We start from the raw sequence: 57,671 nt of genomic DNA, 5'->3' as shown, positions 1-57,671 counted from the left end.
ACTGGGGCTGGCTCGACCGCGCGGTCGACGTGCTCGGCACGGCGGGCCTCGAGATCGTGATGTGCACGCCGACCGCGACACCGCCGAAATGGCTCGTCGACCGTCACCCCGACATCCTCGCGATCGGCGCGGACGGCCGGCCGCGCAAGTTCGGCTCGCGCCGCCACTACGACTTCTCGTCGCCGACCTATCTGGAGGCGTCGCGCCGGATCTGCACCGCGGTCGCCGAACGCTACGGCCGCCACCCGGCCGTGCGCTACTGGCAGACCGACAACGAGCTCGGCTGCCATCAGACGGTCGTCAGCTACTCGCCCGCCGCGCTCGTGCGTTTTCGCGCATGGCTGAAAGCGCGCTACGGCACGATCGACGCGCTGAACCGTGCGTGGGGCACCGTGTTCTGGAGCATGGAGTACCGGCATTTCGACGAAGTCGATGCGCCGGTCGGCACCGTGACCGAAGCGCATCCGTCGCACCGCCTCGACTACCGGCGCTTCGCGTCGGATGAAGTCGCGCGCTATCACCGGATGCAGGTCGACGTGATCCGCGCGCATTCGCCGGGCCGCCCCGTCGCGCACAACTTCATGCAGCTCTTCACCGAGTTCGATCACTACGAAGTGGCGCGCGACCTCGACGTCGCGACCTGGGACAGCTATCCGCTCGGCGCGCTCGAGGAGCAATGGTTCGCGCCCGACGTGAAGGCGCGCTGGCTGCGCACCGGCCATCCGGATTTCGCGTCGTTCAATCACGACCTCTATCGCGGCATGTCGAAGCTGCCGTTCTGGGTGATGGAGCAGCAGCCCGGCCCCGTGAACTGGGCACAGTGGAACCCCGCGCCGCTGCCGGGCATGGTGCGGCTGTGGAGCTGGGAAGCGTTCGCGCACGGCGCCGGCTGCGTGTCGTACTTCCGCTGGCGGCAGGCGCCGTTCGCGCAGGAGCAGATGCATGCGGGCCTGCACACGCCCGACGACCGGCTCGACGAAGGCGGCCGCGAAGCGCAGCGCGTCGCGCAGGAGATCGCCGCCGTGCTCGACGCAGGTGCCGATGCCGACGCGAACGGCGCGGTGCGGGCGCCCGTCGCGCTGGTATTCGACTATGAAGCGAAGTGGCTGTTCGAAGTGCAGCCGCAAGGCGCCGATTTCCACTACCCGCGCTTCGCGTTCGAGTACTACTCGGCGCTGCGTTCGCTCGGCCTCGACGTCGACATCGTTTCCGCGCACGCGCCGCTCGACGGCTACCGGCTCGTCGTCGTGCCGCCGCTGCCGGTCGTGCCGGACGACTTCGCGGCACGGCTCGCCGCATCCGGCGCGCATGCGGTGTTCGGCCCGCGCACCGGCTCGAAGACCGTCGACCTGCAGATTCCGCCGACGCTGCCGCCCGGCCCGCTCGCGTCGATCCTGCCGGTGCGCGTGTGGCGCGTCGAATCGCTGCGGCCGAACGTGACCGAGCGGATCGACGGCACGCTGCGCGACGGCGCGCCGCTCACCGGCGACGCGCGTCACTGGCGCGACCTCGTCGAACTGCGCGACGACGACGCGCGCAGCGTCGTGCGCGCACGCTTCGCCGACGGTCATCCGGCCTGCGTGTCGCACGGCGCGCTGCACTACTGGGCCGCGCTGTTCGACGACGCGACCACCGCGCGCCTGTTCGCCGACGTCGCGGCCGAGGCTGGGCTCGCACCGTCGCCGCTCGGCGATGGCGTGCGCGTGAGCCGGCGCGGCGGCCTGACCTATGTATTCAACTACGGCAGCACGCCGCACACGATCGATGCGGTGCCGCCGTCCGCGTTCGTGGTCGGCGCCGCGCAGGTCGAGCCGCAAGGCGTCGCCGTGTATCGAAACCGTTCGTAGCAGCCGTTCGTAGCAACCGCCCCCGGCGCCGCGACGCGCCGGTCACGCACAACGACAGACAGGAATGGAGACACCCATGACACATCGCCCCCTTCGCGTCGCCACCCGGCTTGCGACCGCCGCCGCCATCGCGTTCGCTTCGTTCGGCGCCGCGGCGCCGGCCGACGCGGGCACGCTGACGATCAACATCGCGTTCAAGGGCGCCAGCCAGCGCGCGGTCTGGCAGTCGACGATCGAAGCGTTCCACAAGGCCCATCCCGACATCGACGTGAAGCCCACCTTCGTCGACGAGGAAGCGTACAAGGTGCAGCTCCCGGCGTGGCTCACGACCGTCGCGCCCGACGTCGTGAACTGGCACGCGGGCGAGCGCATGGCGTACTACGCGAAGCGCGGGCTGTTCGAGGACCTGAGCGGCGACTGGAAAAAGAACGGCTGGGACGCGATGTACGCGTCGACGCGCAGCGCGTCGTCCTATAACGGCAAGCAGTATGCGGCGCCGACCGTCTATTACTCGTGGGGGCTGTTCTACCGCAAGGACCTGTTCGGCAAGGTCGGCATCGCCGACGAGCCGAAGACCTGGGACCAGTTTCTCGATGCATGCAAGAAGCTGAAGGCGGCCGGCATCACGCCGATCGCGATTGGCGGGCGCGACGCGTGGACGCTCGCCGGCTGGTTCGACTATCTCGACCTGCGCCTGAACGGCAACGCGTTCCACCAGCAACTGATGGCCGGCGACGTGCCGTACACCGATCCGCGCGTGAAGAAGGTCTACACGACGTGGAAATCGCTGATCGACTCCGGATACTTCATCGACAACGCGCTGTCCTACGATCTCGACGGCGCGCAGCCGTTCCTGTTCCAGGGCAAGGCCGCGATGATGCTGATGGGCACCTTCATCGCCGCGGGCTTTCCGCCGAACGTGAAGCAGGAGATGGGCTATTACCGTTTCCCGATCATCGACCCGAAGGTGCCGACCGCCGAGGACGGCCCGGTCGAATCGCTGCACATCCCGACCAAGGCGAAGAACAAGGCCGACGCGCATACGTTCCTCGCGTTCGTCGAAACGCCCGAGATGGGCGCGAAGCTCGCCGAAGGGCTCGGTTCGCTGTCGGCCAACAGCAAGTCGCCGGAGCCGGCCGATCCGATCTCGCGCATCGGCTTCCGGATCCTCGCCGACACCAAGGGCGGCGTCGCGCAGTTCTACGACCGTGACATGACGAAGGAAATGGCCGACGAAGGGATGAAGGGGATGCAGCAGTTCATCGCGAATCCCGCGCAGCTCGACACCGTGCTCGCGCAACTCGAACAGACCCGCAAGCGGATCTACAAGAAGTAACCGCGTGACCCCTGCGGCGGCCGAGTGCCGCCGCGTCCGCCCAGGAGGCTTGCCGTGTCCAGTCCGATCACGTCCAGACCCGTCGCAACGCCGGCTGCCCCGGCCGCGCCGCCCGCCGCCGCTCCGCCGGCCCGCAGCTCGCCCGCCGTGCTGACCGCGCGCCGCCCGTCGCCGGCCGTGCGGCGGCAACGGCGCGCCGCGTGGCTCTTTCTCGCGCCCGCGTGCGCCATGGTTGCCGTCTATGTGATCTGGCCGATCCTGTCGACGCTGTGGCTGAGCCTCTGCAACTGGGACGGGATGACCGAGCGCACGTTCGTCGGCCTCGCGAACTACACCGAGCTGCTTAACGCGCCGACGTTCTACACCGCGCTGCGCAACAACGTGATCTGGCTCGCGCTGTTCATGCTCGCGCCGCCGCTCGGCCTCGCGCTCGCGCTGTACCTGAACCAGGCGGTCGCCGGCATCCGGCTCGTGAAGTCGCTGTTCTTCGCGCCGTTCGTGCTGTCGGGCGTGGTCGTCGGCCTGATCTTCTCGTGGTTCTACGATCCGACCTTCGGGCTGCTCGCACTGATCGCCGGGCACGGGATCCCGGTGCTCGGCGATGCGCGCTACGCGACGTTCGGCATCGTGTTCGCCGCGCTGTGGCCGCAGACCGCGTACTGCATGATCCTGTACCTGACCGGCCTTACGTCGGTGAACCCGGAGCAGATCGAAGCGGCACGGATGGAAGGCGCGCGCGGCTTCGCGCTGCTGTGGCACGTCGTGCTGCCGCAATTGCGGCCGACCACGTTCATGGCGATCGTCGTCACGGTGATCGGCGCGCTGCGCAGCTTCGACCTGATTTCGGTGATGACGGGCGGCGGCCCGTTCGAGAGCTCGACCGTGCTCGCGTATTACATGTACGACCAGGCGATCAAGTACTACCGGCTCGGCTATTCCGCGTCGATCGCGGTCGTGCTGTTCGCGATCATGCTCGTCTACATCGTGTTCCAGTTGCGCCGCATGCTGCGCAACGAACAGTGACCTGACCTTCCGGGGAACCATTCATCATGTTTCCGACACCCGTTGCCCACTGGAAGCCGGTATCGCGCCGGCTGTACAAGCTGTCGCTGCCCGTCGCGCTCGTGATCTGGCTGCTGCCGATGATCGCGGTGTTCGTCACGTCGGTGCGCTCGACCGAGGAGCTGGTCGAAGGTCACTACTGGGGCTGGCCGCGGCACTTCTCGATGATCGAGAACTATCGCGACGCGCTGACCACGTCGCCGATGCTGCATTACTTCTGGAACAGCGTGCAGATCACGGTGCCGTCGGTGCTCGGGTCGATCGCGCTCGCGGCGACGGCCGGGTTCGCGCTGGCGACCTACCGGTTTCGCGGGAATGCCGCGCTGTTCGGGACGTTCGTCGCGGGGAATTTCGTGCCGGTGCAGGTGCTGATGATTCCGGTTCGCGACTTGTCGCTCAGGCTCGGGGTGTTCAATACGGTCGAGGCGCTGATTCTCTTTCACGTCGCGTTTCAGACGGGGTTCTGTACGCTGTTTCTGCGGAATTTCATCAAGCAGTTGCCGTTCGAGCTGATCGAGGCGGCGCGGATCGAAGGTGCGGGCGAGTGGACGGTGTTCTGGCGGATCGTGTTGCCGTTGATCCGGCCGGCGTTGGCCGCGCTCGCGATTCTCGTGTTTACGTTCGTGTGGAACGATTACTTCTGGGCGCTGTGTCTCACGCAAGGTGACGAGGCCGCGCCGATTACCGCGGGTGTGGCGGCGCTGAAGGGGCAATGGACGACTTCCTGGAACCTTGTTTCGGCCGGGTCGATTCTCGCTGCGTTGCCGTCGGTCGCGATGTTCTTCGCGATGCAGAAGCATTTCGTCGCGGGGCTCACGTTTGGGGCGACGAAAGGTTGAACTCGCCCTGACCGCCGATCACCGATCACCGATCGCGGATTCGGATCTCCCCCTCTTCATCGAGAGGATTGCCCGCTTCGGCGGGCTTTTTTTATTCTGCTCGACACGCGGCGTCGCTGAACGCCGGACAGGTTTTTCACCGGTTCGGATCGAGTGGCGCTTTTTGAGGGTTATACGACCTTTGCGCCATTGACCTCACATTCCATACTTTCCACGGACGATCAAGCCGGGAAAAGCACACGAACGCGATTGCGTTTCGAGCTTGCGGCCTGGTCAATCACACGACCATGCAAAGGAACGGAACATGAGGCTCAAGAACAAATCAGCTTTGATCACGGGTGGAACCAGCGGCATCGGTCTTGCAACCGCGAAGCTGTTCATTGCAGAAGGCGCCCGGGTCGCGGTTACGGGTCGCGATGACGCCGTGTTCGAGCGTGTGCAGGCGGAGCTTGGCGAGAATGCGATCGTTCTCAAGGGTGATGTGCGCTCGATCAAGGACATGCGCGCGATCGCCGCCGAAGTAAAAGAGAAGTTCGGCGGCCTCGATATCGTGTTCGCCAACGCCGGCTGGGCTTTCCCGTCAGCAGTCGGCGACATCGACGACGCACTCTACAACGAGATCATGGACGTCAACGTCAAGGGTGTGGTGCTCACGCTTCAAGCGGTGCTGCCGGACTTGCGGGAAGGTTCATCAGTGATCCTCAATACGTCGTTCGTCGCGCAGACCGGCAAGCATGGCATCTCGCTGACTGCCGCGGCGAAAGCCGCGGTGCGATCGCTTGCCCGCAGCTGGTCCTATGAGTTTCTCGACCGGAAAATCCGCTTCAACGCGATCGCTCCCGGCGCGATGAACACGCCGCTGATGACCAGGTGGGGCATGTCCGACGAATGGGTTCGCGACCGTCGGGCCGAGTTCGCCGCGGCGATTCCGGTGGGCCACATGGGCAAGGCGGAGGACATCGCGTACGCGGCGCTCTATCTCGCGAGCGACGAGTCCTCCTACGTCGTCGGCACCGAACTGGTCGTCGATGGCGGCGCCTCGCAGCTCTGAGCCTGCGGTTCACGATTCCGGAGCCCGACGCGTCACACCGGCTCATCCACATCCCGATCTCGCGTCCGCCACACCTTGCGTCGTGGCGGTCATTCAATCCGGGCCGGCCTGGCTGCGTTCGCAGAGGCGGCCGAAGTGCAAGGAGAAGTCATCTTGACCGACAGTAGCGATAACCATGCTTCCGTAGAGCAACTCACCCGAGCCGGTCGTTCGCGCCGCGACGTGCTCAGGCTTGGCAGCGCCGCCACCCTCGGCGCCGTCCTGGGTGGCGGCGCCTTGCTCGGGCACGTCACGCCTGCGCTTGCCCAGGCGGGCAGCGAAGGGCTGCTTGCCCCGAATGCGCCCCTCGAAATCCTGATCGTCAACTACGATGGCGGCACGCTGCTCGACTTCGCCGGCCCCAGCGAGATCTTCCACCGGCTACCCAATACGAACGTTCGCTACGCGAGCCTCGATGGCGGCAACGTGACGCTCGAATTCGGCGTCGTGTATGGCAAGACCGAACGACTGGCCGATATCGAGAAGACCGACGTGATCCTCGTCCCCGGCGGATCCGACCTGACGGCCCCGATGCGACCGGCGTATCAGGCGCAGATCCGGCGCCTGGCGGAAAGCGCCAAACACGTGACGTCGGTTTGCAACGGATCGCTCGTGCTTGCCGCAACGGGCGTTCTCAAGGGTAAGCGAAGCGCCTGCCATTGGGCCTTCGTCAACAAGCTGTCCGAGTATGGCGCCATTCCCGTTCCCGACCGCTTCGTGGAAGACGACAACGGCAGGTTCATGAGCGGCGGCGGCGTGACGGCAGGCATCGACTTCGCGCTACGCGTAGCAGCGAAGCTGCGCGGCCGACAGGCCGCCGAATTCACGCAGCTCCTGATCGAATACGACCCCGCTCCGCCGTTCCACTCCGGTCATCCCAGGGACGCGCGGCCGGAAGTCATCGCAATGGTCGACAAGGAACTGCCCGGCGCATCCAGGGGGCTCGCACGCATCCCCGGCGTTCGCTGAAACGCTTGCCGGCCATGCATGCATGGCCGCCGCCTCGCGCGCTGAAGGCCGCGGCCGACCTTGCCGGCTCGCTCGCCCATGTGGCGCCGCCCTTTCAACTCAACTCAAGTCAGTTCGGAAATCACTCGATGCAACAGATCCGTTTTTGTACTGCTGCGCTGGCAGCCTGCGTCTCCTTTCTTGCATTCACTGCGCCGGCCACCGCCGGCGGTTCGCAACGTCCGCCCGAAGCGGCGATCAAGGCCGAAAACGCGCGATGGGCGGATGCCTTTGCGCGAGGAGACTACGAGGCGATAGGCCGCCTCTATACCGATGACGGCGCGCTCCTGCCGCCCGGCGGCGACAAGGTCACGGGAAGCCGCGCGATCACCGCGTACTTCACCAAGGGGTATGCCGGATCGAAGCCCGGCACCGTATCGTTCAGCCACTACGAGTTCTACGGTAATGACCGGACCGTGACGGAGGTGTCGGATGCGGAGGTCCGCGACCACGACGGCAAGCTCAAGATCCGCGCCAAGCAGACGCTCGTCTTCGTGAAACAGGCCGGCGTGTGGAAGTTGCATCGCGACATGTGGAACGACTACGGTCCGGTCGACACCGCCGGCCAGTGAGCGTCCGGCGCAATGGCGCGTCACGCTCCCAAGCGTCAATAGAACGTCGGGAACGCCAGCGGGACGTCGCCCCCGCAGCGCGCTGAACGGCCGCCGGCCGATCAGCGCGCGCCGTTCGCCCGGCTCTCGCGTCGAATCGCTTGCGGCGGGTGCCCATGCAGCTTGATGAAGGCCCGCCGCATCCGTTCCGGATCGGTGAATCCCACCGCCAGGGCAATCTGTTCGATCGGTTCGCTGCCGCCCTGCAGGCGCAGCCTCGCCGCTTCGACTCGCAAGCGCTCGACCGCCCTGGCAGGCGTTTCACCGGTTTCCCGGCGAAACGCGCGTCCGAACTGCCGCAAGCTCAATCGTGCGGCATCGGCGAGTCGTTCGACGGGCAAGGCTTCAGCCAGATGCTCCCGGGCAAAATTCAGCGCGATGCGGATGCGATCTGATTCCGGCTCCATCCGCGACATGGCGGAGAATTGGGACTGCCCGCCTGGTCGACGATACGGAACAACCAGAAGCCTGGAGACGGTGCGCGCAATCTCCGCGCCCATGTCTCGTTCAATGATGCCGAGCGCCAGGTCGATCCCGGAGGCGATGCCCGCCGACGTCCAGACGCGGCCATCCTCGATATAGATGCTGTCGCCGTCGACCCGGGTGCGAGGGAAGCGCGACTGCAATTGCGCGGCGTATCGCCAGTGGGTCGCCGCTCTCAAGCCGTCCAGCAAGCCGGTTTCCGCAAGCAGAAAGGCGCCCGTGCACACGCTTGCCACCCGCGAGGCCTTGGCGGCCAATTTCCTGGCCGCGGCGATATTCTCCGAGGTCTGCATAGGATCGATTTCACCGCCCACGAACACGACGGTATCGAACGCGCGCCTTCCGATCGGCTTCGTCTCGATCGACAGGCCCGTATTGCCGTGAACCGGGCCGCCGGATTGCGAGATGACATGAAGATCGTAGGGTGTATGACCGGCAGCCGTGGCCACCTGATTGAAGGCCGACAGCGGCCCGCCAAGATCAAGCGCATCGTAGCCACGGCAAACGAAGAATCCGATTCTATGCATGACGAAGCAATCACTGAAATTCCCGGAAGGCGTATTTTAATGGGAACCCTCGAATAGCGTCAGTCCGGCCCGAAACGAGGGAAAAACGTCGTTGACGCCGGCATCGCTCACTCGTACGGACGCTCGTCAGGGCGGCGCGGGCCTCGGGCCCGTCGCCACGCGTCGGAATCGACATGCTGCGCCCTCCTTCAAGAATCGGCGACGCGTCACGATCAATCGCCCGAGCGCGGCTCGCGCACCGGCGAAACGGGTCGTGTCCGGCCACGCATCGAATGGATCACATCGCGACATATTCGACCGTCGGGCTGCATCATCAGCTCAATATGCGTGACACATGTCATGGCGTCGGCGGCCGCGCCGGTTCATGCGAATCAAGTCCACCCTTCGAGCCGCAACGTCGAACGCACGAGCCGCTGCTCCTCCTCTTCGATCTCGCGCAGATACTCGACGCACTGCCGGATATGCTCGCTCGCCGCCTTGCGCGCCTGGTCGGGCAGCCGCCCCGTCACCGCGTTGTAGAGCCGCGCGTGCTGGCGGTCGATCTGCTTCTTCAGCGGCTCGCGATGATAGAGGTTGTTCACCGACGCGAACACGGAACTGAGCAGCAGATCGGTCAGCGACTGCAGCGTGTTGACCAGCACCGGATTGTGCGACGCCTCGCAGATCGCGAGATGGAACGCATGGTCGAGCTTCGCGCGCGCGGCCGGATCGAGATCCTGCGCATCGGCCGCCGTCATCTCCTCGTAGCGGCGCTTGATCAGGATGAAGTCGGCGGGCGTGCCGCGCAGCGCGGCGAGCCGCGCGGCTTCGGTCTCGAGCATGCCGCGCACCTCGAACAGGTCGTACAGCGTGCGCGGCTGCGAGCCGAGCAGATGCATCATCGGCGAGACTTCGCGTTGCGGGGTCAGGCTCGCGACGAACGAGCCCTTGCCGTGCGTCGTGTCGATGATCCCGCGCGCGCGCAGCAGCTTCATCCCTTCGCGCACGGCTGTGCGCGACACGCCGAGCTTCTCGGTCAGCCGCCGCTCGGACGGCAGCGCCTGCCCAGCCTTCAACACGCCGTCGACGATCAGCTGCTCGATCCGCTCGGCGACGACATCGGCGACATTGCGCGCCGGCGCTTGTCGATTCTGCATTTCCATACTGGTATGACCACTTCGGACGGATGTCGCCGATTTTCTCACAAACCATTGTGCTGATTGAGTTTTCCGTCACATCCAGCCGCCCCTCAAAGGCACTCGAATAAAAACTGGTATGACCACGCCAGCGGCATCTGGACACGTCCCCGCCGCCCGCCAAGAATGCCGTCCATCGGCGTGCCGCGCTTCCCGCGGCCGCCTGCACGATGAAGATGGTGGAGACGGAGACACACGATGAGTTTCACCTACGACGAACGGATCGACGGCCCGCTGGCGACCGTCGACCGCGACACGCTCGTCGCCGCGCTCGACGCGGCGGCGCCCGGCCTCGACGTGCTGCACGAGCGCGAGGCGCTGAAGCCGTTCGAATGCGACGGCCTCGCCGCGTACCGCACGGTGCCGCTCGCGGTCGTGCTGCCCGACACGGTCGAGCAGGTGCGCACGGTGCTGCGCGTCGCGGCCGCGCACGGCGTGCCGGTCGTCGCGCGCGGCGCGGGCACCGGGCTGTCGGGCGGCGCGATGCCGCTCGAAAAGGGCATCCTGCTCGTGATGTCGAAGTTCAACCGGATTCTCGCGATCGACGCCGACGCCGGCATCGCGCGCGTGCAGCCGGGTGTGCGCAATCTCGCGATCTCGCAGGCCGCGGCACCCTACGGCCTCTACTACGCGCCCGATCCGTCGTCGCAGATCGCCTGCTCGATCGGCGGCAACGTCGCCGAAAACGCGGGCGGCGTGCACTGCCTCAAATACGGGCTGACGGTGCACAACATCCTGAAGGTCGAGATCCTGACGATCGACGGCGACACGCTGACGCTCGGCGCCGACGCGCTCGACGCCCCCGGCTTCGACCTGCTCGCGCTGTTCACCGGCTCCGAGGGGATGCTCGGCATCGTCACCGAGGTGACGGTGAAGCTGCTGCCGAAACCGTCGAGCGTGAAGGTGCTGATGGCGAGCTTCGACGACGTGGCCGAAGCCGGCGCGGCGGTCGCGCGGATCATCGGCGCGGGCGTGATCCCCGGCGGGCTCGAGATGATGGACAACCTCGCGATCCGCGCGGCCGAGGACTTCATCCATGCAGGCTATCCGGTCGACGCGCAGGCGATCCTGCTGTGCGAACTCGACGGCGCCGCGACCGATGTCGACGAAGACGCCGAACGCGTGGCCGCGCTGCTGCGCGACGCCGGCGCATCGGAGATCCGCGTCGCGCGCGACGAAGCGGAGCGGCAGCGCTTCTGGGCCGGCCGCAAGAACGCGTTCCCGGCGGTCGGCCGCATGTCGCCCGACTACTACTGCATGGACGGCACGATCCCGCGCCGCGAGCTGCCGCGCGTGCTCGAAGGGATCGCCGCGCTGTCCGCGCAATACGCGCTGCCGGTCGCGAACGTGTTCCATGCGGGCGACGGCAACATGCATCCGCTGATCCTGTTCGACGCGAACCGTCCCGGCGAGCTCGACCGCGCGGAAGCGCTCGGCGGCAAGATCCTCGAACTGTGCGTCGCGGCGGGCGGCAGCATCACCGGCGAACACGGTGTCGGGCGCGAGAAGATCAACCAGATGTGCGTGCAGTTCAACGCCGACGAAATCACGTTCTTCCACGCGGTGAAGGCCGCGTTCGATCCACAGCGCCTGCTCAACCCCGGCAAGAACATCCCGACGCTGCACCGCTGCGCCGAGTTCGGCGCGATGCACGTCCATCACGGCAAGCTGCCGTTTCCCGAACTGGAGCGCTTCTGATGCGACACGAACGCGAAATCGAATCGATCGACGACAGCGCGGCGCTCGTCGCGCAGGTCGACGCCGCGATCCACGCGCGCCAGCCGCTGCACATCCGCGGCGCGGGCACGAAGGCGTTCGTCGGCCGCGCGGTCGAAGGCCGCACGCTCGACGTGCGCACGCACCGCGGCATCGTCGCATACGACCCGACCGAACTCGTCATCACCGCACGCGCGGGCACGCCGCTCGCCGAACTGGAAGCGATGCTCGACGCGGCCGGCCAGATGCTGCCGTGCGAGCCGCCCACGTTCGGCGGCACGGCGACGGTCGGCGGCATGTTCGCGGCCGCGCTGTCGGGGCCGCGCCGCCCGTGGGCCGGCGCGGTGCGCGACTTCGTGCTCGGCTGTCGCGTGATCACCGGCCACGCGAAACACCTGCGCTTCGGCGGCGAGGTGATGAAGAACGTCGCGGGCTACGACGTATCGCGGCTGCTCGCGGGCAGCTTCGGCTGCCTCGGCGTCGTGACGGAAGTGTCGCTGAAGGTGCTGCCGAAGCCGCGCGCGACCGGCGATCTCGCCTTACAGCTCGCTGCCGCCGAAGCCGTGCAGCGCGTCGCGGCATGGCGTCGCGCGGGGCTGCCGCTCGCGGGTGCCTGCCACGCGGACGGCGTGCTGCGCGTGCGGCTCGAAGGCGGCGAGGGCTCGGTGAAGGCCGCGCGCGACACGATCGGCGGCGAGCGGATGGACGATCGCAACGACGGCTTCTGGGTGCGGCTGCGCGACCTGTCGCTGCCGTTCTTCGACGATCCGCGCCCGCTGTGGCGCGTATCGGTGCCGGCGGCCGCGCCGCTCGATACGCTGCCCGGCGCGCTGCTCGTCGACTGGGGCGGCGCGCAGCGCTGGCTGAAAAGCGACGCCGCGCCGGCCGACGTGCAGCACTTCGCCGCGCAGTGGGGCGGCCACGCGACCTGCTTCACGCCCGGCACGACGCCCGAGCCGTTCCAGCCGCTGCCGCCCGCGCTGCTGCGCGTGCATCGGCAGTTGAAGGCGCAGCTCGATCCGCATGCGATCTTCAATCCCGGCCGCCTGTACGCGAACGTCTGACGCCAACCCGACTTCGAACCGCCGATATGCAAACCAATCTCAGCGAAGCCAGCAAGGCCCTCGACCGGGCCGACGAAGCGGAAGCGATCCTGCGCGCGTGCGTGCACTGCGGCTTCTGCAATGCGACCTGCCCGACCTACCAGGTGCTCGGCAACGAGCTCGACGGGCCGCGCGGACGCATTTACCTGATCAAGCAAATGCTCGAAGGCGAGCCGTGCGGCGAACGCACGCAGCAGCACCTCGACCGCTGCCTGACCTGCCGCAACTGCGAGACGACCTGCCCGTCCGGCGTGCGCTATCACACGCTGCTCGACATCGGCCGCGCGGAAGCCGAGAAGCGCGCGCGGCGGCCTGCGCGCGAGCGCCTGCTGCGCGCGGGCCTGCGTCACGTAGTGCCGCGGCCGGCAACCTTCGCCGCGCTGCTGAAGGCCGGCCGCGCGCTGCGCCCGCTGCTGCCCGGCACGCTGCAGGACAAGATTCCGGCCGCGGTGCCCGCCGCCACGCCGCGCCCGCCGGTACGCAATGCGCGGCGCGTGCTGATGCTCGAAGGCTGCGTGCAGCCTTCGCTGTCGCCGAACACGAACGCGGCCGCCGCGCGCGTGCTCGACCGGCTCGGCATCGGCGTGACGCCCGCGCGCGAAGCCGGCTGCTGCGGCGCGACCGAATATCACCTGAACGCGCAGGACGCCGGGCTCGCGCGCGCGCGCCGCAACATCGACGCGTGGTGGCCCGCGATCGAAGCCGGCGCGGAGGCGATCGTGCTGACGGCGAGCGGCTGCGGCGCGTTCGTGAAGGAATACGGCGACCTGCTGCGCTCCGACCCCGTCTATGCGGAGAAGGCGCGGCGCGTCAGCGCGCTCGCCCGCGACCTCGCGGAGGTGATCGCGGCCGAGCCGCTCGACGCGCTGGCCGAGTCGACGCGGCGCCGCGTCGCGGTCCACTGCCCGTGCACGCTGCAGCACGCGCAGCGGCTCGGCGGCGCGGTGGAAAGCATCCTGACGCGGCTCGGCTTCGATCTGACGAATGTCGCCGACGGCCATCTGTGCTGCGGCTCCGCCGGCACCTATTCACTGACGCAACCCGAACTCGCGACGCAACTGCGCGACAACAAGCTCGACGCACTCGAAGCCGGACGGCCGGACCTGATTGTCACGGCCAACGTCGGCTGCCAGACTCACCTGAACGGCGCGGGCCGGACGTCCGTGCGCCACTGGATCGAGCTCGTCGACAACCGACTCGTCAACTGACTGCTGATTCCGGAGGAACACCATGAAAACGAAGCCCGAACTCGAACTCGCCGACGTCGAACGCATGCTCGCCGCCGCGCGCGCGGAAGCCGAGCGTCACGGCTGGGCGGTCTCGATCGCCGTCGTCGACGACGGCGGCCATCTGCTCGCGTTCGCCCGCCTCGACGGCGCGTCGGCGGCGAGCACGTATATCGCGCAGGACAAGGCGCGCGCGGCAGCGCTCGGCCGTCGCGAGACGAAGGCGTATGAGGATATGATCAACGGTGGCCGCACGGCGTTTCTGAGCGTGCCGCTGACGGGGTTGCTCGAAGGCGGCGTGCCGGTGACGGTGGACGGCCGCATTGCGGGCGCGATCGGTGTGTCTGGCGTAAAGTCCGAACAGGATGCCCAGATCGCCCGCGCCGGCGCACAAAGCGTCGCGGCCTGATCCGCGCGCGTTTTTCATTCCCCGGGAGGAATCACGATGATCGACCAAGCAGGACTGCAAGTCGCGCCAGCGCTGAGCCAGTTCATTGAAAACGAAGCACTGCCGGGCACCGGTATCGACAAGGCCGCGTTCTGGAGCGGTTTCTCGGCCCTGGTGCACGACCTCGCGCCGCGCAACCGCGAGCTGCTCGCGGAACGCGACCGCCTGCAGCACGAACTCGACACGTGGCATCGCGCGCACCCCGGCCCGGTGCGCGACCATGCCGCGTTTCGCGCGTTCCTCGAACAGGTCGGCTACCTCGTGCCGGTCCCGTCGAACGTCGCGGCAGCCACCGCGCACGTCGACAGCGAGATCGCGACGCAGGCCGGCCCGCAGCTCGTCGTGCCGCTGTCGAACGCGCGCTATGCGCTGAACGCCGCGAACGCACGCTGGGGCAGCCTGTACGACGCGCTGTACGGCACCGATGCGCTGCCGGAAGACGGCGGCGCCGAACGCACGTCGGCCTACAACCCGACGCGCGGCCAGCGCGTGATCGACTACGCGCGCGGCGTGCTCGACAACGCGGCGCCGCTCGCGAGCGGCTCGCACCGCGACGCGCTGCGCTACCGCGTGCAGGACGGCCAGCTCGCCGTCGAAACCGGCAAGGGCGTCGTGCACCTCGCGCAGCCGGCGCAGTTCGTCGGCTACCAGGGCGCGGCAGGCGCGCCGTCCGCGATCCTGCTGAAGCACAACGGCCTGCACCTCGAGATCCAGATCGACGCGTCGACCCCCATCGGCCGCGCCGATCTCGCCAACGTGAAGGACGTCGTGCTCGAAGCCGCGGTCAGCACGATCATCGACTGCGAGGATTCGGTCGCGGCGGTCGACGCCGACGACAAGGTCCAGCTCTACCGCAACTGGCTCGGCCTGATGCAGGGCACGCTGGTCGAGGAGGTCGCGAAGGGCGGCAAGACCTTCACGCGCCGCCTGAACGCCGATCGCGAGTACACCACGCCGGCCGGCGGCACGCTGGTGCTGCACGGCCGCTCGCTGCTGTTCGTGCGCAACGTCGGCCACCTGATGACCAACGGCGCGGTGCTGGACCGCGACGGCAACGAGATTCCGGAAGGCATCCTCGACGGTGTCGTCACGACGCTGTGCGCGCTGCACGACCTGAAGGCCAAGCGCAACTCGCGCACCGGCTCGATCTACATCGTGAAGCCGAAGATGCACGGCCCGGTCGAAGTCGCGTTCGCCGACACGCTGTTCGCGCGCATCGAGGATCTGTACGGCCTGTCGCGCAACACGCTGAAGATGGGCATCATGGACGAGGAGCGCCGCACCAGCGTGAACCTCGCCGCCTGTATCGCGGCGGCCGCCGCGCGTGTCGCGTTCATCAACACCGGTTTCCTCGACCGCACCGGCGACGAGATGCACACCGCGATGGAAGCGGGCCCGATGATCCGCAAGGGCGACATGAAGTCGTCGGCGTGGATCCAGGCGTACGAGCGCAACAACGTGCTCGCGGGCCTGTCGGCCGGCCTGCGCGGCCGCGCCCAGATCGGCAAGGGCATGTGGGCGATGCCGGACCTGATGCACGCGATGCTCGAGCAGAAGATCGCGCATCCGCGCGCCGGCGCGAACACCGCGTGGGTGCCGTCGCCGACCGCCGCGACGCTGCACGCGCTGCACTACCATCTCGTCGACGTGCAGGCCATCCAGCAGGAACTCGAGAAGACGCCGTACGCAAGCGAGCGCGACACGCTGCTCGAAGGGCTGCTGACCGTGCCGGTCGTCGAGCGCGCCGCCTGGAACGAGAGCGAGATCCTGAGCGAGGTCGAGAACAACGCGCAGGGCATCCTCGGCTACGTCGTGCGCTGGGTCGAACAGGGCGTCGGCTGCTCGAAGGTGCCGGACATCCACGACGTCGGCCTGATGGAAGACCGCGCGACGCTGCGCATCTCGAGCCAGCACATCGCGAACTGGCTGCGCCACGGCGTGATCACCGAGGCCTTCGTGCTCGACGTGTTCAAGCGGATGGCGCGCGTCGTCGACCAGCAGAACGCCGGCGACCCGAACTATCGCCCGATGGCGCCCGGCTACGACCAGTCGACCGCGTTCAAGGCCGCATGCGCACTGGCGCTGCAGGGCACGTCGCAGCCGAGCGGTTATACCGAGCCGCTGCTGCATCGGTTCCGGCTCGCGTACAAGGCGCAACAGCACGGCGCGTAAACCTACGCATGCGGGCTTTCCCGCATGCGGTTTTCACGAAACGGGCGGCCATTACTTAAGGCCGCCCGTTTTCACATGCGAATTCATGCAAACGCTGAAACGGATAATCGACCCGAATCGCGCGACTTCAGATTCCGCGTGCGCCTGCCGTTAAAGCATGTAAATCGGCGGCGGCGGAATGCGCGCCGCCCGCTCCTGGCGCAAAGCCTTGCGCTGCAACGTTCCGCACGCGATTGGCAAGTCTTTGCCAGGACGATAATTTGATCCGGATCAACGGTCTGCAACATTTTCCGCGTGCACGAATGCGCGCGTTATACTCGGACCAATCCGCGCCGCCCGATTCGTCGGATCGTCGAATCGCGGCAATTCTTGCCGGTGAGCAGGTGATTCAGCGGTTTATCCGGCCGCCATCACCGATCATCGGCACCGTGTTCCAGGTCGGTCGGGCGGAATGCGCACCGGGGGGTGCATTCCGGGTCATCGCCGGCCAATCATACGAACAATCGCATCGATCCGCCGCCCGGCGACGATGCCCATCGATCCACGGACCATGGCAGAAACCGACTACGCAATGCCCAGCGAATCCGGCCTGACAAGCCGCGTCGCCGCCCAATTGCGCCGGTTCCTGCTGCCGCACCTGATCTTCTATTCAGGGCTGCTGATCGCACTGATCCTGTTGTTGCTGTGCGGCATCCTGCTGTACGAAGGCCGAATCGACGCACGCGATCGCGCGCGCACCACACAGCAGAACATCGCGCTGATGGCGTCGTGGGACATCGAGCGCAACATCGAGTTCTATGCGCTGTCGCTGCAGGCAGTCGTCGAAGGCGAGAACGATCCCGCGGTCGTCGCGCTGCCGATGGCGCTGCGCCGCCAGGTGCTGTTCGATCGCGCGACGACGGCCAAGTATCTCGGCGGCATCTACGTGCTCGACTCGAACGGCGACATCGCGGTCGACGGCAAGAGCGACGTGCCGCGCAAGGCCAACTTCGGCAACGAATCGTACTTCACGGTGCACCGCGACAACCCGGACGTCGGCCTGTACGTCAGCGACCCGTACCATTCGCGATTGCGCGGCGGCTCGCCGAGCATCGCGCTCAGCCGGCGGATCACGCGGCCCGACGGGTCGTTCGGCGGCGTCGCCGTGATGTCGATCCGGCTCGAATATTTCCAGGACCTGTTCTCGCGCCTCGCGCTCGGCGATCGCGGGTCGATGGCGCTGATCAATACGAAGGGCCTGATGCTCGCGCGCCAGCCTTACGATCCGGCGATCGTCGGCCGCAACATCAGCAAGGCGAGCACGTTCCGCCGGTTCATGACCGCCAACGAAGGGAGCTTCGCCGATACCGCGTCGATCGACGGCGTGCGGCGCCTTTACGTGTTCCGGCACCTCGACCACCTGCCGCTGATCATCATGGTCGCGCGCTCGGAGGCGGACACCTACGCCGCGTGGTACGACCGCGCGATCCCGATCGGCTCGGCGATGGCCTTGCTCGCGCTCGGCTTCGTCGGCCTGTCGATGCTGCTCGACATCCAACTGCGCAAGCGTCACCGCGCGGAAACCGAGCTGGAAGCGCTCGCGCGCACCGACGGCCTCACGGGCCTCGACAACCGCCGGATGCTCGACGTCACGCTCGCGCGCGAATGGCGCCGTGCGGCGCGCTCGCAGCACGCGCTGTCACTGCTGTTCGTCGACGTCGATCACTTCAAGCGCTACAACGACACGCAAGGCCACCAGGCCGGCGACGATGCGCTCGCCGCGGTCGGCCACTGCATCGCCGGATGCCTGCGCCGCCCGGCCGACTATGCAGCGCGCTACGGCGGCGAGGAGTTCGTCGTGGTGCTGCCGGACGTCGACACGCCCGGCGCCGTGACGATCGCCGAGACGATCCGCACCGGCATCCTCGATCTCGGCATCCTGCACGACACGGACGCGTCCGACCGCCTGACCGCGAGCATCGGCGTGACGACCTGCTATCCGGAACGCGACGACAGCATCCAGGCCGCACTGAAGCTCGCCGACGACGCGCTGTACCGCGCGAAGGAAGGCGGGCGCAACCGGGTCGTCGTGCAGACGACCCCGCCCGTCGATCGCACGCTGCGGCGCGCCTGAGCCACAGCTGGCCGTCCGGCCGCCGCAACGCCGCCCGCGGGCGAAATCGCCGACAATGTCGGCTCGCCCCGCCGCCGCGCGACACGCGCGCCCGCCGGCCCGCGCCCGCTTCACACCACCATGAGACTCAAGGCAAAGATTTTCCTTCTGGCCATCGTGCCGTTCCTGCTCGCGATCGCCGGCATCGGCTTCGGCGTGCGCCAGCAGGCGACGTCGCTCGCGCGCACGCAGCACGCGACGATCCAGGCCGCCTACCTGGCGAGCAAGGAAGTCGAGCTGAAGCATTACGTCGAGCTCGCGACGAGCGCGATCATGCCGCTGTACGACGCGAGCGGCCGCAATGCGCGCGACGACGGACTGCTGCGCACGCAGGCGCTCGCGATGCTGCAGAAGATGGATTTCGGCCCCGACGGCTATTTCTTCGTGTACGACCTGCACGGCAATGCGCTGATGCATCCGCGCGAGCCCGAGCGCGTCGGCCACAACTACTGGTCGATGCGCGACCCGCAGGGCGCGCTGACGATCCAGCAGCTGATCGGCGCCGCGTCGCACGGCGGCGGCTACGTGCGCTACACGTGGCAGCGGCCGTCGACGGGCAAGCCCGCGCCGAAGCTCGGCTACGTCGTCGCGCTCGAACGCTGGGGCTGGATGGTCGGCACCGGCATCTATCTCGACGACGTCGACACCGCGCTGCAGCGCATCGACGCGCGCGCGTCCGCGAACATCGAGCGCACGATGAGCTGGCTCACCGCGATCGCGCTGACCGGCGCGGCGGTGATCTCCGTCTGTGCGCTGGTGCTGAACGTCAGCGAGTCGCGCAGCGCCGACGCGAAGCTCAAGCAGCTCGCGCAGCGCGTCGTCGAATCGCAGGAGCAGGAGCGCGAGCGGCTGTCGCGCGAGCTGCATGACGGGATCAGCCAGATGATGGTGTCCGCGAAGCTGATGCTCGAATCCGCGCTCGCGCGCTTCGAGCGCGGCACCGCGCGCATGCCCGAAGCCGAGCAGGCGCTCGCGTCGGGCATCGGGCGGCTCGGCGACACGCTGCGCGAAGTGCGGCGCATCTCGCACGCGCTGCGCCCGGCGATGCTCGACGATCTCGGCCTCGCCGCCGCGCTCGAGCAGCTCGTGCGCGAGCTCGGCGCGGAAAGCGGCATCGACATCGGCTATACGCAAGTGGCGCACAGCGGCGCGCGGCCGCTGCCCGCGCCGGTCAATACGGCGCTGTTCCGGATCGCACAGGAGGCGCTCAGCAACATCGTGCATCATGCGCAGGCGTCGCGCGCGGCCGTCACGCTCGACGTCGGCGCGCATGCCGTCACGCTGACCATCGCCGACAACGGCTGCGGCTTCGACGCCGAGCGTACGCAGACCGACGCGCGCCGCGGCATCGGGCTGCGCAACATGCGCGAGCGGCTCGACGCGCTCGGCGGCATGCTGACGATCACGTCGCAGGTCGGCCATACCGTCGTGGCCGCGCGCGTGCCGCTGCGCGCCGCCGCCTGACGACACGCTCCCCATCACCGGAGACCCTTGCCCATGAGCGCCCCCGACACCGCCCGGCCCGCTGCCCGACTGCTGCTGGTCGACGATCATCCGCTGGTGCGCGACGGCCTGCGGATGCGGCTCGAGGCGGCCGACCTGTCCGTGGTCGGCGAAGCCGGCAACGCGGACGAGGCGCTTGCGCTCGCCGCGTCGCTCGAGCCCGATCTCGCGCTGATGGACGTCGGCATGAACGGGATGAACGGCATCACGCTCGCCGGCGTGTTCCACGAGCGCTTTCCGGGGATTCGCGTGCTCATGCTGTCGATGCACGACAACATCGAATACGTGACGCAGGCCGTGCGCGCCGGCGCGAGCGGCTACCTGCTGAAGGATTCGCCCGCGAGCGAGATCGTGCGCGCGATCGGCTCGGTGCTGGCCGGGCAGACGTTCTTCAGCGAAGGGCTCGCCGCGCGGATGATCCAGGCGAGCGCGACCGCGTCGCCGCTCGACCGGTTGACGCCGCGCGAGCGCGACATCCTCGATGCGCTGGCCGAGGGGCTGTCGAGCAAGCAGATCGCGCAGCAGACGGGGCTGTCGGTCCGCACGGTGGAAACGCATCGGCTCAATCTGAAGCGCAAGCTCGAGATCGAAGGGCAGGCGGAGCTGATCAAGTTCGCGGTCGAGCATCGGCGGCGGTAGGGCGGCGACGTGCGACGCCGCAAAAGGCCCTGTGCGCCTCGGTCACATTGATTAGCCCTACGATGCTGTTTTTTCTGGCTTCGTATGTGACTCGCCAAGTCAGCATCGCGCAGTAGCAATCACCGCTCGCCCGACCTACAAATGAAAAAGGCGCCCGGAGGCGCCTTTCACTCATCCAAACTACGCGCAGCGACGCTCAATTCGTCCGCGAATTGTGCTTCTGCAGATACGCGATCAGGCCGTCGATCCCGCCCGACGCGAGCTGGCTCTTGAACTGGCCCTGGTAGACCTGGATCAGCCACGCACCCGACATGTCGATGTCGTAGATCTTCCAGTCGCTGCCGACCTTGCCGAGCCGGTAGCCGACCGACTGGCTGTCGCCCGGCGTCGTGACCGTCGACTGCACCAGCGCATCGGCACCCGACGCGCCGCCGGCCTTGAACGAGAACTTCGCGTCCTGGCTGCCGAGCTGCGCGAGCGACGCGGCATAGGTGCGCGTCATCAGCACCTTGAACTGCTTGTACAGCTCCTGTTGCTGTTGCGGCGTCGCCTGCTTCCAGGCGTCGCCGACCGCGATGCGGGTCGTGCGCTCGAAGTTCGTCGCGGGCAGGAAGCGCTGCTCGACGACTTGCGTGACTTTTGCCATGTCGCCGCCGCGCGCACCCGGATCGGCCTTCATCGCGTTGACGGTGCCTTCGACCGCATTACGGACGATGTCGACCGGCGCGCTCTGCGCGAAAGCGGAAACCGACACGGCGGCCGCCGCGACGAAAGCAAACAGATGACGTTTCATACGGATATTCGCACTCGGTAAAAAAAACGGACGGCGGATTGCATCGATCGCATCGGCCGGTGGGTCGAAGTATAGCGGCCCGGCGGCCCGCCTGCCGCGCGGTGACCGACTGTTACCTTTCAGCCCCTTTTGTCACAGGGTGTCGGCCGCAGCGCGATCGGCGCCGATTATGTCAATTTCCGCCGACCATTCGTCCTACCATTCGCGGCGATTCCCTCGATTCCCTCCCGGCGCAGCAAATATCCTTCCCGCCCCTTTACGCTCCAACGTCGCGACCGACGTCACGTGGCGCCGGTATACTCTTTGCCTTGTCCTTGCCAGCCCCTCCCCACCGCCACATGGTGACTTCTCTCATCGTCCGACTCGTCGCATTGTCGGTACGCCGCCCCGTCTGGGTCGTCGTGCTGTCGCTCGTCATCGCCGTCTTCAGCGGCGTCTACGTCGCGCAGCACTTCAAGATCAACACGGACATCAGCAAGCTCGTCGACGCGGAACCGCAGTGGGCCGCACTCGGCCAGGCCGTCGACAAGGCCTTCCCGCAACGCAACGGCACGATCCTCGCGGTGGTCGAGGCGCCGGCCCCCGAATTCGCGACGGCCGCCGCGCACGCGCTCACCGAAGCCCTGCGCAAGCAGGCCGACGCCGGCCGCATCGGTCAGGTCGCCGAACCCGGCGGCGGCCCGTTCTTCGAGCACAACGGGCTGCTGTTCCTGTCGCCGCAGGAAGTGTCGGATACGACGTCGCAGCTCGCGAGCGCGCGGCCGCTCGTCAACGAACTCGCGAAGAACCCGAGCCTGACCGGGCTCGCGACCACGCTGTCCACCACGCTCGGCCAGCCGCTCCTGACCGGCCAGGTGAAGCTGCCCGCGATGGCGAAGCTGCTCGCGCGCAGCGCCGCGACGGTCGACGACGTGCTGGCCGGCAGGCCCGCCGCGTTCTCGTGGCGCGGACTGGTCGACAGCGATGCCGCACGCCAGCCGGCACGCGCGTTCGTCACGGTGCAGCCGGTCGTCGACTATGGCGCGCTGAAGGCCGGTGCCGAAACGACCCAGGTGATCCGCGACACGGCGAAAGCGCTCGGCCTCGAGCAACGCTACGGCGCGGTCGTGCGCCTGACCGGCGAACAGCCGCTCGCCGACGACGAGTTCGCGTCGGTGCAAGACGGCGCCGCGCTCAACGGCGTGCTCACGCTGCTCGCGGTGCTCGTGATCCTGTGGCTCGCGCTGCGCTCGAAGCGGATGATCGGCTCGGTGCTCGTCACGCTGTTCGTCGGCCTCGTCGTGACGGCCGCGCTCGGCCTCGCGATGGTCGGTTCGCTGAACATGATCTCGGTCGCGTTCATGGTGCTGTTCGTCGGCCTCGGCGTCGACTTCTCGATCCAGTACGGCGTGAAGTACCGCGAGGAACGCTTCCGCGATCCGCGCATCGATCACGCGCTGATCGGCGCCGCGCACTCGATGGGCATGCCGCTCGCGCTCGCCACCGCGGCGGTTGCGGCGAGCTTCTTCTCGTTCATCCCCACGGCCTATCGCGGCGTGTCCGAACTCGGCCTGATCGCGGGCGTCGGGATGTTCGTCGCGCTGCTGACCACGCTCACGCTGCTGCCCGCGTTGCTGCGCCTGTTCGCGCCGCCGGGCGAATCGAAGACGCCGGGCTTTCCGTGGCTCGCCCCCGTCGACGACTTCCTCGATCGCCATCGCAAGCCGATCCTGATCGGCACGCTCGCGGTCGTGATCGGCGCGCTGCCGCTGCTCGCGTTCCTGCACTTCGATTTCAACCCGCTGCACCTGAAGGATCCGAACAGCGAATCGATGGCGACGCTGCTCGCGCTGAAGGATTCGCCCGAAGCGGCCGTCAACGACGTCACGCTGCTCGCGCCGTCGCTCGCCGAGGCCGACGCGGCCGCGAAGCGCCTCGACGCGCTGCCGGAAGTCGGCCGCACGACGACGCTCACGACCTTCGTGCCGGCCGACCAGCCGGCCAAGCGCGCGGCGATCGCCGCGGCCGCGAGCGACCTACTGCCCGCGCTGACGCAGCCGGCCGCGCCGGCCGCGACCGATGCGCAGCGCGTCGCCGCGCTCAAGCGCGTGTCGGATCTGCTGAGCTACGCGGCGGAAGATCACCCGGGCCCGGGTGCCGCCGCCGCGCAGCATCTGTCGGCGTCGCTCGCGAAGCTGGCCGCCGCCGACAGCGCGGCGCGCGACCGCGCCGAACGCGCGTTCTCCGACACGCTGCGCATCGCGCTTAACCAGCTCGCGGCGCTGCTGCAGCCGCAGGACATCACGCGCGAATCGCTGCCGCCGCAGATCGTGCGCGACTGGGTCGCGCCGGACGGCCACGCGCTCGTGCAGATTTCGCCGAAGGTGCCGAAGGGCGTCGACCCGAACGACGACACGATGCTGCGCCGCTTCGCGAAGACGGTGAAGGCGGCGGAACCCGGCGCGACCGGCGGGCCGATCTCGATCCTGCATTCGGCCGACACGATCATCAACGCGTTCCTGCACGCGGCGCTGTGGTCGATCCTGTCGATCACGATCCTGCTGTGGATCACGCTGCGCCGCTTCGGCGACGTGCTGCGCACGCTGGTGCCGCTGCTCGTGTCGGGGCTCGTCACGCTCGAGATGTGCGTCGTGCTCGGCATGTCGCTGAACTTCGCGAACATCATCGCGCTGCCGCTGATGCTCGGCGTCGGCGTTGCGTTCAAGGTGTACTTCGTGATGGCGTGGCGCGCGGGCCAGACGGGCCTGCTGCATTCGAGCCTCACGCACGCGGTGCTGTTCAGCGCCGCGACGACCGCAACCGCCTTCGGCAGCCTGTGGCTGTCGCATCATCCGGGCACGTCGAGCATGGGCAAGCTGCTCGCGCTGGCGTTGACCTGCACCCTGATCGGCGCCGTGGTGTTTCAGCCCGTCCTGATGGGCAAGCCGCGCGTCAAACGCGCCAAGAACCAATTGCAAGGAAACAATGAATAAGGTGCGAATCATTGCGGCGACCGTCGCTGCCAGCGCAGTGCTGAGCGGCTGTGCGACGGGCCCGAACCGCAACCCCAACGACCCGCTCGAGCCGATGAACCGGGCGATGTACAAGTTCAACGACACGGTCGACACGAACATCGCCGTGCCGATCGCGAAGGGTTACCAGAAGATCACGCCGACGCCCGTGCGTACCGCGATCAGCAACTTCTTCTCGAACCTCGGCGATCTCGGCAACATGGCGAACAACCTGTTGCAGCTGCGCATCACCGATGCAACGCAGGATCTGATGCGCGTGGCGATGAACTCGGTGTTCGGCGTCGCCGGCCTGATCGACATCGCGACGCCCGCCGGGCTGCCGAAGCATCACCAGGATTTCGGGCTGACGATGGCGCGCTGGGGCATGCCGTCCGGCCCGTACCTCGTGCTGCCCGTGTTCGGGCCGAGCACGATCCGCGACGGCGTCGGCCGCGCGGTGGACGTCCGCTTCAACCTGCTCAACTACATCGAGCCGGCCGTGCGCAATCCGATGTACATCGCGCAGTTCATCAGCGCGCGTTCGGACCTGCTCGGCGCGACCGATCTGCTGAAGCAGGCGGCACTCGATCCGTACTCGTTCGTCCGCGATGCGTATCTGCAGCAGCGCAAGTCGCTGACGTATCACGGCCAGTCGGCGTCGGCCGCGCCGCCGAACTACACGGAGCCGGGTGAAGCGGGGGCGGTGCCGGCGGCCACGCCGGCCGTGCCGGGGTTGCCGAACTACGAGGATCCGGGCGAGTCGGGCGGCGCATCGGGCACGGCGCCGAACAACGCGCCGGCCGCGCCGGGGTTGCCGCAGTACGACGATCCGGGTGCGGACGGCGCGACGCCGGCGAGCGCGCCGGCCGCAGCATCGGCCGCTGCTCCCACGGCTGCGCCGACCGGTGCGACGACCGCGCCGGCCGCCAACGGCGCGCCGATCGCACCGGCAATGCCGACGGTGCCTGCGAGCAGTCCGGTTGCGCAGTAGCGCATCACGGAAACCGCCCGCAAGCCGAAGAGCGCTGCATGATGCAGCGCTCTTTTTTTGCGCGTCCGCAGAACGAAAAAAGGAAGGGGAGAGGAGAAGCGGAAAGCGGCGAACGCCGCTCAGACGATCCGCATCGCGCCCGCACGCTCGAATGCGTGCCGAGCCTGGATCAGCGTCGTGCGTGCCGCGCGCGCGTCGCTCGCGACCTGCAGCAGCGGGCCGAGCTGCGACGGCTGCTTCAGCAGTTCGCGCAGGATCGGCAGGATGGCCGTGCTGCCGTCGTCGCGCAGGCCGGCCGTCGCCGCGCGCGGCAGCGTGCGCCACGCCGGGTCGACGATCGCGCGGCACACCGCGAACGGCACGCCGCGCGACGCCGCGAAGGCCGCGGCGATATGCGATTCCATGTCGACGGCGAGCGCGCCCTTCGCGCGATGCAGCGACGTCTTTTCCTGCTCGCTGATCACCGGCGCGCCGACCGCCGCCATCGTGCCGCGCGTGACGCGCGCCCACACCGGCGTGTCGTGCAGCGCGGCGACGAGCCGCGCGCTCCAGCCCGGATCGGTCTGCACGCGGCCGAACGGCCCGTCGATCGCGTCCGCGATCACGAGCGCGCCGGGCGCGAGATCGGGCGCGAGCCCGCCTGCCGTGCCGAAGCTCACGATGCCCGCGCAACCGCGCGCGGTCGCCTCGGCCAGCGCGCGCTCGAGGCGGTCGGCCCGCGCGGCGAACACGGCCTCGACGCCCTGACCGCGCGCGATGCGTGCCTCGAACGCCATCCCCGTGACGGCGATGACGGGCAACGTGCCGTTGTGCTGCGTCGGCGCCACGCGTTACATCCCGACCGTCACGCGCGTCGCGTTGGCGCGCTTCAGGTTGCGATAGCGCGCGAGCGCCCACAGCGGGAAGAACTTGCGATAGCCGTGATAGCGCAGGTAGAACACGCGCGGGAAGCCGGTTGCCGTGAAGCGCGTCTCGTCCCACAGGCCTTCTTCGTTCTGCTGAGCGATCAGGTAGTCGACGCCGCGTGCAACGGCCGGGTTGTTCACCTCGCCGGCCGCCATCAGGCCGAGCAGCGCCCAGGCCGTCTGCGACGCGGTGCTCGGCGCCTGCTCGAAACCGCGGTAGTTGAGCTTGTAGCTGTCGCCGTCCTCGCCCCAGCCGCCGTCCTTGTTCTGGATCGACAGCAGCCACTGCGCGCCGCGCTTGATGCGCGGATCGTCCGGCGTCAGGCCGGCCGCGTTCAGCGAGCACAGCGCGGTCCACGTGCCGTAAACGTAGTTCATCCCCCAGCGGCCGTACCAGCTGCCGTCCGGCTCCTGTTCCTTCAGCATGTAGTCGAGCGCGCGGCGGGCCGGCTCGCTGTTCAGCGGCGTCTCGCCGATCTGCGACAGCATCGACAGGCAACGGCCCGACACGTCCGAGGTCGGCGGATCGAGCAGCGCGCCGTGATCCGAGAACGGGATGTTGTTCAGGTAGTACTGCGTGTTTTCCGGTTCGAACGCGCCCCAGCCGCCGTCGCTGCTCTGCATGCCGACGACCCATTCGCGCGCGCGCGCCATCGAGTCGCGATACGTATCCGTCTGCCTGAGCTTCTGCGCACGGTCCATCGCCATCACGACCACGGCCGTATCGTCGACGTCCGGATAGTGCGCGTTCGCGTACTGGAACGCCCAGCCGCCGGGACGCACGTTCGGGCGGCGCGAGATCCAGTCGCCGCGCACGTCGAGGATCTGCAGCGGGCGCAGCCAGTCGAGGCCGCGCAGCACGGCTTCCTCCGCACGCGCGTCACCGGTTTCGAGCAGCGCGTGCGCGGCGAGCGACGTGTCCCACACCGGCGACAGGCACGGCTGGCAATACGCTTCGTCCTCGTGCACGACGAGCAGCTTCTCGAGCGCCTTGCGCGCGATCGCGCGGTTCGGATGATCTTCCGCATAGCCGAGCACGTCGTACATCATCACCGCGTTGGCCATCGCCGGATAGATCGCGCCGAGGCCGTCCTCGCCGTTCAGGCGCTCGTCGACGAACGACACGGCCTGGCGGATCGCGCGTTCGCGCGTGTAGTTCGGGAACAGGCCGTCGGCCGCGCGCAGCGCATGATCGACCACGCGGAAGAACGCGAACCAGCCGGCGCTCTGGTGGCCCTGGCGCGGCAGCAGGCCGGCGTTGACGGGCGGGTCGATGAACAGCTCGTCGATGCGCACGCCGCGCGGGTTCTTCGCGAGCGGGCGCTTCGCGTTCAGCACCAGCAGCGGCACGATCACGGTCCGCGCCCAGTACGACACCTTCGACAGGTGGAACGGGAACCACTGCGGCAGCAGCATGATCTCGACCGGCATCATCGGCACCGCGCGCCACGGAATCGCACCGTACAGCGCGAGCTGGATCCGCGTGAACACGTTCGACATCTCGGCGCCGCCCATCGCGTGGATCGCACGGCGCGCACGCTGCATGTGCTCGGCGTTCTCGTCGTCGCCGATCACCTTCAGCGCGAAATACGCCTTCACGCTCGCGCTGATGTTCGGCGCGCCGTCGGTGAACAGCGGCCAGCCGCCGTCGGCCTGCTGGATGCGGCGCAGATACTTGCCGATCTTCTGTTCGAGCTCGAGGTTCGGCGTCTCGCCGAGATAGTGGACGAGCAGCACGTATTCGGCGGGAATCGTCGAATCGGCCTCGAGTTCGTAGACCCAGTGTCCGTCTGCTTGCTGCGCGGCCAGCAGCGCGTCGGTCGCGCCGGCGACGGCCGCGTCGAGCCCGGCCGGCACGGTGCCGGCGGACAGGGTGGCCATTTCGGTGAGATCGTTCATCGGTCCCTCTGTTGCTTACTGTGTCTGGAGCACGTCCGCGGCCAGCTGGCCTGAACGGATCGCGCCCTCGATCGTGGCGGGCAAGCCGGTGGCAATCCAGTCGCCCGCCAGCACGAGATTGGTCCAGCGCGTACGCACGGCCGGACGTTTCATTTCCTGCGACGGCACCGCCGCAAACCCCGCGCGCGGCTCGACCACGAGCTGCCACGCTGGCATGGTTTCCGGGTTCGCGCCGGTCACGCGTGCGACGTCTTCCCAGATGCGCCGCGCGAGCGCATCGCGCGGCATGTCGAGCCAGCGGCCCGCGTCGCGGATGGTCGCCGCGAGCGGACCGCCGCCGGTGCGCACCGCGTCGACGACGCCGTTGACGACGGTCGTCTGCAGCGGGCCGTCGGCCGGTGTATCGACCGCGAAATACGCGGTCACGACCGCACTGAACGTGTCGGGCGCGGTGAGATCCGGGACGAGCGGCTGCGCGACCTCGGGCGGCACGGCCAGCACGACCGCGTCGCCCGACGCGAGATCGACGCGCTCGCCGCCGATCGCGACCGCATCGACCGCGTTGCCGTGCGCGCCGAATTCGAACGCATCGAGCCGCGAATTCAGCCGGATCTGCGCGCCGCCGTGCTGCAGCATCCGCAGCGCCGGTTCGACGAATGCGCTGCCGAGCCCGTGGCGCGCGACGAGCGGGCGCCATCCGGGGCCGCCCGCGGCAAACGTGCCGCACAGCGCCGCGCGCGCGAGCTCGGCGCTCGCGTGGCGCGGCTCGACGTTCAGCACCCCGAGGAAATACGGCCGCAGCCAACGATCCCACAGCATGCCGTCGCAGCGCATCGTCTGTGCGAGCGAGCGGCCGGTGCGCGCGAACGCGAGCGAGGCCAGCGCAAGATAGTCGAGCGGCGTGGTGCCCGGCGCGCGCGACGCGGCGTCGAACAGCCACGACGGCCAGCGCCCGTTGCCGAAACGCAGCGTCCAGCGCTGCTGCGACGCGACGTCGACCACCGGGCATTCAGGCAGCGCGGGCCCCGTGAGCCGATCGGCCGCGCCGATCGCGCGCAGGTAGCGCTGGGTCGCGGATTGCCCCGCGAAAACCTGATGCAGCCCGCTGTCGAGCGTCGTGTTCAGCACGCCGTCGAACCACGAGCGGCAGCGGCCGCCCGCATGCGCATGCGCGTCGTGCAGCACGATGCGCCGCCCGCGGCGTTGCAGCTCGACGGCGGCCGACAGGCCCGCGAGTCCTGCACCGATCACGTGGACGGTTCTGGGCATCGGCTCAGAACAGCGCGTAGCGCGCGGCGATCATCAGCATGCGCGCCTTCGGCTTGCGCAGCGGCGCGCGCGGGGCGGCGAAGCCGCGTGCGATCGCGGCTTCCAGGATGCAGCGATACGCGCCCGACATGATGCGCGGCGCCTTCACCTGCGCACGCGTGCAGGTGTCCATCACCGCGTCCGCCGCGCGGAAGTGCTCGAGCGCGCGCTCGACGAGCGTCGCGCACACGCGCGGCAGCGCCGGATCGCGCACGATCGTCGCCGGATCGGTGATCGCGATGCCTTCGCGCGCGAGCAGCTCGCGCGGCAGGTAGCAGCGGTTGATCGCCGCGTCGTCGTCGATGTCGCGCAGGATGTTCGTCAGCTGCAGCGCGCGGCCGAGGTGGTGCGACAGCTTGATGCCTTCCGCCTCCGGGATCCCGAAAATCCTCACCGACAGACGGCCGGCCGCGCTCGCCACGCGATCGCAGAACAGGTCGAGCGTCGGCTCGTCCGGCGCGCAGATGTCCTCGGCGGCGTCCATCGCCATCCCGTCGATCATCGCGTGGAAGTCCTCGCGCTTCAGGTCGAACGCGCGGATCTCGCGCTCGAGCGCGACCAGATGGCGCGGCGGCTGGCCGGCGAAGCACGCGTCGATGTCCGCGCGCCAGCGATCGAGGCCCGCGTTGCGCTCGGCGCGCGGCAGGTCGCTGTCGGCGATGTCGTCGACCGCACGGCAGAATGCGTAGACCTGGAACATCGCATCGCGCTGCACCGCCGGCAGGATGCGCATCGCCAGATAGAAAGAACTGCCCGATGTGACGGCAGCGGCGTCGGTTTCTTGTTCGTCCACGACGAGATTGGAAACGGCCAAGACGAGCTCCACGGAGACACCCACGCGGGGCGATTGAAGAAGCCATGCCCGGCTGGGTTGGTCAGGGCGTCAAATGCGTGCGAGATATGCGAACGATCGACGCAGACAGGCACAAATTACCGGCCGGAAGCCGGAATTGGGCGAAAGTATAGCAATCTTTGAAGTTCAATGGCGGACACGCGCCGCGCCCGGCGGGCCGCCCGGGGCCTGGCGGGCCGGCGTGGCCGGCCGCGGCGGGGAACGGCGCCGCGCCGCCCGTCAGCCGTAGACGATGTCGCGCTGCAGGTCGAGCGCGATGAGCCCCATTTCGCGGGTCAGCTGCAGCATCGAGCGGCGTTCGAGCCGCGAGCCCATGAAGCTCGTCACGCGCCCGTCGGGCTCCGCCGTGAACTGGAACGACGGGCCGCCGGTGCCGAACCACGCGCCCGGCACGTCGGGCGATTCCCGCCAGTCGATCTGCTCGAACACGCGCGCGATCCCCGCGCGCACCATGTCGCTCGGGCCGATCGGCGGCGCGGTCTCGCCCAGGTCGTCGAGGGAATAGGGGCCGGGTTTGTCCGGCCGCCGGTAGAAGAGGTAATCGACGTTCATGGGGCGCAATCGGGAGCAAAGCGTCAAATTAGCGCGCTTCGGCGCAAATTCAAATCAGATCGAGACGATATGTGGCCTGTACGAGACAAAAGCGCCGCATCCCGACAGCCGGTGCGCGCCCGCGCACGCTCGGGCCGTGCGTTCATGCCGGGACGCGCAGCTTCGTCTACGCGGCTTCGTCTAAGATGAACATCTTTCTCAAAAAAACACGGACACCATGGAGACGAACGTAACCGCCACCGCGCCATCCGACCATCCCGTTTTCGTGCTGGTGCACGGCGCGTGGCACGGTGCGTGGTGCTACGCGCACGTCGCGGCCGCGCTGGCCGCGCGCGGCTACCTGTCGATCGCGCGCGACCTGCCCGCGCACGGCATCAACGCCCGCTTTCCCGCGTCCTATCTCGAACGGCCGCTCGACAAGGACGCCTTCGGCGCCGAGCCGTCGCCGGTCGCGAACACCACGCTCGACGATTACGCGACGCAGGTGATGCAGGCCGTCGACGACGCGTACGCGCTCGGCCGCGGCAAGGTCGTGCTCGTCGGGCACAGCATGGGCGGCCTCGCGATCACGGCCGCGGCGGAGCGTGCGCCGGAGAAGATCGCGAAGATCGTCTATCTCGCGGCGTTCATGCCCGCGTCGGGCGTGCCGGGCCTCGACTACGTGCGCGCGCCCGAGAACAAGGGCGAAATGCTAGGCCCGCTGATGCTCGCGAGCCCGCGCGTCGCGGGCGCGCTGCGGATCGATCCGCGCAGCGGCGATGCCGCGTATCGCGCGCTCGTGAAGCGCGCACTGTATGACGACGTGCCGCAGGCCGACTTCGAGGCGGTGGCGAACCTGATGACCTGCGACGTGCCGGCCGCGCCGTTCGCGACCGCGATCCCGACGAGCGCCGCGCGCTGGGGCGCGATCGACCGTCACTACATCAAGTGCCTGGCGGATCGCGTGATCCTGCCCGCGCTGCAGCAGCGCTTCATCGACGAAGCCGACGCGTTCGTGCCCGGCAATCCGACGCACGTGCACCAGCTCGACAGCAGCCATTCGCCGTTCGTGTCGCAGCCGGCCGTGCTGGCCGGCGTGCTGGCGGATATCGCGAAAAGCTGACGGGGGCGCGGCACGCGCGGTGTGCGGTGTGCGGTACGCCGCACGTGACCGCGCTGCGGCCGCGCCGCGCTTACGCGTACGCGATCGACCGGTCGCGCCCGAGCCGCTTCGCGCGATAGAGCGCGGTGTCGGCCTCGTTGACGAGCACGTCGCACGCCGGCGCGCCGACCGTCGCGCACGCGCCGCCGACGCTCGCCGTGACCGGCACGCTGACGCCTTCCGCGTCGACCGGCGTGCCGCCGATCGCGTTGCGCACCTTGTCCGCTACCCGCATCGCTTCGTCGAGATTCGTGCACGGCAGCAGCAGCGCGAATTCCTCGCCGCCGAAGCGGCCGAACGTATCCTGCGCGCGCACGATCGACGCGACGCGGCGCGCCGTCTCGCGCAATACCGCATCGCCGGCCGCATGCCCGAACCGGTCGTTGATCGTCTTGAAGTGGTCGAGGTCGAACAGCAGCACCGACAGGTCGCCGCCGTAGCGCTGCCAGCGCGCGAACTCGTCACCGAGCCGCGTCTCGAAGAAGCGCCGGTTCGCGATGCCGGTGAGGCCGTCGAGATTCGCATGCTCGCGCAGCTTCGCGACCGCCTCCTCGCGCTCGCGCTGCATCACGCTCACGTGCGTGACGTCCGAGATCGTCACGCACACGGCCTCGACTTCGCGGCCGCGCGTGAGTGGCATGAACGTGCAATCCTGCTGCATGTAGTCGACGCCGCCCGTGATCGGCCGGTCGTGCTCGAAGCGAAACAGGTAGGGCCGCTGCTCCCATGAGCTGAACGCGAAGCTGCCGAGCTGGAACACGCTCTCGAGCTTGCGCTCGAGCCACGCGCGCGGCAGCGCCGGAAAGCAGTCGAACAGGTTGCGGCCGATCACGTCGGCGGCCGGGATGCCGCTGTGGTCCTGCATGAAGCGATTCCACATCAGCACGGTCATCGTGCGGTCGAGCACGAACAGGCCGAAGCCCACCCGTTCGATCACGAGGTCGCTCAGCGACGCGGCAGTGGCGGTGGCGGCGGGGGTCGCGTTCATAGCGCGGACAGCAACGCGTCGAGCGCGTCGCCCATCAGCCGGATCGAGTCCTCGGCCATCAGCATCACGAAATGTGCGCGGAACGCGTGATCCTCGAGGCCGAAGTTCACTTCGAGCAGCAGCGCGACGCTCCAGGCGAGCGCGGTCGGCTGGAACACGTCGTCGAACGACACGTTCGCGCCGAGCAGCCCCGGCGGGAAGAACACGGGCTTGCGGCCGAGCTCGTCGAGGATCGACGCGACGCATGCGCTCATCAGCACGTTCGAGACATCGAACACGAGTTCGTCGTGCGTGGCCATGCCGGCATACACGCCGTCGCCGAACGTGCGCTCCATCAGCGACATGAGCCGCGCGACGCCCGCGCTGCGGCACAGCACGATCGCCTCGCCCTTGATGTCGGAACGGAATCCCTGGCGCACGGCCGTCACGTTCTCGTGGATGCCCGTCATCTCGCGCAGCGCGTCGCCCGCATCGGCGGCCTTCACGACGCGCACGCGCGGTACCGACAGCTCGATGAAGTGCCCGAGCAGCAGCGCGAGCCGTGCGGCGGCACGGCCCATCGCGAGGTTGGCGATTTCCTGCAACGCGTCGCGTTGCTCCGCCGTGAACACCGATTCAGGCATACAACCCATACTCCTTGAGAATGGGCAGCAACGCCTCCGACGTCACGGGCTTGGCAACGAATGCGATCGCGCCCAACTCGCGCACGCGTGCTTGCGCCTGCGGCTGGATATCGGCGGATACCACGATCACGAACGTGTTCAGATCTTCGTGGCGCAGTGTCTCGAGCACCTGATAGCCGTTCATGTCGGGCATCGTCAGGTCCAGAAACATCACGGAAGCCTTGCCGTCACGATAGAGCGCCAGGGCCTCACGACCATTCGCCGCATACGCGACGTCGACGTCCCAGTCTCCCGGCAGTGCCTTTGTCAGTAGTTTGCGAGCGAGCAAGGAGTCGTCGGCGATCACGATCGGCAAAGGCATGGCGGCGAAGCGGTATACGGAATGGTCTCTCTCGCGTTAACGACCGCGCGGCGCGCTTCTTTAGGCGCCATGCAATCAAGCGCGGCCACCGCCGTGCGGCCGCGCGCGGGCGCCGCGGCGCGAGGCACGCGACACACCGCGCCGCAAACGCCGGCGGGCGCATATATCTGTCATGGGGAAAGCAAGGCGCGATTCTCTGAGTAAACCGAAGGCGGTGCAACTCGCCATTTTCCCCATTTCGAACAGAATCGATTCGTTCGCCCGGCATTCCGAAAACAGCCGCGACCATTTTCGAGATAAGCACGCAAAATTTTTCTTTGTGTACGTTTGCGCTGCCGGATTCATAGCGTTTTCAATCTTTCACCGTGCCCCTGTCGGAATCATCAGGTTGCACATCGGTGCGGCGGTACGGTGGGCGTGCGCAACTCGTTTATGATGGAACACCTCCGCTTCACCCGCCTTCTTCAATGACGTCCGAACGTCCCGCCGACTCCCGCACGCACGCCGCACCGCCCGCCGACGACTGGCAGGACGACGGCAGCTATGCGTCCGGCGCACCCGAGCACGATTTCGCGGTCCGGCGCGTAACGCTGATCGTGCTGCTGGTCGCGGCGATCGTGCTGCCGTGCATCTACGTATCGGTCATGGCGTACAACGACCTGAAGGCCCGCGAAGCCGCGGCGAGCGACGTGACGATGCGCACCGTGCGCGTCGCCGAGGAACATGCGCTCAAGGTGTTCGACCTGAGCGAGACGCTCGATGCGCGCATCGTCGACCTCGTGCAGGACATGGACGACGCCACCGTGCGCCGCCACGAATCCGACATCCACGAAGCGCTGAACACGATCGGCGGCGGCTATCCGCAGGTGGCCGCGGTGTCGATCTTCGGTGCGAGCGGGATGCTGCTCGCCAACAGCCTCTACTATCCGGCGCCCTATGCGTCGATCGCGAACCGCGACGACTTCGCCGGCATCCGCGACGGCCGGGTGATCGAACACATCTCGAAGCTGATGATGGGGCCGCTCAAGCTCGAGAACATCCCCGTGTTCAACACGGGCGTCGCGCGACGCCATAGCGACGGTTCGTTCGCCGGAATGGTGTCGATCGCGCTGAAGTCGTCGTATTTCAATGCGTTCTACCGCGACCTGCTCGGCGGCGCGGCCACCCCGATGACGATGGCGCTCGCGCGTTCCGACGGCGCGGTGATCGCGTCGTATCCGCCGCCGCCGTCACTCGCGCACACCGATCTCACGGCCACCTTCGGCAATGCGCGCAACGATCCGCGCGCGGGCGTCGTGCGGGTGCGCCACGACGGCGCCAGCAGCGAAATCGTCGCGTACCGCCAGGTCGGCAGCTACCCCGTGTACGTGACATGTGCGTACCGCACGTCGGCGATCTGGCATGAATGGTACGAACACCTGAGCGTGCTGTTCATCTCGATGTTCGCGCCGTCGATCGCGCTGTGGTCGGTGATCTGGCTGTCGCTGAAGCGGCTGAAGGCGGAAGAGGAGGCCTGGGACCGCTGGCAGGCCGAAGCGTCGATGCGGCGCTCGATCGAATCGGCGTACCGGCAGTCGCGCAAGATGCAGGCGCTCGGCAACCTGGTCGGCAGCGTCGCGCACGACTTCAACAACCTGCTGATGATCATCTCGAGCAACGTGCAGATCGCGCGGCGACGCGGCGTCCAGCATCTCGACAAGGAACTCGGCGCGATCGAACGCGCGCTGAAGAACGGCCAGTCGCTCACGCGCCAGCTGCTCGGCGTCGCGCGCAAGCAGCCGCTGCACAACGAGACGATCGACGTCGGTCAATGGCTCGGCACGTGCCGCGAACTGCTGAAGACGTCGCTCGGTTCGAAATCGCTGCTGGTCGTCGCGATCGAGCCCGGCGTATGGCCGATCCGGGTCGATGTCGCGGAGCTCGAGCTCGCGGTGATCAATCTCGCCGTCAACGCGCGCGATGCGATGACGGTCGGCGGCCGCTTCACGGTCGGCGCGCGCAACGTGACGCTGCGCCGCGAGGACGGCTTTCCGCTGACCGGCGACTTCGTGCAGATCTCGCTCGACGATACGGGCTCGGGCATGCCGCCCGACGTGCTCGCGCGCGCGTTCGAGCCGCTCTTCACGACGAAGGCGCAGGGGATGGGAACGGGGCTCGGGCTGCCGCAGGTGTTCGCGTTCTGCGAGCGCTCGGGCGGCCTCGCGACGATCGACAGCGCGGTCGGCGCCGGGACCTCGGTGCGCCTCTACCTGCCGCGCGCACGCGTCGAGGACATCGTCGCGCGACCGCAGGCCACCGCGCACGACGCGGGCGGGCTTGCGGGCCTGCACGTGCTGCTGGTCGAGGACAACGGCGAAGTCGCGGCCGGCACCGAGGCGCTGCTCACGCTGCTCGGGCACCGCGTTACCTATGTACCCACCGCCGACGACGCACTGCGCCTGATCGAAGGCGCGGCCGCGAACGACGCATTCGACCTGGTGATCTCGGATATCCACATGCCGGGCCGCCTGAACGGCATCGATCTCGCCGAAGCGATCGACAAGCGGCCGGGGAAGCTGCCCGTGATCCTGGTCACGGGTTACGCGGAGGAACTCGACCGCACGCGTACCGTCAACGTGCGCGTGCTGTCGAAGCCGTTCGACATCGCGCTGCTCGACGAGATCCTGCTCGGCATCCGCGAAGCGCGCGATGCACGGCACGCCGGCGCCTGACCCGCGGCATGCGGGCCGGTGCCGGCGGCGGCAACGGAACGGCGATCAGGCCGCCTTCAGCACGCGCACCCAGTCGACGTAGCGGTCGACGAAGCCCTGCAGGAACTTGCGGGTATCTTCGCTGACGATCCGGCCCTCGTCGTCGATACGCGCCGGGTCGTGCTTGACGAACATTTCCGGCTGGCCGAGCGCCTTCACGTCGAGATACGCGAGCACGTTGCGCAGGTGCTGCTGCGCGAGCGCGGTACCGGTCGCACCCGGCGACGTACCGAGCACCGCACCCGGCTTGCCGGACCACGAGTTGTGCCCCCACGGGCGCGAGCCCCAGTCGAGCGCGTTCTTCAGCACGCCCGGGATCGAGCGGTTGTACTCGGGCGTCACGAACAGCAGCGCGTCGGCCGCCTCGATCGACTGCTTGAAGCGCTTCGCGACTTCCGGAAAGTCCGCGTCATAGTCCTGGCTGTAGAGCGGCAGTTCGCCGATCTCGACGAATTCGAACGAGAAATCGGCGGGGGCGAGCGAGATCACGGCATGCGCGAGCGCGCGGTTCCAGGAACCGCGACGCAGGCTGCCGACGACGACTGCAACACGATAGGACATGGCTTTCTCCTTCCGGTGAGTAAGGAATCGAATCGATTGATGCTGGACAGGCGACAAAGGTCTGTTTATAGGCAAGCCAGCCCGCGAGCCGTCCCACGGGGCCGACCGGCCGACTTTCCACAAGGTTTTCCACAGAAATTGTGGATAACTTGACCGTTATGGTCTGATGTTACAAACCGCCCGCGTCGCGATTTCGCGGCGCGCAACGCCAAGCTTCGGCAAGCATAGCGCAGGGCGCCGGCCGGCTTCGTGAATTCGCGACGGAACATGCGTTGCAGCGCAGCGTCTCGCCCAGTAAGCTGCTCGCACATCGCGACGCGCCCGCCCGGTGGCGCGCACGCGAGCGCTTTCGCTTCGTAAGGCTCCTGACCTGCCATGCTGTCCGCGTACGACGACCCTGCCTATCTCGCGCAACTGCGGCGCGACCTGCTGCGCTTCGCGCGACTCCAGCTCCGCGATGCCGATGCGGCCGAGGATGCCGTGCAGGAAGCGCTGACCGCCGCGTGGTCGCACGCGGGCGAGTTCGCGGGACGGTCCGCCCACAAGACCTGGGTGTTCGGCATCCTGCGCAACAAGCTGATCGACATCCTGCGCGCGCGGCAGCGGACGGTGAGCCTGTCCGCGCTCGATGCGGAACTCGACGGCGAATCCGCGCTCGATCGCGAACTCTTCAAGGAAAACGGGCATTGGGCCGCGCACACGAAGCCGCGGCCGTGGCCGCGCCCCGAAACGCTATTGCAGCAACAGCAGTTCTGGGTGCTGTTCCAGGTCTGCCTCGACCACCTGCCGGAACACATCGGGCGCGTGTTCATGATGCGCGAATTCCTCGACGTCGAGATTGCCGACATCTGCAGCGAACTGACGTTGACGACGAATCATTGCAGCGTGCTGCTGTATCGGGCGCGCACGCGCCTGCGCACCTGCCTCAGCGAAAAAGGACTGACGACCGAAGATGCTGCCGGGGAAATGTAGGGACGTGACGCGACTGCTGTCGGATGCGCTCGACCGGTCCTTGACGCTTCATGAGCGCATGCAGGTGCATGTGCATCTGCCGGCTTGTGGCGGATGCCGGGCGTATCGCGGGCAGATCGCGCTGCTGCGGACGGCAGCGCATGCGGCGGCGGGGCGGGGGACGGGGGATGAAGCGGGTGGCGATCGGGATGAGTCGTCGGGCGACGGGCAGGGCTGAGTTGCTGATGTCGTTGTGCGGTTACGTGGTTACGCGTTGCAGCTGGCGATGTCGTTGTTGACGTCGAAGGGGGGACGTTGGACGCGGCTCGTGGGCGTCGAGTGCGAGCTGCTCGCTGCGTGGCGTCGGAGGTCGTCGTTGGCGGTGTGTGAATTCGGTTGGTCGATCCGGCGTGCCTCGTGATTGCTGCTACGAGTGGCTCATTTGATGACGGCTGGCAGCGCAGCCACGAGGGAAGGGGCGGTATTCGAATTCAACTGGTCGGCCCGGCACGTCTCGTGATTTCCGCTACGAGTGGCTCATTTGATGACTACCGACAGCGTAGCCACGGTGGACGGGTGCGGTATTCGAATTCAACCGGTTGATCCAACGCGTCTCGTGATTTCCGCTACGAGTGGCTCATTTGATGACTACCGGCAGCGTAGCCACGGTGGACGGGTGCGGTATTCGAATTCAACCAGTTGATCCAACGCGTCTCGTGATTTCCGCTACGAGTGGGTTCCATTGATGACTGCTGGCCGGGCAACCACGGTGGACGGTTGTGCTACTCGAATTCAACCGGTCGATCCGATGCGTCTCGTGATTTCCGCTACGCGCGGCTCATTTGATGACCACCGGCAGCGTAGCCGCGGTGGTCGGTTGCGGTTCGCGAATTCAGTCGCTTATTCCCGGCGCGCTCGCGCCGGGATGATGCGATAAGAAAAATATGACGAACAACAATTATTCGAACAGCGCGCGCACCGACTCGGGCGGGCGGCCGATGGCCGCCTTGCCTCGATACACGACGATCGGACGCTGCAGCAGAATCGGATGAGCCGCAATCGCTTCATAGGCCTCCGCGTCGGTCAGGCTCGCACGGGCCAGATCCAGCGTCTTGTACGGCTCTTCGCCATCGCGAAGCATGTCGCGCACCGGGCGCCCGAGCTGACGATGCAACGCTTCCAGTTCCTCGACCGTCGGCGGCGTCTTCAGATACTCGACGACATTCACCTGCGTGCCGGCGGTGTTCAACGTCTCGACCAGTGCGAGCGTCTCGCGGGACTTTGAGCAGCGGGGGTTGTGGTAGATCGTGATCATCATTCGGACCTGGATAGGAAAGGAACGTATTGTAGCCAGTCTGGTTGCGTGCGTTTCGGCGGGTACCGGCGCGCGGGCGAAAGGGGAGTTGGAGTCCGGTGCGGCATGCGGGGAAAATCGGTCGCGCCGACGAGCGCGCGGTGCGCGTGATGCCTTTATGCGCATAAAGTGCGTTGCATGGACAATCGCCAAGGCCGTCTGCGGCGGCAAGCGCAGGTGAACAACGACGCATCGTTATGGCGTGTTGCAGGTTCTCACGCGAGGGCCACCGTACGGTTTTATCCGTCGCCGGGTTTATGCGCATAAAGCTGTCGCTTCCCGAGGTGGGGAGGTCCACTGATATCGCGACTGGCGCGGACACTTCGATGCCTCGAACGATCAGCGGGGCGACACGCGATCGCGTCCGTCCGGGGCATTGTCGCGGGGCGTATTGATGCGCGCTTGCCGACGTGGGGCCGCCGATCGTTGTCGAACCTCTCGATGGTTTATGCGCATAAACGCTTGGGGCGGCCAGCGCATCGTCGCTGCACGCTGCACGCTGCACGCTGCACACGGCACACGGCACACGGCACGTAGCGCGAGTATCGCGCCGGCCTGAGCCGCGCGGCGTTCGTCATCCGGGCCCGTGCTCAAGCGAGGACACCGACTCGTACATACTCTCCAGCACCGCCGAAGTTTATGCGCACAAACTCCCCCGTCACCAAGGCCCCGCGCGTTCGGCTATCGACAGCGTAGGCGCCAACACATTGCGCCGATCAGCTTCTCGAACGAGGGGCAGAAACGCCTGTCGTCACGACGATCCATCCGCTCACCATCCACCGCAGCAATCTCGCCGCCGTCCGTTCCAGTCATCAAGCGTCCTCATTCGTTTATGCGCATAAACCGATAGCCCGAATGGCTAACGCGTAGTTGGCAAACGACAATTTCATTGAAATATAAATATCGTCCTGTAGAATTCCAACGACCAAAAACAGGAGTGAAAATTGGCCGCGGAAATCATTGCAGTCACTCAACAAAAAGGTGGTGTCGGCAAAAGCACGATTGCCATGCACCTCGGCGCGGCATTCCATGAGAAAGGGAAGCGCGTCCTCGTCATCGACGCAGACGGTCAAAACACACTGGTTCACTGGTCGAGCGCATCCGGTGACAGCGACACCGGCATCCCGTTCCCGGTCGTCAATCTCGCCGAAGCCGGCGGCCAGATCCATCGCGAGATCAAGAAGTTCATCAACGACTACGACATCATCGTCGTCGATTGCCCGCCGTCGATCACCGAGAAAGTCTCCGGCGTCGTGCTGCTGGCCGCATCGATCGCCGTGATCCCGACTTCGTCGTCGCCAGCCGATTACTGGTCGAGCGTCGGGCTGGTCAAGCTGATCCAGCAGGCGCAGGTGATGAACGAAGACCTCCGTGCCGTCTTCCTGCTGAACAAGACCGAAGAGAAGCGCATGCTGACCCGCGAGCTCAAGCGTGCGCTCGAGGAGCTCGGCTTCCCGTTGCTGAAGACGCAAATCCCGACCCGGGAAGCGTACAAGCAGGCAATGGCGCTCGGTCAGACCGTGCTACAGATGAACGATCGCGGCGCCAAGCTGGCCGCCGCGGAAATTCGCGCATGCGCCGACGAAATCGTCGCCATGCTGCCCTGACTTTATGCGCATAAAGGAGTCACATGAAACCCTCCCAATTTGCAAAAGGATTCCAAGCGCGCCCGGATATCACGACGAGCGAGAAGCGCACGGCGCTTGATCGCCTGAATGCCATCGACGGCATCGTCAAATCCGAGACGGCCACGCCGGCCCCGACGAAGTCCGCCAAGAAGGACATCACGCCGCCACCGTCTCCGGACGTCCTGCTCGATCCTTCGACCGACGAGTCGCCGCAATATCGCGCGTGGCGCCTCGAGAACCGCTATGCGCCCGGCCAGGTAATCGAACTGCCGTTGAAGACGATCAAGCATAGCCCGTTCAACCCGCGGCACTTCTATCTGAAGTCGTCGATTGCCGAACTCGCGGTCAACCTCGCAAAGCAGGGGCAGCAGCAGGCGATCCACGTAATTCCCGACTACGACAATCCGGGCTCGTATTTCGTCAGCGACGGCGGCCGCCGCGTGCGCGCGCTGAAGGAAGCGAACAAGGAGTCGGTGAAGGCGATCGTGATCGACGTGCCGATCGGAATCCAGAGCTACAAGCTCGGCTACGACCTGAACGTGCAACGCGATTCGCAGACGGTGTTCGACAACGCCGTCGTGTGGCGCCGCTTCCTCGACGACAAGCACTTCCTGAGTCAGAAGGAACTGTCCGAGCATCTCGGCCTCGACGAGTCGACGGTCGCGGTCGCGCTGTCGATCGGCAAGCTGCCGGAAAGCGTGATGCAGGAGATGGTTGCGCGCCCCGATCGTTTCGGTTCGAACATGGCGTATCAGGTCGGCCGATATCACAACGCGCGCGGCACCGAGGCGACGCTGCGGCTGATCAACAAGATCGTGTCGGACGATCTCAGCACGCGTCAGGTGTCGGACATCGTCAAGGGCCGCGTCGCGGCGCAGGAAACGCCGAAGCCGGCGGGCCGCCAGCGCTATGCGCAGCGTCTCGAGATCAAGCTCGGCGGCAAGTCGGTCGGCGACCTGAAGTCGTATGGCGAAGACCGCATCGAACTGCGCCTGCGCGGCCTCCCGAAGGACAAGCGCGACGCGATCCTCGAGCAGCTCGAGCGGATGCTGTTGTCGGACTGATGGAAACGGCCGGCAGGGCCTGGCGATGCGCCGGGCCCGCCGGTTGGGCGGGCGGCCGGCGGCGGCCCGTCAGAGGGGCCTGAACAGGCCTCAGGCGGCCCGCGATTGATTCAGGGTGAACGACAGCAGGTCGCCGTCGGTCGGCTCGCCCCAGGTCTTCTGGGCCAGCCAGTCGAAAAACGCCGTCTCGGCCAGCTTCGAATCGAGGCCGCGCTTGCGCCAGTCGTCACGCAGGTGCGAGCCCATCGTCGGCAACACTTCCGACTCGAACGACTCGCGCGCCACTTCGCGCTCCGCGTCGCCCTGCTCCTCGTACAGCACCTTCGCTTCCTTGCGGCGGAACGCCGCAAATTCGCTCAACAGACGCGCCTTCAGATCGTCCGGCTGCGCCGCGACGACCTTTGCGGCAGGCGTGCCCGAGGGCAGCGCGTCGACGGACTCGACCGGCGGCGCATAACCCTTCTTCAGCGCATCCTTGAACAACGCGGGCGCACTGCGCACCGGCGGCAGCGTCGTGCTGCGCATCCGCTGCTCGGTCATCTGCAGCGCGGCGCGAATCCGGTTTTCCTCGCTGTCCGCGTAGAGCGTCTGCGCTTCCTTGAGCGGAATCCCGAGCTTCACCATCCGGTCGACCAGCGTGCTGTCGAACACGTTCGGATGCTCGTCGAGCGCGAGCATCGGCTGCTTGCGCTCGGTCACGCGGAACTGGATCTCCGCAACCCGCCGCCCTTCGCGATGCTCGATCAGTTCGACGAAGATGTTGGTGACCGCGTTGACCTCGGCGATCGCCGGACGCAGGTAGTCGCGCTTGAAGTACTTGTACTCGCGCTTCGCCTCGTCGCCGGCTTCCGTATCGGGCGTGCCCGACAGGATCGGCCGCCACCATTCCCACGGCTCGCGCATCGTCAGGTGGCTCGGGTTCGTCAGGTAGCGTACGCAGATCTCGTAGAGCGCGAGACCGGCGCTGCTGCGCAGCTGGCTCTGGAACTGCAGGCTCAGACGCGCGTACTGGACCGGGTCGAGCAGCTTCTTCTTGATCTTCGGTGCGAACGAGAATTCGACCCACACGCGGCGGGTAGCCGGATCCTCGAGAATTTCGGCATCGGCGATCAGCGTCGAGATCCCCCACTTGCGGCCCGGCTTCTGGCTCGACGTCCCCGTGCTCCATTCAACCTGAACCGACACCATGCGGCGCAGGTGTTCCTTCACCAGCGCGGTGTCGTTCGAATCGAAGGCGGAGTTGGCGACGATATCCGACAGCAGCGCGCGATACGTATCGCCCGAGTCGTCGGCCTGCTGCGCGACGGCGAGCAGGACGTTGAACAGCTTGCGGGTCAGGAGTGTGATCTTGCCGCTCTTCGGCTGAATTGCGATCGCCTCGACGGCCTTACGCAATTCGGCTGAACTGGCACTCACCACATCCACATCGGTTTTCTTGGCGCGCTTCGTGGCCATGCGTCGGGTCGGAGGAGAAGTTTCACGGAAGGATAGCGCCTGTGGTGATGTGCGTCCAGAACGACATGCTCACCATAGCGGGTGAAGTGCGCGTGTGAAACGGCACTCACCCCAACCCTCTCCCGAAAAACCTCACCGGTCCGGATTTACAGCGTTTCGGACTCGTCCAGACGTGCCGCGGGATGCGCGGATTCACAGATTTTTGCCTGTGCTCGACACGTGCGAAACTTGCTCCCGTATCGGCTCACCTTTCGATTTGTCGTAATTTTACGACTGCACTTCCGGATCCTCGTCACAGGGTCGCCACTGGACGTCGCGACATCGAGCGGACAGGCCCGCACCGGCCTGTATGCATGTACAGGCGCGGCTGACCGGGGCGATCGCAACCGCGCCCGGGACCCGGAAACCGAGCCAAAAAGGAGGCGCCGCGAGTCGATCGAAGCCGATTCACAGGGCCGGGCGCGCATTGTACAGCGCGCGGAAACCGTTCGGTCCCGAAAATTCTCACCTCAACGGCTCGGAATTCTGTGACCCGGATCCCGACGAGTCCCCGGCACACACGGGATCGCCCGCCAGGACCTCCCGAAAAGCCTCACCTTATTGAAAAAAGCGGCGCTCCAACGGATGCGGATACGGCTCCCGAAAAACCTCACCGTAACCGCCGCGGTATCAAAAATGTCAATGCCGTCCGATACTTATGTGCAGCAGGCGTTCTGCTGTGCCTGGCGATCATCCCCCGAAAAGCCTCACCTTTGCGGCATGCGAGCGTCGGCGACAGCTGTGTGTCGACTCCTGAAAAATCTCACCTGTGCCAAAAAGTGGCACAGCAAAAATCAGATTTCTGCCAGTCCCGGCGGGCTTTTCAGCGAATTCGCCCCGTCACGGGTCCCGAAAAGCCTCACCTTTGCCCTGTTTTCGAGCAAATAGCTCTCCTGAAAAGGCTCACCTATCAAGCAACCGGCAGCCTGTGATCGATGTCCCGAAAAAGCTCACCTCAACGGGATTGGGGCAGGAAAACCCGGATTTTGCCCCCGAAAAGCCTCACCTTTCAGGCTTCACAGGCGCCACAGGGCACTTTTACCGTGCAAAATGACCGTCGCTTCCCGGAAATCCTCACAGCAAATCCCTGTGGAGTCCCGTGAAACCTCACCTTTCATGAAAACTGCCCAAAAGATGGGCAGAATGGGGGCGCGAATAAGGTCCCGCAAATTCTCACCTATGTCTGCACAGGCAGAAAACTGTGCGCGCAGGCACAGCGCGGCTTCCATGGCTGTGCAGCCCCGAAAAGCCTCACCTTTGGGAAATCTCGCATTTCACTGTGATCCCGAATCCGCTCACGACCTTTCCTGCATCGGCTCACGCAGATCCCCGAACCCCATCACTTCAGCTCCCGCAGAGGATCACCTTGGTTCCCGTAAAACTTCACCTTGTCGGCCGGAAAGCCTTGCTACATAAGGCTGTGCCGTGGCGTTAACGTTTTTAACTAAGGGTTCAAGGGTGTTTACTTCTAATACTCTCAAGACATCGGTCGCCGAGTTTTCCACAGAGACCCCAACCCCTGAACACCGACAGGCAAGCGTGACGCCAGTCATGTGAAACAAATGCCCGTTTTCGGGGCTTGCTAAAAAACGCTTTCAGCACAAGCACTTGGCTCGCTTTCTTCGCTTTGTTTCACGGAATCGGGACGCTGGCTCATCCAGATCGGCTCACAGCGCCGATTTCTGTGCACAGCGACGCAAATTCGCCGCGGCCAACAAAAACAAGTATCGAAAAATACGTATTCCGTTATGATCACAACATTTCAATGTCTGTGAGTCCTGCCATGACGCTGGATGAAATACGTGAAGCCATCCGAGAAGAACTCGAATCGCTACGCGCGAGCGGCGCGCGCCGCCAGGAGTTGTCGCTGCATGCCTGCAAGCGCCTATTCTTCGATCTCGGCATCCGGCCGTCGGCCGCCAATGTCCGCGATCTGACCCAGACCGGCAGTGCCAGCGACATTCCGAAGGACATCGATCATTTCTGGGAACGGATCCGTGCCGCGTCGAAGGTCCGGCTCGACGGTGCGGCGATTCCGAAAGCGGTCGAGGAAAAGGCCGGCGCATTGCTCGGCGCGCTATATGAAGAGGCGTTGAAAGCGGCGAGGGAAAGTCTCGATGTCGACCGCGAGCAGATCCGCGCCGGCGTGACCGATGCGGAACAGCGGCTGCGCGACGCCACGGTTCGCCAGGAAACCCTCGAAGGCGCGCTGACGCGCAGCGAAACCCGCAACGAGCAGCTACAGGCGCGTGTGACCGAGCTCGAGGTGCAACTGGCCTCGCAATCGACGCACGGTTCGGCAAACGAGGCGACGCTGCTCACCACAGTCGCCCGACTCGAAAAGGAACTGGCCGCCATGGCCGGCCGCGTCGATGCCGAACAGACGCAGAACGCGGCGCTGCGCGACCGTATCGATACGCTGCAAGCCGAATTGCAGCAGCGCACCGAACACTATGCGCAGCAGATCAAGGATGCGGTGGCCGAAGCCGAGCGCCGCGTCAAACCGATGCTGGTCGAGCTGGACTCGCTGCGCAGCATGGCGTCGACCTACCAGAGCGGTCTGCGCGACGTGCAGCGCAAGGAATTCGATTTCCTTCAGCAACTGAGTTCGGCCAAGGCTCGCGCGGACCGGCTCGAGGAACAGCTTCGCAGCCAGGGCGACGAGCTGGAACGCGCGACGCGCGACGTGAATACGCTGCGCGCGAGCCGCGGGATGAACCCGGAGATTTCCGCGCTGATCCGGCGCCTGGCCGACGCCGGTCAGCTGGATGCGGATGCGTTCTCCGCGATCGGAACGTCACTGGACCATGAAATTCCGGTGCCGACCCAGTGCCCGCATTGCGACGGCGAACCGGAGTTGTCGCACGGCGACGACGGGTTCGAAGTATCGTGCCCCGAATGCGAACATGCGTCGGGGCCCTGGCCTTCACGATTCGAAGCGGTCGCACGCTTTGCACGCGATTGACGCGCCGGTCGGCACAGCGATCGCACAGGTGAGGTGATTCGGGACGCGTGAGGTGAGGTTTTTCGGGAGCAGGGAAACGGTGAGGCTACGCCGCACAAGGCTGCTCACGGATCACGTCATGTGAGCAGCCGGTTCGGCATCAGTGAGTTTCGTCCTGGTCGGACGCGTCACCATTCGCAAGATCGTCACGCCAGTTTTTCCACGCGCGGTGCAGCCGGTTCGACGAGATCGGCCGCACGAAGCCGAGCCATTTGCCGACCCGCTCGGGCGGTACGTCGTGTTCGAACAACTCGGCCGCATAGGTGTTGCGCAGCGTTTGCGGACTCGCGCGTGCGGTGCGCGACGACGTCAGCCCCGCGGATTCGACGATCGCATCGATCGCGCGCAGCATCGTCGCCTTGTGCATCGGCCGCCCGGCGTGCGATGCGGGAAACACGAGCTCGCCGGGAATCTCCTGGCGCTTGCGCTCCACGAGCCATGCTTCGAGCAACGCGATCGCGAACGACGCCAGATGGGTTTCGCGCGCGAAATCGGGATGCGTCGACGGGATCTGCAGCGACGTTCCGCTCGTATTGATGCAACTAATCGTGAGCACGCGTGCTTCGCCGGTCTTCACGCCGGCGCCGAGAAACGCGGCGACGAGCGCGCGGTCGCGCCGCTCTTTCCAGTATGCGGAGCCCGACACGCCGATCGGCGAAAACAGGTAGGCCAGCAACTTTGCGCGTTCGGCCGGTGTCAGGAAACCGGTTGGCTCGTTGTCGCGTGCCTGACGCCAGTTCGCTTCGCCATCCTGAGCAATGAAGCGGGCCGGGTTGGTGGACGCGAACTCGGTGCGCCGGATGTGGTCGAGCACGCGTTCGATCAGCCGCAAATAACGCATTCGCTGCGTTTTCCGGATCGGAAGCTCGCCGACGAAGTTCGCGATCGTTGCGGTATCGACCGTGGCCAGGTTTTTCTGGTTTGCACGCAGCCAGGCAAGAAAGGCGCCCCATTGTGCGCGGTAGACGTCGGCTGACGAACGGCGGTAGTCCTGCATGGCAAGCCATGCGTCGAACGCGGCTTCGGGCGAGATGATCCAGTCGGACGCGCCGCGGTCGAACAGATCCTTTTCTTCCGGGCGTGCTGGGGTGTCGGAGGACGTGGGAAGGGACATGTTATTTATTCCGTTAGTTGCGTATATGGTAGCCCTTTCCGCAACGTCGCGGACAGCAGGATGCGGGAGCCGCCCACCGTGTTGGACGCTCGGGGCCTGGCGTCAGTCGCCCCACGCCTTCGACGGGCGGTGAACGCGCTCGCGGGGCGCTGCTTCCTGCGATTTGGCCGCGGCTTCATACGCGAGGACCGCGAACGAGAACACGGCGGGCAGCGCGTTCGATCGGCCGAAGTCGATCGGATCGTCCGTTTCGGGAAAGGTCATGTCCGACGGCCGTTCGAACAGTTGACGCATGCCGGCCTCGTGGCGGCTGGCAAAGCCGAGATCGGCGAGTGCCTCGGCTTCGATGGCGTGCAGCAGGCGCCACGACAGCGGGACGCGCTGACGGATGTAGCGCCCGGCTATATGGCGAACGATCAGTTCGAGGTCGTGCGCGGCAGCCTTGAAGCTGAGCGCGGCCAAATCTTGTTCTTCTGTCATCGCAGGCTCCTGTCGACCGGCGCGGGCGCCTCGGTGCGCCGACCCCGGCCATGCATGGCGGAATGTCCGTTTACTGTACAAACATACAGTATTTTCCGCAACTGGCCTTTCGGCCAGCTACCCGCATCGTCAGCGATGAATCACGATCAGTAGTGCGCGCGCCTCGGCCTTGCCGGGGTTGCGGATCGCGTGCGGCGTGTCGGCCGGGTATCGCGCGGTGTCGCCCGCCTTCAGGCGTCGGCTCGCCGCCGCGGCTTCGATTTCCATCGCGCCCTGCAGCACGGTGAGGTGCTCGCGCGTGCCGGGTTCGTGCGCGTTCGACACGAGCGCGCCGCCGCCCGGCAGCGTCAGTTCGTACCACTCGAACTTGCCGGCCAGGTCGATCGGGCCCCATACGCGCAATTGATAGCGGCCGTCGTGGCCGGCGAGCGTCGGGATGTCGTGCGGGCCGTCCACGCGGATTGTCTCCGGCGCTTTCGGCTGAGAGAACAGCTCGTCGAGCGTGATGCCGAGCGCATTCGTGAGCCGCCATGCGACCGCGATCGTCGGATTGGCCTTGTCGCGCTCGATCTCGGAGAGCATCGACTTCGATACGCCGGCCGCGCGCGACAGGTCGTCGAGCGTCAGCTTGCGCTCGGTGCGCAGGCGCTGGATTTGCTCGCCGACGCGCGGCGGCGTCACGCCCGGCGCTTGCGGTGCGGCGCCGGCAGGCGTGCGCCGCGACGCGGAGGAACTTGCCATTTGGTTTCCGTTCGCTTAGAGTTGTTCGGTATTTCGAATTCTAGTTCGGAATATCGGATAAATGCGGTCAACCGAACGACCGACTATAACAGTAGCAGGCCGTTGCGCTGCCGCCACGAGTGGCGCGCGACGGGATGCGAATCCCTGTCAGGAGCTTTGCGATGCGTGATGCCTTTCTCGCCCAGGTGCGCGGGACGCTCGACCAGATCCGCGCGGACGGTTTTTACAAGACCGAGCGCGAGATCGCGAGTCCCCAGGCGGCGGCCGTGCGGCTCGCCGGCGGTGCCGGCGTGCTGAATTTCTGCGCGAACAACTATCTCGGTCTGGCGAACGATCCGCGCCTGATCGCCGCGGCGCAGGCCGGTCTCGACCAGGACGGCTTCGGCATGGCGTCGGTGCGCTTCATCTGCGGCACGCAAACCGTGCACAAGCAGCTCGAAAGCGCGCTGGCATCGTTTCTCGGCACCGAGGACAGCATCCTCTATTCGAGCTGCTTCGACGCGAACGGCGGCCTGTTCGAGACGCTGCTCGACGAGAACGACGCGGTGATCAGCGACGAGCTGAACCACGCGAGCATCATCGACGGCATCCGCCTCTGCAAGGCGAAGCGTTTCCGCTACAAGAACAACGACCTGTCCGACCTCGAGGCGAAGCTGCAGGAAGCCGACGCAGCGGGCGCGCGCCACAAGCTGATCGCGACCGACGGCGTGTTCTCGATGGACGGCATCATCGCCGACCTGAAAGGCATCTGTGACCTCGCCGATCGTTACGGCGCGCTCGTGATGGTCGACGATTCGCACGCGGTCGGCTTCATCGGCGCGCATGGTCGCGGCACGCCCGAGCACTGCGGCGTCGACGGTCGCGTCGACATCATCACCGGCACGCTCGGCAAGGCGCTGGGCGGTGCATCGGGCGGCTACGTCGCGGCCCGCCGCGAGATCGTCGAATTGCTGCGCCAGCGTTCGCGCCCGTACCTGTTCTCGAACACGCTGACGCCGAGCATTGCCGCGGCGTCGCTGAAGGTGCTGGAACTGCTCGGCAGCGACGAAGGCGCGAAGCTGCGCGAACGCGTGCGCGAGAACGGCGCGCGTTTCCGCGAGCAGATGACGGCCGCGGGTTTCACGCTCGTGCCGGGCGCGCATCCGATCATCCCGGTGATGCTCGGCGACGCGCAGCTCGCGACCAACATGGCCGACAAGCTGCTGGCCGAAGGCGTCTACGTGATCGGCTTCTCGTTCCCGGTCGTGCCGCGCGGTCGCGCGCGCATCCGTACGCAGATGAGCGCCGCGCATACACCCGAACAGATCGATCAGACGGTCGCCGCGTTCGTGCGCGTCGGCAAGTCGCTCGGCATCGTCTGACGGAGGCGCGACCATGAAAGCACTGGCAAAGCTCGAACGCGGCCCGGGCCTCACGCTCACGCGCGTGAAGCGCCCCGAAGTCGGACACAACGACGTGCTGATCAAGATTCGCCGCACGGCGATCTGCGGCACCGACATCCATATCTGGAAGTGGGACGACTGGGCGCAGAAGACGATTCCCGTGCCGATGCACGTCGGTCACGAATACGTCGGCGAGATCGTCGAGATGGGGCAGGAAGTGCGCGGCTTCGCGATCGGCGATCGCGTGTCAGGCGAAGGCCACATCACGTGCGGCTTCTGCCGCAACTGTCGCGCGGGGCGCCGGCATCTGTGCCGCAACACCGTCGGCGTCGGCGTGAATCGTGAAGGCGCTTTCGCCGAGTACCTGGCGATTCCCGCGTTCAACGCGTTCAAGATTCCGCCCGAGATCTCCGACGATCTCGCGTCGATCTTCGATCCGTTCGGCAACGCGACGCATACGGCGCTGTCGTTCAATCTCGTCGGCGAGGACGTGCTGATCACCGGCGCGGGCCCGATCGGCATCATGGCCGTCGCGATCGCGAAGCACGTCGGCGCGCGCAACGTCGTGATCACCGACATCAACGACTACCGGCTCGAGCTCGCGCGCAAGATGGGCGCGACGCGCGCGGTCAACGTCGCGCGCGAGTCGCTGCGCGACGTGATGGCCGACCTGCGCATGACGGAAGGCTTCGACGTCGGTCTCGAGATGTCGGGCGTGCCGAGCGCGTTCACGAGCCTGCTCGAGGCGATGAATCACGGCGGCAAGGTCGCGCTGCTCGGCATTCCACCCGCGCAGACGGCGATCGACTGGAACCAGGTGATCTTCAAGGGGCTCGAGATCAAGGGCATCTACGGCCGCGAGATGTTCGAGACCTGGTACAAGATGGTCGCGATGCTGCAAAGCGGTCTCGATCTGTCGCCGATCATCACGCATCGCTTTGCGGCGGACGATTACGAGAAAGGCTTCGCCGCGATGCTGTCGGGTGAAAGCGGCAAGGTGATTCTCGACTGGACGGTCTGAGTGCCGGCGGGGCGGTTCGGTACATTTGCCGGCTGCTCCGCTCGTGCGGGCATGAGCGTTTGTCGGGGCTGGGCCGCTTCGACAAACGCGTAAGGTGAGAATATTCGGGAGCTGTGTTTGCGTACCGAACAGCGGCTCGATCATGCTGTCGCGTGTCCCGCAGGCGTGGAATTCAACGGGCTGGACGTCGTTTCTCGTTAGCGATACGAGGGCGATCGTGCTTCGATTCCGCAGCACTCATCGGTGACATGCAATCGCGCATGCACCTCACCCATCAGCGCCGCTCCGCTGTCCACGCTGTCGCGTCGCTCGGCGCGTGCCTTTCTTTTTGCCCTTCCGTTTTCGCTTGTCGTGCCTGAATAGCGGGCCCTTGCCGCATCACCGCTTGGCACGGTTTTGCCCTGCGTCCGCGCCAGCACGTCACCACGCAACCCAGTCACAGCTCGGCCTCGAGGCGTGAGCCGATCACCGACGTGCAAACTCACCCGTCAGCCTGCCAGTCGGCATCGATCGGTGCGCTGCCTGCTATTCGATCCGCTCACCGTTCGACCGTCGCGGCTCGAGTTGCAGACTCAACACGACGAGCCAGCGTTTCGGGCATTGCGGTGCGATTTCGATCAGATCGCCATGCGCACCGGACACCGTCACGAGTCCGTGTTGCGCTGCATGCCGATACGCGCGCGATGCGTCCGCCTGAAGCCAGAAGCTGACCAGCGCGCACGTGACGAAGCGGAACAGCAGCAATGTCGCGGCTTCCGGTGTGTCGCCCAGTAACACGAGCAGGCTGTCGAACGCGAGCGTCAGCAACTGCGTGACCGCGATCGTGATGACCGTCAGCTTCGCCAGCCCGCGTATGCGCAGTGCTGCCCGCGTGCGGGCGTGACGTAGTGCGAGCCGCGCGCGATCGTCGTCGCTTTCGTGTCTCACGACGCCGCTCCGGCACGCTGCGCGACGTCGATCGATGTCGTGTCGGATGCAGGCATCGGCTCGCCTGCTACCCCAACCGCCTTGCACAGGATTGCGCTGTCGTAGCTGTTTCCTGCAAACCGCATCACGTCGATCAACCGAAACCCTTCGCGACGATAGAAGTCGACGAGCCGGACAGCCGCATGCGGCGCATCGAGCGCGATGTGCGTCGCGCCACGCGCGGCAGCCCGCCGTTGCGCGAACGCGAGCAGCGCACGGCCGATGCCGCGGTCCTGCCAGACCGGATCGACGGCCAGCTGGCCGAGCGTCGCGACGCGGCGGCTGCGATACGGATCGCAACGCGAATCGGGATCGTGCGGTTGCATCGTGATCGTCGCGACCAGATGCGCGTTGCCGAGCGCGACGAAACACTCGCTGGTGAGCATGCGTTCGCGCGTCGCCGACGCCGGCTGGTCGACCCCCGGACAGTTGAAGCCCGCGGCGCCGAGTGACGCGTACGCACGGTGCAGCAACGCGGTCAGCGATTCATACGAATCGCTGCGCGGATCGAAACGCCGTACCACGACGCGGCCGTCGAGCCGCTTCGCATAAGCCGCATAGGCACGCGCGGAGCGTGCGGATTCCGGTCGCTGCATGATGTCCTTTCGGCCAGACAGGGTGACCGAAGTGTAGTGAGCACCCCGCGCCAGCTTCAAGAAAAAATGTCGTAAACACCGGCTGCAATGCGCCGCCTGCCAGCGGAGCCATGCGGCGTTCGGCCCTTCCGACGACGGGGCCTTTTCACGCGGGTGTTGACGAGGGAGAACGATCGTTCTACCGTAAACCCATGAACACACTTAATGATCTCTCCGGCGAACCGGCCGTTCGCGACCGGCTGCTCGACGCGGCCGAAGCGCTGATCTACTCGGGCGGCATCCATGCCACGGGTGTCGATGCGATCGTGAAGCGATCCGGTGCCGCGCGAAAGAGCTTTTATTCGCATTTCGAATCGAAGGAGGCGCTGGTCGTGGCCGCCCTCGAGCGCCGTGACGAACGCTGGATGCTCTGGTTCGTCGACGCGACGCTGGCGCGCGGCAAGTCGCCGCGTGCGCAGTTGCTCGGCATGTTCGATGTGCTGCGCGACTGGTTTGTGCAACCCGATTTTCACGGCTGCGCGTTCCTGAACGCGTCCGGTGAAATTGCCGACGCCGACGATCCGGTGCGCGTCGTCGCGCGCATGCACAAGGCGCGCTTGCTCGCGTTCGTGCGCGAGCGGTTCGACGCGTATGCCGACGAAGCCGGGATCGAGCGCCGCGGGCTGGCCCGCCTCGCACGTCAATGGCTGCTGCTGATCGACGGCGCGATCGGCGTGGCGCTCGTCAGCGGCGATGCCGTCGCGGCGCGCGATGCGCGCGCCGCCGCCGAATGCTTGCTCGATACGGTGTCACGAGCGTCGCAGTAACGCGTCCCAACCGGCTGCGTTCGTGCGCAGCCCCAACCTTGAACAGGAGCATCCCATGTCCGCTTCCCCGGAAGTTCGTCCGCCCGTTCCGCCCTTCACGCTCGACACGGCGCGCCAGAAAGTGCGCGCCGCGGAGGATGCGTGGAACACGCGCGACCCGCAGCGCGTGTCGCTCGCCTATACGCCGCAGAGCCGGTGGCGCAATCGCGCGGAGTTCGTGACGGGCCGCGACGAGATCGTCGGCCTGCTGCAGCGGAAATGGACGCGCGAGCTCGACTACCGGCTGATCAAGGAGCTGTGGGCGTTCGGCGGCAATCGCATCGCGGTGCGATTCGCCTACGAATGGCATGACGACGCCGGCAACTGGTTCCGCTCATACGGGAATGAAAACTGGGAGTTCGACGAAAACGGCTTGATGGCGCATCGCCACGCGAGCATCAACGATCTGCCGATTCGCGAAGCGGATCGCCTGTACCGCTGGCCGCTCGGCCGCCGTCCGGACGATCATCCCGGCCTGTCCGATCTCGGGCTGTGACGCAGCATGATGACGACGCGTTGACGCGTTCGATCATGCATCGAGCGTGCCGCCGGTGCTCAACGGTGAGGAAATTCGGGAGCCGTGTATTGAGGTGAGTGTTTTCGGGAGAAGGGGCGATTCCGTGCGGGACGGTGTGATGCTTCACGTCCCGCGTCTCACCGATCATTCTTCGCAGGAAACGGCGCGATTGCGCTGACGGAAGCGCCGTACGCATTGCAGTGCTCGCGCTTTCGTTGTGTTGCCCGCGCGCGAATCGAATGCGACATCGACACTGGCGAGATTCGATCGGTGTGTAGCGATGCGCGATGCAACTCACCGCTCGACTTCGACGTGATGCCGGTTACGGCGATGGATCGACACGTGACCGTGCGTGTCACCGCATCGCGTTGCTCACCGTTCGACATCGACATCGATACCGACACGCGCGCATCCAGGCCCGCGCATCGGAATCAACCAAGGTGCGCGGCAGCCGGTCGTGTTGCTCACCCCTGAACACGCATCCATCGACCACCTGGCCAGTGCGCACCCTTCGCCTCGTTCCGTCAGCCGGCGATCCGCACCGCGATCGCTTCACCCACTTCCTGCGTCCCTGCCTGGCCGCCGAGATCGCGCGTGCGCGGCCCGGTGCGCAGCACGTCCTCGATCGCCGCGACGATCGCATCGTGCGCTTCGCGTTCGCGGCCCGCGCCGTTGCCGAGGAAGTCGAGCATCATCGCCGCCGACCAGATCATCGCGATCGGGTTCGCGACGTACTGGCCCGCGATGTCCGGCGCGGAGCCGTGCACCGGTTCGAACAGCGACGGAAACGTGCGATCCGGGTTCAGGTTCGCCGACGGCGCGATGCCGATCGTGCCCGTGCAGGCCGGCCCGAGGTCGGACAGGATGTCGCCGAACAGGTTCGACGCGACAACGACGTCGAAGCGGTCGGGCTGCAGCACGAAGCGCGCGCACAGGATGTCGATGTGCTGCTTGTCGACGGCGATCTCGGGATAGCGCTCGCCCATCTCGGCCGCGCGTGCGTCCCACCACGGCATGCTGATCGCGATGCCGTTGCTCTTCGTCGCGACGGTCAGGCGCTTCGCGCGGCGCTGCGCGAGCTCGAACGCGAACTTCAGCACGCGCTCGGTGCCGTGACGCGTGAAGATCGACTGCTGCATGACCACTTCGCGCTCGGTGCCTTCGAACATCGTGCCGCCGACCGACGAATATTCGCCTTCGGTGTTCTCGCGCACGATCATGAAGTCGATGTCGCCCGCGTTGCGGCCGGCGAGCGGCGACGGCACGCCGTCGAACAGGCGCGCGGGCCGCAGGTTGATGTACTGGTCGAACTCGCGGCGGAATTTCAGCAGCGAACCCCACAGCGAAATGTGGTCGGGCACCGTCGCGGGCCAGCCGACCGCACCGAACAGGATCGCGTCCATGTCCGACAGCTGTGCCTTCCAGTCGTCCGGCATCATCTTGCCGTGCTGTGCGTAGTAGTCGCAGCTCGCCCAGTCGATCTGTTCGAACTGGAAACGGATGCCGAAGCGTGCCGTCACGGCGTCGAGCGCGCGCAGGCCCTCGGGCATCACTTCACGGCCGATGCCGTCACCGGGGATGACGGCAATCCTGTACGTCTTGTCGCTCATGCAAGCCTCCTTGGCTGTTCGGGCCGCCGGCAGCGTGCGCAGCGGAACGTGACGCCATTTTATTTATTTCCATTCAGATTAGAATCGTGCGAAAGGTTAATCAACTTTCCACGAATCGTGAACAAATCGCCGAATCTCGACGACCTGCGCGTCTTCAGCCTGGTCGTCCGCCTGACGAGCTTCAGCGCGGCCGCCGAGCAGCTCGCGGTGTCGCCCGCGTACGTCAGCAAGCGCATCGCGCTGCTCGAGGCGCAGCTCGGCACGCGGCTGCTGCATCGCTCGACGCGCCGCGTGACGGTCACGGAGGCCGGCGAACGCGTGTTCGCGCGTGCCGAGAAGATTCTCGACGACGTCGATCATCTCGTCGAGGACGTCTCGACCACGCGCACGGTGCCGCGCGGCACGCTGCGCATTTCGAGCAGCTTCGGCTTCGGTCGCCATGTCGTCGCGCCGGCGTTGCTCGACTTCTCCGCGCGCTATCCGCAGCTGAACGTACGGCTCGATCTGTTCGACCGGCTCGTCGACGTCGCGGGCGAAGGCTACGACCTCGACGTGCGCATCGGCGACGAGATCGCCGATCACCTGATCGCGCGCCGCCTTGCCGCGAACTACCGCGTGCTGTGTGCGTCGCCCGACTATCTCGCCCGACGCGGCACGCCGCGCACGCTCGCGGATCTCGCGTCGCACGATTGCCTCGCGATCAAGGAGCGCGACCATCCGTTCGGCGTGTGGCGGCTGAACCTGCGCGGAGAAACGGCAACGGTGAAGGTCGGCGGCGCGCTGTCGACGAACCACGGCGAGGTGGCCGTGCAATGGGCGCTGGCCGGGCGCGGGATCGTGCTGCGCTCGATCTGGGAAGCGGGGCCGCTGATCGAACGCGGCGCGCTGCGTCGCGTGCTGCCGGACGTGATTCAGCCGGCGAACATCTGGGCGGTCTATCCGGAACGCGTCGCGGCTTCGGCGAAGGTGCGCGTGTGCGTCGATTTTCTGGCGGAGGCGCTCGCCGGGTTGAATGCCGCGGCGAGCAACGATGCGGGCTGAAATCGGCGAAAGGTGAGCTTTTACGGGGGCATGTCTGCGACGTCGGCACATGCCCGTTTTGGGCTTGCCATCGCGTCATGGGCCGACACGATGCAACAGGCAGCGATACGTCGATGGCCGCGAGGCACGGGCCCGACCGACGATGATGCCCGCACCCGCACCCGCACCCGCACCCGCACCCGCACCCGCACCCGCACCCGCACCCGCACCC

The 57,671-nt window shown here is 66.6% G+C and carries 50 protein-coding genes (1 of these 50 running past the window's edge); 29 read left to right on the top strand and 21 right to left on the bottom strand.

Annotated elements, in window-relative coordinates:
• From U4Y91_RS16380 to U4Y91_RS16350, 7 genes are all read left to right on the top strand, one after another.
• A protein-coding gene (locus U4Y91_RS16380; RefSeq protein ID WP_321805907.1) for a beta-galactosidase crosses the window boundary here: on the top strand, positions 1-1,847 show its 3' portion. Its footprint begins 148 nt before the window's first position; only the last 1,847 of its 1,995 coding nucleotides appear in the window; its start codon lies off the left edge, out of view; it ends in the stop codon at positions 1,845-1,847.
• 76 nt (positions 1,848-1,923) lie between these two features.
• Positions 1,924-3,183: an ABC transporter substrate-binding protein gene (locus tag U4Y91_RS16375; protein WP_321805906.1), complete on the top strand. Its 1,260-nt coding sequence runs from the start codon at positions 1,924-1,926 to the stop codon at positions 3,181-3,183.
• Between the two features lie 54 nt (positions 3,184-3,237).
• On the top strand, positions 3,238-4,206 hold the full coding sequence (locus U4Y91_RS16370) for a carbohydrate ABC transporter permease (RefSeq protein ID WP_415750465.1): 969 nt from the start codon (positions 3,238-3,240) through the stop codon (positions 4,204-4,206).
• Between the two features lie 26 nt (positions 4,207-4,232).
• Entirely contained in the window at positions 4,233-5,084 is an 852-nt protein-coding gene (locus U4Y91_RS16365; protein WP_321805905.1) for a carbohydrate ABC transporter permease, read from the top strand.
• 304 nt (positions 5,085-5,388) lie between these two features.
• Entirely contained in the window at positions 5,389-6,135 is a 747-nt protein-coding gene (locus tag U4Y91_RS16360) for an SDR family oxidoreductase (RefSeq protein ID WP_321805904.1), read from the top strand.
• Positions 6,136-6,288: 153 nt separating this feature from the next.
• Positions 6,289-7,143 carry a DJ-1/PfpI family protein gene (locus tag U4Y91_RS16355; protein WP_321805903.1) on the top strand — a complete coding sequence of 285 codons (855 nt, stop codon included), beginning with the start codon at positions 6,289-6,291 and terminating at the stop codon, positions 7,141-7,143.
• 128 nt (positions 7,144-7,271) lie between these two features.
• Positions 7,272-7,754 (top strand): SgcJ/EcaC family oxidoreductase, encoded by a 483-nt coding sequence (locus U4Y91_RS16350; RefSeq protein ID WP_321805902.1) that lies wholly within the window; start codon positions 7,272-7,274, stop codon positions 7,752-7,754.
• 101 nt (positions 7,755-7,855) lie between these two features.
• Here U4Y91_RS16350 and U4Y91_RS16345 read toward each other — a convergent pair whose 3' ends face one another.
• Positions 7,856-8,803, bottom strand: coding sequence for a GlxA family transcriptional regulator (locus U4Y91_RS16345; protein ID WP_321805901.1), 948 nt, complete (start codon positions 8,801-8,803; stop codon positions 7,856-7,858).
• 371 nt (positions 8,804-9,174) lie between these two features.
• Positions 9,175-9,945, bottom strand: coding sequence for a transcriptional regulator GlcC (glcC, locus tag U4Y91_RS16340; RefSeq protein ID WP_044848878.1), 771 nt, complete (start codon positions 9,943-9,945; stop codon positions 9,175-9,177).
• A gap of 231 nt (positions 9,946-10,176) precedes the next feature.
• Here glcC and glcD point away from each other — a divergent pair, with 231 nt between their 5' ends.
• From glcD to U4Y91_RS16300, 8 genes are all read left to right on the top strand, one after another.
• On the top strand, positions 10,177-11,676 hold the full coding sequence (glcD, locus tag U4Y91_RS16335) for a glycolate oxidase subunit GlcD (protein ID WP_321805900.1): 1,500 nt from the start codon (positions 10,177-10,179) through the stop codon (positions 11,674-11,676).
• Entirely contained in the window at positions 11,676-12,758 is a 1,083-nt protein-coding gene (gene glcE, locus U4Y91_RS16330) for a glycolate oxidase subunit GlcE (RefSeq protein ID WP_321805899.1), read from the top strand. The genes glcD and glcE overlap by 1 nt, the downstream gene beginning before the upstream one ends.
• Positions 12,759-12,784: 26 nt before the next feature.
• Positions 12,785-14,005, top strand: coding sequence for a glycolate oxidase subunit GlcF (glcF, locus tag U4Y91_RS16325; protein WP_321805898.1), 1,221 nt, complete (start codon positions 12,785-12,787; stop codon positions 14,003-14,005).
• Positions 14,006-14,027: 22 nt separating this feature from the next.
• A complete protein-coding gene (locus U4Y91_RS16320) occupies positions 14,028-14,432 on the top strand; it encodes a GlcG/HbpS family heme-binding protein (RefSeq protein WP_321805897.1) in 405 nt (134 codons plus the stop codon).
• Between the two features lie 36 nt (positions 14,433-14,468).
• Positions 14,469-16,643: a malate synthase G gene (locus tag U4Y91_RS16315; RefSeq protein WP_321805896.1), complete on the top strand. Its 2,175-nt coding sequence runs from the start codon at positions 14,469-14,471 to the stop codon at positions 16,641-16,643.
• A gap of 550 nt (positions 16,644-17,193) precedes the next feature.
• Positions 17,194-18,756, top strand: a complete 1,563-nt coding sequence (locus U4Y91_RS16310; RefSeq protein WP_321805895.1) for a diguanylate cyclase — start codon at positions 17,194-17,196, stop codon at positions 18,754-18,756.
• Positions 18,757-18,876: 120 nt separating this feature from the next.
• The gene (locus tag U4Y91_RS16305; protein ID WP_321805894.1) at positions 18,877-20,259 is read left to right on the top strand and encodes a cache domain-containing protein; all 1,383 of its coding nucleotides are present in this window, start codon (positions 18,877-18,879) and stop codon (positions 20,257-20,259) included.
• A 33-nt stretch (positions 20,260-20,292) separates the two neighbouring features.
• Positions 20,293-20,937, top strand: a complete 645-nt coding sequence (locus U4Y91_RS16300; RefSeq protein ID WP_044848871.1) for a response regulator — start codon at positions 20,293-20,295, stop codon at positions 20,935-20,937.
• 196 nt (positions 20,938-21,133) lie between these two features.
• Here U4Y91_RS16300 and U4Y91_RS16295 read toward each other — a convergent pair whose 3' ends face one another.
• A complete protein-coding gene (locus tag U4Y91_RS16295; RefSeq protein WP_321805893.1) occupies positions 21,134-21,730 on the bottom strand; it encodes an ABC transporter substrate-binding protein in 597 nt (198 codons plus the stop codon).
• A 338-nt stretch (positions 21,731-22,068) separates the two neighbouring features.
• On the opposite strand from U4Y91_RS16295, the gene U4Y91_RS16290 reads away from it, so the two are divergent.
• Both U4Y91_RS16290 and U4Y91_RS16285 read left to right on the top strand, forming a co-directional pair.
• Entirely contained in the window at positions 22,069-24,702 is a 2,634-nt protein-coding gene (locus U4Y91_RS16290) for an MMPL family transporter (RefSeq protein WP_321805892.1), read from the top strand.
• Positions 24,695-25,711 (top strand): VacJ family lipoprotein, encoded by a 1,017-nt coding sequence (locus U4Y91_RS16285; protein ID WP_321805891.1) that lies wholly within the window; start codon positions 24,695-24,697, stop codon positions 25,709-25,711. Before U4Y91_RS16290 ends, U4Y91_RS16285 begins: the two co-directional genes overlap by 8 nt.
• A gap of 119 nt (positions 25,712-25,830) precedes the next feature.
• On the opposite strand, the gene U4Y91_RS16280 is transcribed toward U4Y91_RS16285, so the two are convergent.
• The 5 genes from U4Y91_RS16280 to U4Y91_RS16260 form a co-directional block, all read right to left on the bottom strand.
• Positions 25,831-26,538 carry a phosphorylase gene (locus U4Y91_RS16280; protein WP_321805890.1) on the bottom strand — a complete coding sequence of 236 codons (708 nt, stop codon included), beginning with the start codon at positions 26,536-26,538 and terminating at the stop codon, positions 25,831-25,833.
• Positions 26,539-26,541: 3 nt separating this feature from the next.
• Positions 26,542-28,515, bottom strand: a complete 1,974-nt coding sequence (gene shc / locus U4Y91_RS16275; RefSeq protein WP_321805889.1) for a squalene--hopene cyclase — start codon at positions 28,513-28,515, stop codon at positions 26,542-26,544.
• A gap of 15 nt (positions 28,516-28,530) precedes the next feature.
• The gene (hpnE, locus tag U4Y91_RS16270) at positions 28,531-29,784 is read right to left on the bottom strand and encodes a hydroxysqualene dehydroxylase HpnE (protein WP_321805888.1); all 1,254 of its coding nucleotides are present in this window, start codon (positions 29,782-29,784) and stop codon (positions 28,531-28,533) included.
• A gap of 4 nt (positions 29,785-29,788) precedes the next feature.
• Positions 29,789-30,637: a presqualene diphosphate synthase HpnD gene (hpnD, locus tag U4Y91_RS16265; protein ID WP_321805887.1), complete on the bottom strand. Its 849-nt coding sequence runs from the start codon at positions 30,635-30,637 to the stop codon at positions 29,789-29,791.
• Positions 30,638-30,895: 258 nt separating this feature from the next.
• Positions 30,896-31,228, bottom strand: coding sequence for a hypothetical protein (locus U4Y91_RS16260; RefSeq protein WP_321805886.1), 333 nt, complete (start codon positions 31,226-31,228; stop codon positions 30,896-30,898).
• A 217-nt stretch (positions 31,229-31,445) separates the two neighbouring features.
• Here U4Y91_RS16260 and U4Y91_RS16255 point away from each other — a divergent pair, with 217 nt between their 5' ends.
• Positions 31,446-32,330 carry an alpha/beta fold hydrolase gene (locus U4Y91_RS16255; protein ID WP_321805885.1) on the top strand — a complete coding sequence of 295 codons (885 nt, stop codon included), beginning with the start codon at positions 31,446-31,448 and terminating at the stop codon, positions 32,328-32,330.
• 70 nt (positions 32,331-32,400) lie between these two features.
• Here U4Y91_RS16255 and U4Y91_RS16250 read toward each other — a convergent pair whose 3' ends face one another.
• Genes U4Y91_RS16250 through U4Y91_RS16240 form a run of 3 tightly spaced genes read right to left on the bottom strand, consistent with a single transcriptional unit; the run spans position 32,401 to position 34,341 of the window.
• Positions 32,401-33,357, bottom strand: a complete 957-nt coding sequence (locus U4Y91_RS16250; protein ID WP_321805884.1) for a diguanylate cyclase — start codon at positions 33,355-33,357, stop codon at positions 32,401-32,403.
• Positions 33,354-33,980 (bottom strand): chemotaxis protein CheC, encoded by a 627-nt coding sequence (locus U4Y91_RS16245; protein ID WP_321805883.1) that lies wholly within the window; start codon positions 33,978-33,980, stop codon positions 33,354-33,356. The genes U4Y91_RS16250 and U4Y91_RS16245 overlap by 4 nt, the downstream gene beginning before the upstream one ends.
• Positions 33,973-34,341: a response regulator gene (locus U4Y91_RS16240; protein ID WP_040138947.1), complete on the bottom strand. Its 369-nt coding sequence runs from the start codon at positions 34,339-34,341 to the stop codon at positions 33,973-33,975. The genes U4Y91_RS16245 and U4Y91_RS16240 overlap by 8 nt, the downstream gene beginning before the upstream one ends.
• 467 nt (positions 34,342-34,808) lie before the next feature.
• Between U4Y91_RS16240 and U4Y91_RS16235 the strand changes: the two genes are divergently transcribed.
• Entirely contained in the window at positions 34,809-37,052 is a 2,244-nt protein-coding gene (locus tag U4Y91_RS16235; RefSeq protein ID WP_321805882.1) for a hybrid sensor histidine kinase/response regulator, read from the top strand.
• A 45-nt stretch (positions 37,053-37,097) separates the two neighbouring features.
• Here U4Y91_RS16235 and U4Y91_RS16230 read toward each other — a convergent pair whose 3' ends face one another.
• Positions 37,098-37,652, bottom strand: coding sequence for an NAD(P)H-dependent oxidoreductase (locus U4Y91_RS16230; protein ID WP_321805881.1), 555 nt, complete (start codon positions 37,650-37,652; stop codon positions 37,098-37,100).
• A 375-nt stretch (positions 37,653-38,027) separates the two neighbouring features.
• Between U4Y91_RS16230 and U4Y91_RS16225 the strand changes: the two genes are divergently transcribed.
• Both U4Y91_RS16225 and U4Y91_RS16220 read left to right on the top strand, forming a co-directional pair.
• On the top strand, positions 38,028-38,624 hold the full coding sequence (locus tag U4Y91_RS16225) for an RNA polymerase factor sigma-70 (protein ID WP_321805880.1): 597 nt from the start codon (positions 38,028-38,030) through the stop codon (positions 38,622-38,624).
• Positions 38,605-38,841: a zf-HC2 domain-containing protein gene (locus U4Y91_RS16220; protein WP_321805879.1), complete on the top strand. Its 237-nt coding sequence runs from the start codon at positions 38,605-38,607 to the stop codon at positions 38,839-38,841. The genes U4Y91_RS16225 and U4Y91_RS16220 overlap by 20 nt, the downstream gene beginning before the upstream one ends.
• Before the next feature lie 720 nt (positions 38,842-39,561).
• Here U4Y91_RS16220 and arsC read toward each other — a convergent pair.
• Entirely contained in the window at positions 39,562-39,918 is a 357-nt protein-coding gene (arsC, locus tag U4Y91_RS16215; protein ID WP_044848770.1) for an arsenate reductase (glutaredoxin), read from the bottom strand.
• A 983-nt stretch (positions 39,919-40,901) separates the two neighbouring features.
• Between arsC and parA the strand changes: the two genes are divergently transcribed.
• Both parA and U4Y91_RS16205 read left to right on the top strand, forming a co-directional pair.
• Positions 40,902-41,564 carry a ParA family partition ATPase gene (gene parA / locus U4Y91_RS16210; protein WP_059448842.1) on the top strand — a complete coding sequence of 221 codons (663 nt, stop codon included), beginning with the start codon at positions 40,902-40,904 and terminating at the stop codon, positions 41,562-41,564.
• A 23-nt stretch (positions 41,565-41,587) separates the two neighbouring features.
• Positions 41,588-42,649 carry a ParB/RepB/Spo0J family partition protein gene (locus U4Y91_RS16205; protein ID WP_321805878.1) on the top strand — a complete coding sequence of 354 codons (1,062 nt, stop codon included), beginning with the start codon at positions 41,588-41,590 and terminating at the stop codon, positions 42,647-42,649.
• 90 nt (positions 42,650-42,739) lie between these two features.
• On the opposite strand, the gene U4Y91_RS16200 is transcribed toward U4Y91_RS16205, so the two are convergent.
• Positions 42,740-44,104, bottom strand: coding sequence for a replication initiation protein (locus tag U4Y91_RS16200; RefSeq protein ID WP_057925458.1), 1,365 nt, complete (start codon positions 44,102-44,104; stop codon positions 42,740-42,742).
• Between the two features lie 1,822 nt (positions 44,105-45,926).
• Here U4Y91_RS16200 and U4Y91_RS16195 point away from each other — a divergent pair.
• A complete protein-coding gene (locus tag U4Y91_RS16195; RefSeq protein WP_321805877.1) occupies positions 45,927-47,108 on the top strand; it encodes a DNA-binding protein in 1,182 nt (393 codons plus the stop codon).
• Positions 47,109-47,247: 139 nt separating this feature from the next.
• Here U4Y91_RS16195 and U4Y91_RS16190 read toward each other — a convergent pair whose 3' ends face one another.
• From U4Y91_RS16190 to U4Y91_RS16180, 3 genes are all read right to left on the bottom strand, one after another.
• On the bottom strand, positions 47,248-48,261 hold the full coding sequence (locus tag U4Y91_RS16190; RefSeq protein ID WP_321805876.1) for a tyrosine-type recombinase/integrase: 1,014 nt from the start codon (positions 48,259-48,261) through the stop codon (positions 47,248-47,250).
• 102 nt (positions 48,262-48,363) lie between these two features.
• Entirely contained in the window at positions 48,364-48,741 is a 378-nt protein-coding gene (locus U4Y91_RS16185) for a DUF2471 family protein (RefSeq protein ID WP_124485970.1), read from the bottom strand.
• Between the two features lie 129 nt (positions 48,742-48,870).
• Positions 48,871-49,482: an XRE family transcriptional regulator gene (locus U4Y91_RS16180; RefSeq protein ID WP_321805875.1), complete on the bottom strand. Its 612-nt coding sequence runs from the start codon at positions 49,480-49,482 to the stop codon at positions 48,871-48,873.
• Between the two features lie 161 nt (positions 49,483-49,643).
• On the opposite strand from U4Y91_RS16180, the gene U4Y91_RS16175 reads away from it, so the two are divergent.
• Both U4Y91_RS16175 and tdh read left to right on the top strand, forming a co-directional pair.
• Positions 49,644-50,843: a glycine C-acetyltransferase gene (locus U4Y91_RS16175; protein ID WP_044848755.1), complete on the top strand. Its 1,200-nt coding sequence runs from the start codon at positions 49,644-49,646 to the stop codon at positions 50,841-50,843.
• A gap of 13 nt (positions 50,844-50,856) precedes the next feature.
• Positions 50,857-51,885 (top strand): L-threonine 3-dehydrogenase, encoded by a 1,029-nt coding sequence (tdh, locus tag U4Y91_RS16170; protein WP_044848754.1) that lies wholly within the window; start codon positions 50,857-50,859, stop codon positions 51,883-51,885.
• Positions 51,886-52,410: 525 nt separating this feature from the next.
• Here the strand turns inward: tdh and U4Y91_RS16165 are convergent.
• Both U4Y91_RS16165 and U4Y91_RS16160 read right to left on the bottom strand, forming a co-directional pair.
• On the bottom strand, positions 52,411-52,812 hold the full coding sequence (locus U4Y91_RS16165) for a hypothetical protein (protein ID WP_321805874.1): 402 nt from the start codon (positions 52,810-52,812) through the stop codon (positions 52,411-52,413).
• Complete coding sequence (locus U4Y91_RS16160) at positions 52,809-53,447, bottom strand: GNAT family N-acetyltransferase (protein ID WP_321805873.1); 639 nt, start codon at positions 53,445-53,447, stop codon at positions 52,809-52,811. Before U4Y91_RS16160 ends, U4Y91_RS16165 begins: the two co-directional genes overlap by 4 nt.
• A 191-nt stretch (positions 53,448-53,638) precedes the next feature.
• Here U4Y91_RS16160 and U4Y91_RS16155 point away from each other — a divergent pair, with 191 nt between their 5' ends.
• Both U4Y91_RS16155 and U4Y91_RS16150 read left to right on the top strand, forming a co-directional pair.
• The gene (locus U4Y91_RS16155) at positions 53,639-54,253 is read left to right on the top strand and encodes a TetR/AcrR family transcriptional regulator (protein ID WP_321805872.1); all 615 of its coding nucleotides are present in this window, start codon (positions 53,639-53,641) and stop codon (positions 54,251-54,253) included.
• 55 nt (positions 54,254-54,308) lie between these two features.
• On the top strand, positions 54,309-54,788 hold the full coding sequence (locus U4Y91_RS16150) for a nuclear transport factor 2 family protein (protein WP_321805871.1): 480 nt from the start codon (positions 54,309-54,311) through the stop codon (positions 54,786-54,788).
• Positions 54,789-54,946: 158 nt separating this feature from the next.
• Here U4Y91_RS16150 and U4Y91_RS16145 read toward each other — a convergent pair whose 3' ends face one another.
• A complete protein-coding gene (locus tag U4Y91_RS16145; RefSeq protein WP_321805870.1) occupies positions 54,947-55,213 on the bottom strand; it encodes a hypothetical protein in 267 nt (88 codons plus the stop codon).
• Positions 55,214-55,333: 120 nt separating this feature from the next.
• Positions 55,334-56,419, bottom strand: a complete 1,086-nt coding sequence (locus tag U4Y91_RS16140; protein ID WP_321805869.1) for a tartrate dehydrogenase — start codon at positions 56,417-56,419, stop codon at positions 55,334-55,336.
• 117 nt (positions 56,420-56,536) lie between these two features.
• Between U4Y91_RS16140 and U4Y91_RS16135 the strand changes: the two genes are divergently transcribed.
• Entirely contained in the window at positions 56,537-57,460 is a 924-nt protein-coding gene (locus U4Y91_RS16135; RefSeq protein ID WP_321805868.1) for a LysR substrate-binding domain-containing protein, read from the top strand.
• The last annotated feature ends 211 nt before the right edge of the window (positions 57,461-57,671 follow it).

It is taken from the genome of Burkholderia sp. BCC1993 (genome assembly GCF_905339865.1).
In the GTDB taxonomy this organism is placed as follows: Bacteria; Pseudomonadota; Gammaproteobacteria; order Burkholderiales; family Burkholderiaceae; genus Burkholderia.
Note: the sequence above shows the minus strand (reverse complement) of the source record. Positions and strands in the feature narration are given on the sequence as shown.

Coding starts and splice junctions, on each gene's coding strand:
- U4Y91_RS16375 (WP_321805906.1), top strand. CDS start 1,924: ATGACACATCGCCCCCTTCGCGTCGCCACCCGGCTTGCGACCGCCGCC.
- U4Y91_RS16365 (WP_321805905.1), top strand. CDS start 4,233: ATGTTTCCGACACCCGTTGCCCACTGGAAGCCGGTATCGCGCCGGCTG.
- U4Y91_RS16360 (WP_321805904.1), top strand. CDS start 5,389: ATGAGGCTCAAGAACAAATCAGCTTTGATCACGGGTGGAACCAGCGGC.
- U4Y91_RS16350 (WP_321805902.1), top strand. CDS start 7,272: ATGCAACAGATCCGTTTTTGTACTGCTGCGCTGGCAGCCTGCGTCTCC.
- U4Y91_RS16345 (WP_321805901.1), bottom strand. CDS start 8,803: ATGCATAGAATCGGATTCTTCGTTTGCCGTGGCTACGATGCGCTTGAT.
- glcC (WP_044848878.1), bottom strand. CDS start 9,945: ATGGAAATGCAGAATCGACAAGCGCCGGCGCGCAATGTCGCCGATGTC.
- glcD (WP_321805900.1), top strand. CDS start 10,177: ATGAGTTTCACCTACGACGAACGGATCGACGGCCCGCTGGCGACCGTC.
- glcE (WP_321805899.1), top strand. CDS start 11,676: ATGCGACACGAACGCGAAATCGAATCGATCGACGACAGCGCGGCGCTC.
- glcF (WP_321805898.1), top strand. CDS start 12,785: ATGCAAACCAATCTCAGCGAAGCCAGCAAGGCCCTCGACCGGGCCGAC.
- U4Y91_RS16320 (WP_321805897.1), top strand. CDS start 14,028: ATGAAAACGAAGCCCGAACTCGAACTCGCCGACGTCGAACGCATGCTC.
- U4Y91_RS16315 (WP_321805896.1), top strand. CDS start 14,469: ATGATCGACCAAGCAGGACTGCAAGTCGCGCCAGCGCTGAGCCAGTTC.
- U4Y91_RS16310 (WP_321805895.1), top strand. CDS start 17,194: ATGGCAGAAACCGACTACGCAATGCCCAGCGAATCCGGCCTGACAAGC.
- U4Y91_RS16305 (WP_321805894.1), top strand. CDS start 18,877: ATGAGACTCAAGGCAAAGATTTTCCTTCTGGCCATCGTGCCGTTCCTG.
- U4Y91_RS16300 (WP_044848871.1), top strand. CDS start 20,293: ATGAGCGCCCCCGACACCGCCCGGCCCGCTGCCCGACTGCTGCTGGTC.
- U4Y91_RS16295 (WP_321805893.1), bottom strand. CDS start 21,730: ATGAAACGTCATCTGTTTGCTTTCGTCGCGGCGGCCGCCGTGTCGGTT.
- U4Y91_RS16290 (WP_321805892.1), top strand. CDS start 22,069: ATGGTGACTTCTCTCATCGTCCGACTCGTCGCATTGTCGGTACGCCGC.
- U4Y91_RS16285 (WP_321805891.1), top strand. CDS start 24,695: ATGAATAAGGTGCGAATCATTGCGGCGACCGTCGCTGCCAGCGCAGTG.
- shc (WP_321805889.1), bottom strand. CDS start 28,515: ATGAACGATCTCACCGAAATGGCCACCCTGTCCGCCGGCACCGTGCCG.
- hpnE (WP_321805888.1), bottom strand. CDS start 29,784: ATGCCCAGAACCGTCCACGTGATCGGTGCAGGACTCGCGGGCCTGTCG.
- U4Y91_RS16260 (WP_321805886.1), bottom strand. CDS start 31,228: ATGAACGTCGATTACCTCTTCTACCGGCGGCCGGACAAACCCGGCCCC.
- U4Y91_RS16255 (WP_321805885.1), top strand. CDS start 31,446: ATGGAGACGAACGTAACCGCCACCGCGCCATCCGACCATCCCGTTTTC.
- U4Y91_RS16250 (WP_321805884.1), bottom strand. CDS start 33,357: ATGAACGCGACCCCCGCCGCCACCGCCACTGCCGCGTCGCTGAGCGAC.
- U4Y91_RS16245 (WP_321805883.1), bottom strand. CDS start 33,980: ATGCCTGAATCGGTGTTCACGGCGGAGCAACGCGACGCGTTGCAGGAA.
- U4Y91_RS16240 (WP_040138947.1), bottom strand. CDS start 34,341: ATGCCTTTGCCGATCGTGATCGCCGACGACTCCTTGCTCGCTCGCAAA.
- U4Y91_RS16235 (WP_321805882.1), top strand. CDS start 34,809: ATGACGTCCGAACGTCCCGCCGACTCCCGCACGCACGCCGCACCGCCC.
- U4Y91_RS16230 (WP_321805881.1), bottom strand. CDS start 37,652: ATGTCCTATCGTGTTGCAGTCGTCGTCGGCAGCCTGCGTCGCGGTTCC.
- U4Y91_RS16225 (WP_321805880.1), top strand. CDS start 38,028: ATGCTGTCCGCGTACGACGACCCTGCCTATCTCGCGCAACTGCGGCGC.
- U4Y91_RS16220 (WP_321805879.1), top strand. CDS start 38,605: ATGCTGCCGGGGAAATGTAGGGACGTGACGCGACTGCTGTCGGATGCG.
- arsC (WP_044848770.1), bottom strand. CDS start 39,918: ATGATCACGATCTACCACAACCCCCGCTGCTCAAAGTCCCGCGAGACG.
- U4Y91_RS16205 (WP_321805878.1), top strand. CDS start 41,588: ATGAAACCCTCCCAATTTGCAAAAGGATTCCAAGCGCGCCCGGATATC.
- U4Y91_RS16200 (WP_057925458.1), bottom strand. CDS start 44,104: ATGGCCACGAAGCGCGCCAAGAAAACCGATGTGGATGTGGTGAGTGCC.
- U4Y91_RS16195 (WP_321805877.1), top strand. CDS start 45,927: ATGACGCTGGATGAAATACGTGAAGCCATCCGAGAAGAACTCGAATCG.
- U4Y91_RS16190 (WP_321805876.1), bottom strand. CDS start 48,261: ATGTCCCTTCCCACGTCCTCCGACACCCCAGCACGCCCGGAAGAAAAG.
- U4Y91_RS16185 (WP_124485970.1), bottom strand. CDS start 48,741: ATGACAGAAGAACAAGATTTGGCCGCGCTCAGCTTCAAGGCTGCCGCG.
- U4Y91_RS16180 (WP_321805875.1), bottom strand. CDS start 49,482: ATGGCAAGTTCCTCCGCGTCGCGGCGCACGCCTGCCGGCGCCGCACCG.
- U4Y91_RS16175 (WP_044848755.1), top strand. CDS start 49,644: ATGCGTGATGCCTTTCTCGCCCAGGTGCGCGGGACGCTCGACCAGATC.
- tdh (WP_044848754.1), top strand. CDS start 50,857: ATGAAAGCACTGGCAAAGCTCGAACGCGGCCCGGGCCTCACGCTCACG.
- U4Y91_RS16160 (WP_321805873.1), bottom strand. CDS start 53,447: ATGCAGCGACCGGAATCCGCACGCTCCGCGCGTGCCTATGCGGCTTAT.
- U4Y91_RS16155 (WP_321805872.1), top strand. CDS start 53,639: ATGAACACACTTAATGATCTCTCCGGCGAACCGGCCGTTCGCGACCGG.
- U4Y91_RS16150 (WP_321805871.1), top strand. CDS start 54,309: ATGTCCGCTTCCCCGGAAGTTCGTCCGCCCGTTCCGCCCTTCACGCTC.
- U4Y91_RS16140 (WP_321805869.1), bottom strand. CDS start 56,419: ATGAGCGACAAGACGTACAGGATTGCCGTCATCCCCGGTGACGGCATC.